The sequence below is a fragment of the Paraburkholderia sp. FW306-2-2C-D06C genome, assembly GCF_058781505.1.
Genome location: NZ_JBYSWU010000036.1, coordinates 1 through 55914, shown reverse-complemented (window position 1 = coordinate 55914; position 55914 = coordinate 1). Strand labels below are relative to the sequence as shown.

Annotated in this window: 53 protein-coding genes and 2 pseudogenes (1 of these 55 only partly in view); 16 read left to right on the top strand and 39 right to left on the bottom strand. The window is 62.9% G+C overall.

Going from position 1 to position 55914, the window contains the following annotated elements; translation table 11 throughout:
- Positions 1-366: the 5' portion of an ABC transporter ATP-binding protein gene (locus AC3WLT_RS24480; protein ID WP_492594259.1), read on the bottom strand. Its footprint begins 741 nt before the window's first position; the window shows 366 of its 1107 coding nt (coding positions 1-366); it begins with the start codon at positions 364-366; the stop codon falls past the left edge of the window.
- Positions 367-495: 129 nt separating this feature from the next.
- Between AC3WLT_RS24480 and pdxR the strand changes: the two genes are divergently transcribed.
- On the top strand, positions 496-2040 hold the full coding sequence (gene pdxR, locus AC3WLT_RS24475) for a MocR-like pyridoxine biosynthesis transcription factor PdxR (protein ID WP_492594258.1): 1545 nt from the start codon (positions 496-498) through the stop codon (positions 2038-2040).
- A 39-nt stretch (positions 2041-2079) separates the two neighbouring features.
- Here pdxR and AC3WLT_RS24470 read toward each other — a convergent pair whose 3' ends face one another.
- Together AC3WLT_RS24470 and AC3WLT_RS24465 are read right to left on the bottom strand one after the other, a co-directional pair.
- Positions 2080-5934, bottom strand: a complete 3855-nt coding sequence (locus AC3WLT_RS24470; protein WP_492594257.1) for a DUF748 domain-containing protein — start codon at positions 5932-5934, stop codon at positions 2080-2082.
- A 199-nt stretch (positions 5935-6133) separates the two neighbouring features.
- Positions 6134-7555: a DUF1254 domain-containing protein gene (locus AC3WLT_RS24465; protein ID WP_492594256.1), complete on the bottom strand. Its 1422-nt coding sequence runs from the start codon at positions 7553-7555 to the stop codon at positions 6134-6136.
- A gap of 231 nt (positions 7556-7786) precedes the next feature.
- Here AC3WLT_RS24465 and AC3WLT_RS24460 point away from each other — a divergent pair.
- The 3 genes and pseudogenes from AC3WLT_RS24460 to AC3WLT_RS24450 all read left to right on the top strand — a co-directional run.
- A pseudogene (locus AC3WLT_RS24460) lies at positions 7787-7897 on the top strand (FMN-binding negative transcriptional regulator); the annotation flags it as partial.
- A 193-nt stretch (positions 7898-8090) separates the two neighbouring features.
- Positions 8091-10556, top strand: coding sequence for a heavy metal translocating P-type ATPase (locus AC3WLT_RS24455; protein ID WP_492594255.1), 2466 nt, complete (start codon positions 8091-8093; stop codon positions 10554-10556).
- Between the two features lie 194 nt (positions 10557-10750).
- Positions 10751-12724, top strand: a complete 1974-nt coding sequence (locus AC3WLT_RS24450) for a methyl-accepting chemotaxis protein (RefSeq protein WP_492594254.1) — start codon at positions 10751-10753, stop codon at positions 12722-12724.
- A 56-nt stretch (positions 12725-12780) separates the two neighbouring features.
- On the opposite strand, the gene AC3WLT_RS24445 is transcribed toward AC3WLT_RS24450, so the two are convergent.
- Entirely contained in the window at positions 12781-13434 is a 654-nt protein-coding gene (locus AC3WLT_RS24445; protein WP_492594253.1) for a glutathione S-transferase family protein, read from the bottom strand.
- A 218-nt stretch (positions 13435-13652) separates the two neighbouring features.
- On the opposite strand from AC3WLT_RS24445, the gene AC3WLT_RS24440 reads away from it, so the two are divergent.
- Positions 13653-15104 (top strand): polyhydroxyalkanoate depolymerase, encoded by a 1452-nt coding sequence (locus AC3WLT_RS24440; RefSeq protein WP_492594252.1) that lies wholly within the window; start codon positions 13653-13655, stop codon positions 15102-15104.
- Between the two features lie 62 nt (positions 15105-15166).
- Here AC3WLT_RS24440 and AC3WLT_RS24435 read toward each other — a convergent pair whose 3' ends face one another.
- The 8 genes and pseudogenes from AC3WLT_RS24435 to AC3WLT_RS24400 all read right to left on the bottom strand — a co-directional run bounded on the left by AC3WLT_RS24435 (position 15167) and on the right by AC3WLT_RS24400 (position 20023).
- Positions 15167-15601, bottom strand: a complete 435-nt coding sequence (locus AC3WLT_RS24435) for a cupin domain-containing protein (RefSeq protein ID WP_492594251.1) — start codon at positions 15599-15601, stop codon at positions 15167-15169.
- Between the two features lie 169 nt (positions 15602-15770).
- A complete protein-coding gene (locus tag AC3WLT_RS24430; protein ID WP_492594250.1) occupies positions 15771-16382 on the bottom strand; it encodes a flavin reductase family protein in 612 nt (203 codons plus the stop codon).
- 124 nt (positions 16383-16506) lie between these two features.
- Positions 16507-16722 (bottom strand): annotated as a pseudogene (locus tag AC3WLT_RS24425) (3-hydroxyacyl-CoA dehydrogenase family protein); the annotation flags it as partial.
- Between the two features lie 129 nt (positions 16723-16851).
- Positions 16852-17169, bottom strand: a complete 318-nt coding sequence (locus AC3WLT_RS24420) for a hypothetical protein (RefSeq protein WP_492594249.1) — start codon at positions 17167-17169, stop codon at positions 16852-16854.
- Between the two features lie 440 nt (positions 17170-17609).
- Positions 17610-17768 (bottom strand): hypothetical protein, encoded by a 159-nt coding sequence (locus AC3WLT_RS24415; RefSeq protein WP_410837869.1) that lies wholly within the window; start codon positions 17766-17768, stop codon positions 17610-17612.
- 195 nt (positions 17769-17963) lie between these two features.
- Positions 17964-18272, bottom strand: a complete 309-nt coding sequence (locus tag AC3WLT_RS24410; protein ID WP_492594248.1) for a hypothetical protein — start codon at positions 18270-18272, stop codon at positions 17964-17966.
- A 224-nt stretch (positions 18273-18496) separates the two neighbouring features.
- A complete protein-coding gene (locus AC3WLT_RS24405; RefSeq protein ID WP_492594247.1) occupies positions 18497-19837 on the bottom strand; it encodes a hypothetical protein in 1341 nt (446 codons plus the stop codon).
- Positions 19838-19885: 48 nt separating this feature from the next.
- Entirely contained in the window at positions 19886-20023 is a 138-nt protein-coding gene (locus AC3WLT_RS24400; RefSeq protein WP_492594246.1) for a hypothetical protein, read from the bottom strand.
- A 148-nt stretch (positions 20024-20171) separates the two neighbouring features.
- Here AC3WLT_RS24400 and AC3WLT_RS24395 point away from each other — a divergent pair, with 148 nt between their 5' ends.
- A complete protein-coding gene (locus AC3WLT_RS24395; RefSeq protein ID WP_492594245.1) occupies positions 20172-21281 on the top strand; it encodes an AGE family epimerase/isomerase in 1110 nt (369 codons plus the stop codon).
- A 61-nt stretch (positions 21282-21342) separates the two neighbouring features.
- Here the strand turns inward: AC3WLT_RS24395 and AC3WLT_RS24390 are convergent, their stop codons facing one another.
- Positions 21343-21618 carry a hypothetical protein gene (locus AC3WLT_RS24390; RefSeq protein WP_492594244.1) on the bottom strand — a complete coding sequence of 92 codons (276 nt, stop codon included), beginning with the start codon at positions 21616-21618 and terminating at the stop codon, positions 21343-21345.
- 220 nt (positions 21619-21838) lie between these two features.
- On the opposite strand from AC3WLT_RS24390, the gene AC3WLT_RS24385 reads away from it, so the two are divergent.
- Positions 21839-22042, top strand: coding sequence for a cold-shock protein (locus AC3WLT_RS24385; RefSeq protein WP_007178724.1), 204 nt, complete (start codon positions 21839-21841; stop codon positions 22040-22042).
- Positions 22043-22156: 114 nt separating this feature from the next.
- Here AC3WLT_RS24385 and AC3WLT_RS24380 read toward each other — a convergent pair whose 3' ends face one another.
- On the bottom strand, positions 22157-23779 hold the full coding sequence (locus AC3WLT_RS24380) for a methyl-accepting chemotaxis protein (protein ID WP_492594243.1): 1623 nt from the start codon (positions 23777-23779) through the stop codon (positions 22157-22159).
- A 271-nt stretch (positions 23780-24050) separates the two neighbouring features.
- On the opposite strand from AC3WLT_RS24380, the gene AC3WLT_RS24375 reads away from it, so the two are divergent.
- From AC3WLT_RS24375 to AC3WLT_RS24365, 3 genes are all read left to right on the top strand, one after another.
- Positions 24051-24485, top strand: coding sequence for a PaaI family thioesterase (locus AC3WLT_RS24375; protein WP_492594242.1), 435 nt, complete (start codon positions 24051-24053; stop codon positions 24483-24485).
- 104 nt (positions 24486-24589) lie between these two features.
- Positions 24590-24892 (top strand): ArsR/SmtB family transcription factor, encoded by a 303-nt coding sequence (locus AC3WLT_RS24370; protein ID WP_492594241.1) that lies wholly within the window; start codon positions 24590-24592, stop codon positions 24890-24892.
- A 41-nt stretch (positions 24893-24933) separates the two neighbouring features.
- The gene (locus tag AC3WLT_RS24365) at positions 24934-26286 is read left to right on the top strand and encodes a pyridoxal phosphate-dependent decarboxylase family protein (RefSeq protein ID WP_492594240.1); all 1353 of its coding nucleotides are present in this window, start codon (positions 24934-24936) and stop codon (positions 26284-26286) included.
- A 113-nt stretch (positions 26287-26399) separates the two neighbouring features.
- Here AC3WLT_RS24365 and AC3WLT_RS24360 read toward each other — a convergent pair whose 3' ends face one another.
- From AC3WLT_RS24360 to AC3WLT_RS24320, 9 genes are all read right to left on the bottom strand, one after another.
- A complete protein-coding gene (locus AC3WLT_RS24360) occupies positions 26400-27248 on the bottom strand; it encodes an ureidoglycolate lyase (protein ID WP_492594239.1) in 849 nt (282 codons plus the stop codon).
- 36 nt (positions 27249-27284) lie between these two features.
- Entirely contained in the window at positions 27285-28028 is a 744-nt protein-coding gene (locus tag AC3WLT_RS24355) for an SDR family oxidoreductase (RefSeq protein WP_492594238.1), read from the bottom strand.
- Positions 28029-28084: 56 nt separating this feature from the next.
- Positions 28085-28915, bottom strand: a complete 831-nt coding sequence (locus tag AC3WLT_RS24350; RefSeq protein WP_492594237.1) for an amidohydrolase family protein — start codon at positions 28913-28915, stop codon at positions 28085-28087.
- A 6-nt stretch (positions 28916-28921) separates the two neighbouring features.
- Positions 28922-29962 (bottom strand): aldo/keto reductase, encoded by a 1041-nt coding sequence (locus tag AC3WLT_RS24345; protein ID WP_492594236.1) that lies wholly within the window; start codon positions 29960-29962, stop codon positions 28922-28924.
- Between the two features lie 86 nt (positions 29963-30048).
- A complete protein-coding gene (locus AC3WLT_RS24340) occupies positions 30049-31359 on the bottom strand; it encodes a UxaA family hydrolase (RefSeq protein WP_492594235.1) in 1311 nt (436 codons plus the stop codon).
- Between the two features lie 42 nt (positions 31360-31401).
- A complete protein-coding gene (locus AC3WLT_RS24335; RefSeq protein ID WP_492594282.1) occupies positions 31402-31728 on the bottom strand; it encodes a UxaA family hydrolase in 327 nt (108 codons plus the stop codon).
- A 22-nt stretch (positions 31729-31750) separates the two neighbouring features.
- Positions 31751-32749 (bottom strand): ABC transporter permease, encoded by a 999-nt coding sequence (locus AC3WLT_RS24330; RefSeq protein WP_492594281.1) that lies wholly within the window; start codon positions 32747-32749, stop codon positions 31751-31753.
- Positions 32750-32798: 49 nt separating this feature from the next.
- On the bottom strand, positions 32799-34319 hold the full coding sequence (locus AC3WLT_RS24325; protein ID WP_492594234.1) for a sugar ABC transporter ATP-binding protein: 1521 nt from the start codon (positions 34317-34319) through the stop codon (positions 32799-32801).
- Complete coding sequence (locus tag AC3WLT_RS24320; RefSeq protein ID WP_492594233.1) at positions 34316-35365, bottom strand: sugar ABC transporter substrate-binding protein; 1050 nt, start codon at positions 35363-35365, stop codon at positions 34316-34318. The genes AC3WLT_RS24325 and AC3WLT_RS24320 overlap by 4 nt, the downstream gene beginning before the upstream one ends.
- A gap of 445 nt (positions 35366-35810) precedes the next feature.
- Between AC3WLT_RS24320 and AC3WLT_RS24315 the strand changes: the two genes are divergently transcribed.
- Both AC3WLT_RS24315 and AC3WLT_RS24310 read left to right on the top strand, forming a co-directional pair.
- Positions 35811-36593, top strand: a complete 783-nt coding sequence (locus AC3WLT_RS24315; RefSeq protein WP_492594232.1) for an IclR family transcriptional regulator — start codon at positions 35811-35813, stop codon at positions 36591-36593.
- A gap of 99 nt (positions 36594-36692) precedes the next feature.
- Complete coding sequence (locus AC3WLT_RS24310) at positions 36693-37238, top strand: hypothetical protein (protein ID WP_492594231.1); 546 nt, start codon at positions 36693-36695, stop codon at positions 37236-37238.
- A gap of 34 nt (positions 37239-37272) precedes the next feature.
- Here the strand turns inward: AC3WLT_RS24310 and AC3WLT_RS24305 are convergent, their stop codons facing one another.
- The 6 genes from AC3WLT_RS24305 to AC3WLT_RS24280 all read right to left on the bottom strand — a co-directional run bounded on the left by AC3WLT_RS24305 (position 37273) and on the right by AC3WLT_RS24280 (position 45283).
- Positions 37273-39672: a bifunctional acetate--CoA ligase family protein/GNAT family N-acetyltransferase gene (locus AC3WLT_RS24305; protein WP_492594280.1), complete on the bottom strand. Its 2400-nt coding sequence runs from the start codon at positions 39670-39672 to the stop codon at positions 37273-37275.
- A gap of 136 nt (positions 39673-39808) precedes the next feature.
- Positions 39809-41410 (bottom strand): peptide chain release factor 3, encoded by a 1602-nt coding sequence (locus AC3WLT_RS24300; RefSeq protein ID WP_492594230.1) that lies wholly within the window; start codon positions 41408-41410, stop codon positions 39809-39811.
- An 819-nt stretch (positions 41411-42229) separates the two neighbouring features.
- Positions 42230-42523 (bottom strand): H-NS histone family protein, encoded by a 294-nt coding sequence (locus tag AC3WLT_RS24295; protein WP_492594229.1) that lies wholly within the window; start codon positions 42521-42523, stop codon positions 42230-42232.
- A 203-nt stretch (positions 42524-42726) separates the two neighbouring features.
- The gene (locus tag AC3WLT_RS24290) at positions 42727-42930 is read right to left on the bottom strand and encodes a hypothetical protein (RefSeq protein ID WP_492594228.1); all 204 of its coding nucleotides are present in this window, start codon (positions 42928-42930) and stop codon (positions 42727-42729) included.
- A 545-nt stretch (positions 42931-43475) separates the two neighbouring features.
- The gene (locus AC3WLT_RS24285) at positions 43476-43736 is read right to left on the bottom strand and encodes a hypothetical protein (RefSeq protein ID WP_492594227.1); all 261 of its coding nucleotides are present in this window, start codon (positions 43734-43736) and stop codon (positions 43476-43478) included.
- A gap of 53 nt (positions 43737-43789) precedes the next feature.
- Complete coding sequence (locus AC3WLT_RS24280) at positions 43790-45283, bottom strand: sigma-54 interaction domain-containing protein (RefSeq protein ID WP_492594226.1); 1494 nt, start codon at positions 45281-45283, stop codon at positions 43790-43792.
- A 310-nt stretch (positions 45284-45593) separates the two neighbouring features.
- On the opposite strand from AC3WLT_RS24280, the gene AC3WLT_RS24275 reads away from it, so the two are divergent.
- Together AC3WLT_RS24275 and AC3WLT_RS24270 are read left to right on the top strand one after the other, a co-directional pair.
- Entirely contained in the window at positions 45594-46994 is a 1401-nt protein-coding gene (locus AC3WLT_RS24275; RefSeq protein ID WP_492594225.1) for a GntP family permease, read from the top strand.
- Positions 46995-47123: 129 nt separating this feature from the next.
- A complete protein-coding gene (locus AC3WLT_RS24270) occupies positions 47124-47774 on the top strand; it encodes a helix-turn-helix domain-containing protein (RefSeq protein WP_492594224.1) in 651 nt (216 codons plus the stop codon).
- Between the two features lie 366 nt (positions 47775-48140).
- Here AC3WLT_RS24270 and AC3WLT_RS24265 read toward each other — a convergent pair whose 3' ends face one another.
- The 5 genes from AC3WLT_RS24265 to AC3WLT_RS24245 form a co-directional block, all read right to left on the bottom strand.
- Entirely contained in the window at positions 48141-48476 is a 336-nt protein-coding gene (locus tag AC3WLT_RS24265; protein WP_492594223.1) for a hypothetical protein, read from the bottom strand.
- A 106-nt stretch (positions 48477-48582) separates the two neighbouring features.
- The gene (locus AC3WLT_RS24260) at positions 48583-49140 is read right to left on the bottom strand and encodes an NMCC_0638 family (lipo)protein (protein WP_492594222.1); all 558 of its coding nucleotides are present in this window, start codon (positions 49138-49140) and stop codon (positions 48583-48585) included.
- A 120-nt stretch (positions 49141-49260) separates the two neighbouring features.
- The gene (locus AC3WLT_RS24255; RefSeq protein ID WP_492594221.1) at positions 49261-49725 is read right to left on the bottom strand and encodes a hypothetical protein; all 465 of its coding nucleotides are present in this window, start codon (positions 49723-49725) and stop codon (positions 49261-49263) included.
- Between the two features lie 121 nt (positions 49726-49846).
- A complete protein-coding gene (locus AC3WLT_RS24250; protein ID WP_492594220.1) occupies positions 49847-50161 on the bottom strand; it encodes a hypothetical protein in 315 nt (104 codons plus the stop codon).
- Positions 50162-50206: 45 nt separating this feature from the next.
- Positions 50207-51568 carry an alkaline phosphatase family protein gene (locus AC3WLT_RS24245; protein WP_492594219.1) on the bottom strand — a complete coding sequence of 454 codons (1362 nt, stop codon included), beginning with the start codon at positions 51566-51568 and terminating at the stop codon, positions 50207-50209.
- A gap of 457 nt (positions 51569-52025) precedes the next feature.
- On the opposite strand from AC3WLT_RS24245, the gene AC3WLT_RS24240 reads away from it, so the two are divergent.
- Both AC3WLT_RS24240 and AC3WLT_RS24235 read left to right on the top strand, forming a co-directional pair.
- Entirely contained in the window at positions 52026-52337 is a 312-nt protein-coding gene (locus AC3WLT_RS24240; RefSeq protein WP_492594218.1) for a hypothetical protein, read from the top strand.
- A 53-nt stretch (positions 52338-52390) separates the two neighbouring features.
- A complete protein-coding gene (locus tag AC3WLT_RS24235; RefSeq protein WP_492594279.1) occupies positions 52391-52627 on the top strand; it encodes a hypothetical protein in 237 nt (78 codons plus the stop codon).
- 71 nt (positions 52628-52698) lie between these two features.
- Here AC3WLT_RS24235 and AC3WLT_RS24230 read toward each other — a convergent pair whose 3' ends face one another.
- From AC3WLT_RS24230 to AC3WLT_RS24210, 5 genes are all read right to left on the bottom strand, one after another.
- Positions 52699-53622: an H-NS family nucleoid-associated regulatory protein gene (locus AC3WLT_RS24230; RefSeq protein ID WP_492594217.1), complete on the bottom strand. Its 924-nt coding sequence runs from the start codon at positions 53620-53622 to the stop codon at positions 52699-52701.
- A 239-nt stretch (positions 53623-53861) separates the two neighbouring features.
- Positions 53862-54365, bottom strand: a complete 504-nt coding sequence (locus AC3WLT_RS24225; protein ID WP_492594216.1) for a hypothetical protein — start codon at positions 54363-54365, stop codon at positions 53862-53864.
- Complete coding sequence (locus AC3WLT_RS24220) at positions 54365-54685, bottom strand: hypothetical protein (protein ID WP_492594215.1); 321 nt, start codon at positions 54683-54685, stop codon at positions 54365-54367. Before AC3WLT_RS24220 ends, AC3WLT_RS24225 begins: the two co-directional genes overlap by 1 nt.
- A 110-nt stretch (positions 54686-54795) precedes the next feature.
- Positions 54796-55005, bottom strand: a complete 210-nt coding sequence (locus tag AC3WLT_RS24215) for a hypothetical protein (protein WP_492594214.1) — start codon at positions 55003-55005, stop codon at positions 54796-54798.
- A gap of 75 nt (positions 55006-55080) precedes the next feature.
- Complete coding sequence (locus tag AC3WLT_RS24210; RefSeq protein ID WP_492594213.1) at positions 55081-55824, bottom strand: DUF6708 domain-containing protein; 744 nt, start codon at positions 55822-55824, stop codon at positions 55081-55083.
- Positions 55825-55914: the final 90 nt, after the last annotated feature.

The following is a 55914-nucleotide window of genomic DNA, read 5'->3' as shown; positions in this document are numbered from 1 at the left end:
CGCGTTATTCACGCGATGCGCGCGCTCATCCGCCGAAAGCTTGCGTACGGTGAGCGGATACGCGACATTCTGTTCGACCGTCAGATGCGGAAACAGCGCGTAGTTCTGAAACACCATGCCGATGTTGCGCTTATGCGGCGGCACGGTATTGAGCAGCGTGCCGTCCAGCCAGATCTCGCCGCCGGTGGGGAATTCGAATCCCGCCAGCATCATCAGACAAGTGGTTTTTCCCGAACCCGAAGGTCCGAGCAGCGTCAGGAATTCGCCCTGGTAAATATCCAGATCGAGCTGTTTGACGACCAGCGTTTCGCCGTCGTACGTCTTGCGCACGCCCCGAAAGCTGACGATCACGTCATCGGTTTTCATCGCCTGGTCTCCTCTGCGGTCCGGCTGGCTCCCTCGTCGAAACAAAGGGATTGCAACAATTGCGTGGCTCACTATAGTCCCTTACGGTTCTACAATATGGAACCATTTCATTATTCCGGATAGAACCACTTGGACACCGTGATCTTGTCGGATTGGCTGGCCGCACGGCTCGACCGCACGGCCGCCGAACCGGTCTACAGGCAGACATTGCGACTGACCCAGCAGGCCATCCTGACTGGCCAGTTGCCGCCCGGCACCAAGCTGCCCAGTTCGCGCACGCTCGCGGGAGACCTCGGGATTGCGCGCAATACGGTGCTGCACGTCTACGACCAGTTGACCGCCGAAGGCTATGTGATCTCGACCACCGGTAGCGGCACGTATGTCGCCGACACGCGGCCGGACAGCGCGGCCGTGAACGCGCGCAAGAAGCCGGTGGCGAGCGTCGATACGGAAGGCAATCCGGCCGCCCCGGCGGCGAAACCGCCGAAACGCGATCTCGGCGACCTCTCCAGCCGTGGACGAAGGCTGATCGATCAGGCCGGCGTATCGGCCAAACAATGGGGCGCGTTCATGCCGGGCGTACCCGACGTCGCCGAATTTCCGGCGCGCATATGGAGCCGCTTGCAGGCAAGGTTGTGGAAGGAAGCCAATCCCGATCTGCTGACCTATGCGCCCGGCGGCGGCTATCGGCCGCTGCGGCGCGCGTTGTCCGATTACCTGCGTGTTGCGCGCTCGGTGAACTGCACGCCGGACCAGATCATCATCACGACGGGTATCCATCAGTCGATCGATCTCGCGGTGCGTTTGCTGACCGACGTCGGCGATCGCGCGTGGGTCGAAGAGCCGTGCTATTGGGGCGCGCGCAGCGTGCTGCAATCGTCGGGGATTACGCTGGTGCCGGTGCCGGTCGACGACGAAGGGCTCAACCCGCGCGAGCAGGATTTGCAGCAACCGCCGCGCCTCGCGCTCGTCACGCCGTCGCACCAGTATCCGCTCGGCATGGTGATGAGTCTTGCGCGCCGCCGCACGCTGCTCGAATACGCGCGCCAGCACAACGTGTGGATCATCGAGGACGACTACGACAGCGAGTTCCGTTACGGCAGCCGTCCGCTTGCATCGCTGCAAGGACTCGACGACGCCGGCCAGGTGATCTACGTCGGCAGTCTGGGCAAGATGCTGTTTCCGGGTTTGCGGATCGGCTACATGATCGCGCCGGAGCATCTGGTGGATACGTTTCGCACGGGCGTTGCCGAGCTGTATCGCGAGGGGCAGTTGATGCAGCAGGCGGTGATGACCGATTTCATCATGGACGGCCACCTCACGTCGCACGTGCGGCGTATGCGGGCGTTGTACGGCGAGCGCCGGCAGATTCTGATCGACGCGATCACCGCGCGTTTCGGCGACGAATTGCCGGTGATGGGCGACGAGGCCGGCTTGCATCTGGTGCTCGGTCTGCCCGATCACGCGAACGATCGCGCGGTAACGGCAGCCGCTTTCGATGCCGGCGTGATCGTGCGGCCGCTCGCCAGTTACTACAGCAGCGAGACGCCCGCGCGGCGAGGGCTGTTGCTGGGTTACGCGTGCGTACCGAATGACAGGATCGGTCCGGCGTTCGACACGCTCGCACGCGTGATCGAACAGACGGCGCTGAAAGCGCCGACGCGCGCCGCCTAACTGCCCGCCCCTGGTTGCAGGGCGGGCGTCCACAGCGCATCACTTCAAGCCAAAGTCCACGCGCGTCGTCGCGCCCTTGTCCTTGATGCCTTCAGCGTTCAGTTTCGGCGCGACGACAAACACGCGGCTGCTGTCGATCTTGCCTTCGAAATACTGCTGCACGCTTTGCGCCCGCTGCTGCGCGAGGTCGCGCAAGCTGGCGTCGTCGATCGGCGCGTTGGCGGCCAGCGCGCTCTTCATTTCGTCGTCCGGCAGGCTCTTTGTCAGGCCGACAAAATTGCGCGGCTTCTTGAAGTCGGCCGCCTTGTAGGCCCTGGTCAGATACTTGTCGTACTCCTTGGAATCGACGGTGACGGTCGACAGATCCACGCTTTCGCCATTGCCCACCACGTCCTTGATCTTCTGCTGCTTGACCAGCCGCTCGACATAGCGGTCGCGCAACGCCGGTTCGTCGACAGCCGGATCGACGCGGCCGATCAGGTCGATACGAATCGAGCTCTTGTCAGCCAGCGCCTTCACGATCGTATCGAGCTTTTTATCACCGGCGTCCGAGAGTTTCGCCGAACCCGGCTCGAACTCGACGTAGCCCAATTCCTCGCCGCTGCCGCCGAACGCATTGGCGATCAGCGAGAACGGCGCGGTCACGGCCTTCTGCAACAGATTCAGCACCGCGTGCCAGATCAATCCGCCGATGCTGAACTCCGGATTCGACAGCGAGCCCGACACCGGCAGATTCACGTTGATTTCGCCGCGCGAGTTTTTCAGCAGCGAGATCGCGAGACGCACCGGCAGCTTGGTCGCCGTATCGTTCTCGACGTGATCGCCGAACGTGAGCTGATCGATGAACAGGTGGTTGTCCGCGTTCAACTGATCGTTGTCGAGCTTGTAGTGCAGATCGACGTTCAGCTTGCCCTTGGTGATCGGATACCCCGCGTATTTCGCCGAATACGGCGTGAGGTTGGTCAGCTCGATATCGTGCGCGCTGGCAGTCAGATCGAGCGACGGTTTGGCGATCAGCGGATTGACCGTGCCGCGAATCGACAGCGGACCGTTGGCGGCCAGTTTTGCGGCGATGTCGACGGGCGCCGGCGTGGTCGATTGGGTGCCGAACGCGCCGACCGTGCCTTGAATGCCGACCAGGTTCGCCGTGTAGTTCGGCTTGATGAAGTTGTCGGTGTAGGTCACGCGGCCCTGTTGCAGCACCAGTTGGCCGAAATGCAGCTTGACGGGGCTTTGCGGCGGCGTCGCGGCGGTCACGGTGGCCGCTGGGGTGACGATTGCCGCCGCCGACGCCGGCGCCGGCGTGGACGCCGATGCAGCTTGCGGCGTCAACGGCACCGGTTCGGCGCCGCTCTTGTCGCGCGTCAGCGACTGAGCCGCGCCGCTTTCGTGCGCGACCACGTCCTTCAGATTGAGCTTGCCTTGCGCGTCGAGCAGCACGCGCCCATAGAACTTCGTGAACGTGACGCGGCCCGCGTCGACTACCGTGCCGCCGCGCTCGTCGTAATCGGCCTTCAGGTTGGTCAGCGCGAGCGAACCCCATCCGGCGAACGGGTCCGACGTGGCTTTGTCGAGCATCCGCACGTCGACCAGCGCCACATCGCCGCGGTACGCCGCTTTCAACTCCTTCGCCTGAGTCAGCGCAAGGTCGCCGTTCGCGTTGAGCAACGCGCTCGCGATCAACGCATTCAGCTTGCTGCCGAAGTACGGCTCGAAGGCCGCCGCGTCGAGCCGGTTCGCGTTCACCTTCAACGCGAGTTTGAGCGGCGTCGCCGTGACATTGCCGGTTACGCCGAGCGTGCCTTTCTTGTTCAGCGTCGCTTGCAGATCGATCGGCAGCGGGCGGCTTAGGTCATCGCTGATCTGCTGCACTTTGAGTTGCAACGGCGTGACGTTCAACTTGACCGGGTGCGGCGTGGTGTTGTCGGTGAAATTGGCGGTCGCGTCCTTGAGGTTGAGTTCGGCGATCTTGTAGCGCCATGCGGGCCCTTGCTCCTGCGTCTTCTTCACCGCGTGAATCGCCGTGCGTTGCTGCTCGGCCTGATGCGGGCCGGCGAGCGCGGCGAGGTCGATGCTGCCGTCTTTCAGACGCTGCGCATTGACGACCAGGCCGGTCGTGTCGACGCCGGCGATATCGGCGGTGCGGCCAGCCACGTCGACCTGCTTGACCGTCACACGGCCTTGCGCGAGCGAGACGGCCGGCTCCTTGCTGCCGCGCGCCGCGAGTTTCAGCGATTGCAGATCCAGTTGCGTGTCGGTGACCATCACGGCCGCCGGCGACTTCGACCAGTTCGCGCCGACGTTCGCCGTCGCGGAAAGCGCGCCGTCGACAATCTGCGCCGCGGTCGCGGTGTCGAGATACGGTTGCAGCAGCGGCAACGGCAGCGACTTCAGGTCGAGCTTCGCGCTGGCGGTCTTCGTGACGAGGCCGAATGCGCCCGCCGCGCCGAGCGAGCCGGCGGCGTCTTTGAAGCCGGTGTTCACCGTGTAATGCGCGGGCGCGTTGGCGAGCGTCGAAAAGTCCGTCAACGTGACGGCCAGTTTTTGCAGGCCGAGGTCGACCGGTCGCGAGGCCGCTTCGTCGTGAACATTCACCGTGCCGTCATTGAGAGCAAAGCGCTTGATCGACAGGTCCAAAGGCGGTGCGGCTTTTTCCGTGGCGGCGGCGCCGGAGGCCGCAACCGGCGCGCTGGCCGGATTCTTCGCCGTGGCGCGCGCAGATGTGGGCGTAGATGCAGATGTGGGCGTAGATGCAGATGCGGATGCGGATGCGGGCGCGGATACGGGTGCCGATGCAGCCGCAGGTGCGGAAGCCGCAGCAGCCGGCTCAGCTGCGAACATCCGCTCGACACTCAGCACGCCCGCTTTATCGCGCGCAAGATTGGCGGTCGGCGCGTCGATGCGGATATCGTCGAAGTGATACGCGCTCTTTAACGGCTCGAGCGTCGCGGCGGCCACATGCAGCGCACGCGCCGCGAAAAACGGCGCCTTGCTCTGATCGCGCACGTCCACATCGTTCATATCGACGGTGCCCGCCACGCGCAGCGACGGCGTGTCGTTGGAGAGCACGAAGTTGAGCTTGAGATCGGTGGACAGCTTGCCGCTCTGCACGATCACCGGCAGTTTGGTCGGCACGTAGGACATGAGGCGCGGCACGTCGAGCCCGTCAAAGCGCAGCGACACTTCCGATTCACGCGACGCCGCAAACGGCTTGGTCTTGCCGTCGATGGCGAGCGGACTGCCGTCGATCCGCGCACGCAACAACGGCTCGACGAAGATATTGGTTTTCGAGGGCAGCGTCGCGATGAACGGAATGCCGAGCTTCCATTGATCGATCACGTGGGTGGCGCCGAGCAATTTATCGTCGAACGTGATCTGGCCGTTTTCGAGGCGAATATTCGACACGGAGAAGAGCGTCGGCTTGCTGGAAGGCTGGGACGGCTGCTTCGCGAACTTCTCGATCAGATCGGTGAAATTGAAGCGCTGCGCATCGTAGCGAACAATGTGAAAGCGCGGCGAATCGAGCTGTATTTCGTCGATGATCGGCGCCGCGCGAAACAGCGAACTCCATGAAGGCTGCACGATGAGCCGCGAAATATCGACGAAATCGCCCGCGCCGCCGCGCTCGCCGATATGCACGCGATCGGCTTCGAGCTTGAGCGTGTACGGATTGAGCGCGATGCGCCCGATCGTGGCAGGCCGGTCGAGTTGCTTGCTGAGCTGCTGCTCGGCGATGTGGCGAATCAGCGGCGGAGCCGCGAAAAAGCCGAGTAGACCGAATACTACGAGGAAGATCAGCAGACCGGTGATGACACGCCGGGTACGGCGTGACTGCGCGGCCTCGCGCACGGTCCGCATGGAAGATGCCAGTGTTGCTTTATTGAGGCTTGCCATGCTCGGTCTTGGATAGTGCGGCGGCAAGCCCGCCGCGAAAACGAAAATCCCGCAAGCGGCAGTATAAGTCGCGCACCTTGCATGGGACAGAAATGTAAGTCGTGACTTACACATTGATTCGCGGTACAGCATCGCGTGTCCGTTGCGCCAGGCAACGGACACGCACTTACCTATACGTCACTCATGGAACGTTGTCATGTCACTGACGCACGACAGCCGGCGGTTGCCAGCTGCCGTCGGTGGCTTGCGGCTTCGGTGCATACAGACGCAGCATCAGTTGCAGATCGGCGCGCGGCGCCGGCAGCCAGTTGCCGCTCTTGCCGCGCGCCGACGACACCGTCACGTCGAGTGAGCCGTCGCGATTGCGGCGCGCGCCATTGCGGTCGCCGACCGCCAGACGCGCCGGCGCGCTTTCGCCGAGCGCGCCATCCCTGGTATAGGCGGTGATCGACCAGAAGCCGCGCGTCGGCGGCAACTGGTTCGGTCCGAAATGGATCACGTAGCGGTTCGCGCCGTTGAGCGCATGACCGTCGCTGTCCTGCGTGACGACCGCGCGCACTTCGTCGTCCTTCGTGCCGATGCCCGGTTGTGCAAAGGCAGCGTAAGCGCGCATCGCGTAGTCGGGACCGTAGTTGCCCACGCCGTCGCCGAACCAGCTCCAGCCATTGCCGGCCAGCAGATTGGACGGTGGCGTGACGATGCGCTCGTGACCGTCGGCGAGACCCGCGGCAATCGCCTCGGCCGCGTCCGGCAGCTTTACCGGGTCGCCGGGCGTGATGCCAAGGTCAGAGAGGATTTTCAGCGCGTGCGGATCGGCCGGAGTCGGCGGATTGTCCTGCAACGCCTGCGCAAGCCGGCTGAAGAAGCCGTTCGCGTCGAGTGCGGCGATCTGCGCGGCCGGCGTGCCGGATGCGGCCGCCGCAGCGGCATCGGCGGCATTGCTGCGCGGCGGCGTAATCGACGCGGAGCGCGTGTCGCCTGCATACACGCTCACGGGCGCCACGCGAATCGCGCGTTGCAGCTTGCGCACCGCCGTCAGGTCGCGCGTGCCGTTCGACTGGATGCGCACGCTGACCCATGCGTTGCGGGTCGGCACGTCGACGCGCGCGACGCCCTTGGGCAGCTCGCCCTGCCAGCCGGGACCGACGAACGCAATCGTTTGCGCCTTGATGCCCGCTGCACGCGTGGCGAACTGGGTGCTGGTCGACCAGATCACGTTGGTCCACATGTCGAGCACGCGGGCGTCGACGTAGCGGCCATGCGAATCGGGCAATGAGACGATCACCGGTTCGGCGCCGACGTCCAGCCAGCCAGTCGAATCGAGCGTGTCGAGGCTGGGCTGCGGCGGATTGGCGGTGCCGACCGGCGGCAAGGCCTGCGCATGACGCAGCGTATTGATCGGCGCCTGGCCCGGATCGGTGCCGACCGCCGCGTCACGCGCGACGCCCATCAGCACGAGCGGATAGCCGAACACGTACGAATCGGCGACTTCGTCCTTGATCCAGCCGGCCGTCTTTTGCGTGGCGGACGGTGTCGACGCGCAACCGGCCAGAAATGCGAGGCCCGCGAGCGATGCGCAGGTCCAGTGAAGCGAAAACAGTTCTCGGCGAGTTTTTATCATTCGTTCAGGTGTCGGAACGTACGGTCCAGGGAATTCCTCGGTGTGCGGCGAAGCCTGCCTGCGCGGCTTCCTCAAGCCCAGCGCGGGCAGTCTGGGGGCATCATGCCAGCAACATCGGGTTGTATCGTATCCTTACTCACGAGGCAAGCGCAAAGGCAACAATTGAGCTTCGTAATAAGCGCGCAGGATTCACTCGCGGTACGGTTGATGGCGCTCGTGATCTTCCAGGGACCGGCCGCCTATATTTCGCCAAACTGGTATCCGAGCAAGCACGAAGCGCATCGTCAGGTGCCGACGTACAACTATATGGTGGTGCACGCGCACGGCAGGCAGTCAGCCAGGCGATGCTGGACGCGCCGCCGGCGTTCTGAGCGGGCCGCTTCCGGACGCCGCTTCTGGAGGTTTCCGGACGCCGCTTTCACGCGCTTTCGGCAACATTCCCGAGCGATATCAAAACGTCCTTTACCTTTCCATCATGGGAAGGTCGATACTGGGCTCTTGATGCGGCCCGATGCCGCCACGAGCCTTGCCTGCCATGACCGAACTTGCCACTCCCCAGCGTCCCGCGGACGCGCCCGCCAAAACCGCCGAACTCGACATCGGCGGCATGACCTGCGCGTCCTGCGCGATGCGGGTGGAGAAAGCGCTGGCGAAGGTGCCGGGCGTCGCGGGCGTGTCGGTGAATCTGGCGACCGAAACGGCAACCGTCAATTTCGCCGATGCGGCCTTGAGCCCGCCGGATGCGCTGATCGAAGCCGTCAGGAAAGCAGGCTACCAGGCAACGTTGCTTGCGCCGCCAGACGCACCGCCGGCCGACGGCGGCGCCGCAACAGCCGACGCCAAGCGCGACAAGACACGTCGCGAGCTTTATGCCGTACTCGCCTCCGCCGTGCTGACGCTGCCGCTCGTCCTGCCGATGGCCGGCGAGTGGTTCGGGCTGCACGCGATGCTTTCGCCGTGGCTGCAACTCGGCCTCGCGTCGATCGTGCAATTCGTCTTCGGCGCGCGCTTCTATCGGGCGGCGTATCGCGCCGTGCGGGCCGGCGCCGGGAATATGGATCTGCTGGTGGCGCTCGGCACCTCGGCGGCGTATGGGATCAGCGTCTATCAACTGGCGAGCCATCCGGGCGACGTGATGCATCTGTATTTCGAAGCGTCGGCGGTGGTGATCACGCTGGTGCGCTTCGGCAAGTGGCTCGAAGCGCGCGCCAAGCGTCAAACCACCGACGCGATCCGCGCGCTCAACGCACTGCGTCCCGACCGCGCACGGATTCGCATCGGTACGGACGAACGCGAGGTGCCGCTCGCGCAAGTGCGGGTCGGCACGGTGGTGATCGTGCGGCCGGGCGAACGGGTGCCAGTCGACGGGTCGGTGCTCGAAGGCCGCACCCATATCGACGAATCGCTGATCACCGGCGAAAGCCTGCCGGTGCCGAAGCAGGTAGCCGATCTCGTCACCGCCGGTTCGATCAACGGCGAAAGCGCGATTGCAGTGACAACCACCGCGATCGGCGCCGAAACGACGCTGGCGCGGATCATCCGCCTCGTGGAAAGCGCGCAGGCTGAGAAGGCGCCGATTCAGCGGCTGGTCGACCGGGTCAGCGAGATCTTCGTGCCGGCAATTCTGGTGATCGCCGTGCTGACGCTCGCGGGCTGGCTGATCGCCGGCGCAAGCGGCGAAACCGCGATTCTGAACGCGGTCGCCGTGCTGGTGATCGCCTGCCCGTGCGCGCTCGGACTGGCGACGCCGGCGGCGATCATGGCCGGCACGGGCGTCGCTGCGCGGCATGGCGTGCTGATCAAAGACGCCGAAGCGCTGGAAACGGCGCACCGGGTGAATGTCGTCGCGTTCGATAAAACCGGCACGCTGACGGTCGGACAACCCTCCGTGACGGCGTTCGAGCCGATCGGCGCCATTAGCCGCGGCGAAGCACTGGCGCTCGCCGCGGAGGTGCAGCGGCATAGCGATCATCCGTTGGCTCGGGCAGTGGTGAAGGCTTACGAAGAAACGCAGGCAGGCGCTTCGCCGGCGGAGAGCGTAGTTGGGGCGGCGTCAGCGCATGGCGGCGTCGCGGCGGGCGGCGATAACCCGCTTGGCGTTCCCGGGTTCGCTGCGACAACCGCATCCCCAGTGGAGTCAATGGCCGCGGCGACGACCGCATCCCCTATGGAGTCAACGGCTGCGGCGACGACCGCATCTCCGGTGGAGTCAATGGCTGCGGCGGCGCCTGCAACAGCCGCCCGCGCCGTGCCGGGCCGGGGCGTGGAAGCCGACATTCAAGGCCATACCCTGGCGCTCGGCAGCACGCGCTGGCTCAACGAACTGGGCATCGCGTTACCGCCACAACTCATCGAGCGCGCGCGCGAACTCGAAGCCGCCGGCAACACCGTCTCCTGGCTGATGCTGCGCGAGCCGCGAGCGCCCATTGCGCTCGCGTTGATCGCCTTCGGCGACACCGTCAAACCGACCGCGCGCGCCGCCATCGAACGGCTCGCGCAGATGGGCGTCAAAAGCGTGCTCGTCACCGGCGACAACCCGGGCAGCGCGGCGAGCGTCGCGAAGGCGCTCGGCATCGACGAATTCCACGCGGAAGTGCTGCCGGAGGACAAGGCCCGCGTGATCCACGACCTGAAATTCCGCAGCGCCGGTATTGTCGCGATGGCGGGCGACGGCATCAACGACGCCCCCGCGCTCGCCGCCGCCGACATCGGCATTGCGATGGCGACCGGCACCGACGTCGCGATGCATGCGGCCGGCATCACGCTGATGCGCGGCGATCCGGCGCTGGTGGCCGACGCCATCGACATCTCGCGCAAGACCTGGCGCAAGATCCAGCAGAACCTGTTCTGGGCGTTCGTCTATAACCTGATCGGCATCCCGCTCGCCGCCTTCGGCCTGCTGAATCCGATGCTGGCCGGCGCGGCCATGGCATTTTCGAGCGTCAGCGTGGTCACCAATGCGCTGCTGCTGCGCACCTGGCGCGGCGCGCCGGGCCGCTGAGCGCCGACGCGTGGGTCGTGTAGGTCGCGTGGGTCGCGTTGCGGGTCGCGTTGTGGATCGCCTTACGGTCCATTACGCGATGCTTTCAATGAACTAAAGAAAACCGGCCCCGCGGCCGTAAACAGGACATCGATGCCGACCATGCCTGAGCGTGGCCTGCGCATCACCCTTCCTCCTTTACTCCGCAATCGCCGATGGAACATCTCTCGTTGCGCCACGCCAGCGTGGGCGCCAGGCTGGCCATGCTTTCCTGCGCGCTCGTGGCGTTGATTTTCGCCGCCTTCACGTGGGGGCTCACCCGCAGCGCGGGCACGCAGATCAGCGATCAGGTGCTCGAACGCATCGCCGATAAAGACCGCTCGATCGCCGCGATGATCACGCTGTTCGACAAAGCGTTATCGGCGGACGTCGATCGTTCGATGTCGTTGTTCGCGAGCTTCCTGCCCACCGGCTATACGCTCGACGAAACCCAGAAGGTCGACATCAACGGTCTTGCCACGCCAACCTTCAAGGCCGGCGACAAAGTCCTGAACATGGACTTCTCGATCCCCGACCAGTTTCTCGAACGCAGCGGCTCGGTCGCCACCGTGTTCGCACGCAGCGGCGACGACTTCGTACGCGTGACGACGTCGCTGAAGAAACAGGACGGCTCGCGCGCGATCGGCACACTGCTCGACCGCAAGGGGCCGGCGTACGCGCTGATCCTCGCGAACAAATCCTATACCGGGCTTGCCACGCTCTTCGGCAAACGTTTGATCACGCAATACCGGCCGATTACCGACGCGAGCGGTCGCGTAATCGGCGCGCTGTTTGTCGGCGTGAACGTGGACAGCGAGATTCAATCGGTCGAAGACGGCATCCGCAAACTGAAGATCGGCGACAGCGGCTACTACTTCGTCGTCAACGCCTCAAATGGCCCGGAGCGCGGCAAGCTGATCGTGCATCCGGCCGCCGTCGGCCAGAGCGCCGACAACGCGAACGCGCCATATCAGCAGATGCTCGAGATGCAACAAGGTCAGCTCCAATACAGTTCGGCGGATGCGACGCTCGGCGAACACAACGCGCGCGACAAATACGTGTCGTTCATCACCGTGCCGGAGTGGCACTGGCTGGTGGGCGGCGTCGCGCCGCGCGACGAGGTGATGGCCGACGTCACCGCGACCCGTAACGAATTTCTGCTGATCGGTTTCGTGCTGGTCGGGGTCTTCGCGGCGGTGTTCCTGATCGCGGTGCGCCGCCTCGTCAGCCGCCCGCTCAATGAAGCCGCCAAAGCATCCGAGCGCTTCGCCGCGGGCGACCTGAGCGTGCGCGTGGCGCAGGGAGCGCATGCCCGCACCGACGAAATCGGCCGCCTGATGCAGTCGATCGACGGCATCGGCGAAGGCCTCGCGCGCATCGTCTCGCAAGTGCGCAACGCGTCGTCCGATATGTCCTACGGCACCGAAAAGATCGCGACCGGCAGCGGCGACATCGCCGCGCGCATTGCCACGCAAGCGAGCAGCCTCGAAGAAACCGCGGCCAGCATGGAGCAGATCACGTCGACCGTGCAACAGAACGCCGACCACGCGGCGCAGGCCAACTCGCTCGTCACGAATGCCGCCGACGCCGCGCTGGAAGGCGGCCGCGCTGTCGAACGGGTGGTCTCGACGATGGGCGAAATCAGCCGCTCGTCGCAGAAGATCGCCGAAATCACCAGCGTGATCGAAGGCATCGCATTCCAGACCAACATCCTCGCGCTGAATGCGGCCGTCGAAGCGGCGCGCGCAGGCGAACACGGCAAGGGCTTCGCGGTGGTGGCCTCGGAAGTGCGTGCGCTGGCGCAACGCAGCGCGGCTTCGGTGAAAGAAATCGAGGGCTTGATCGCCGAATCGACGGCGACCGTCAAAAGCGGTTTCCGGATCGCCGAAGAAGCCAGCTCGACGATGCAGGGCATCGTCCATCAGGTCGGCCAGGTGCGCGCGATCATGGCCGAGATCAGCGTGGCGTCGCGCGAGCAATCGGGCGGCATCGAACAGGTCAACCTCGCCGTTACCCAGATCGGCGAGGCGACCCAGCAGAATGCGACGATCGTCGGCGAGGCCGAACTCGCGGCGGCCGAATTGCGCGATCAGGCAGCGCGTCTCGCGCAGGTGGTCAGCGTGTTCAAGCTGGACGCCGGGCGCGATTAAGCGGCCGGCGCGGGTTGTCCCTTCGTCTGATCGCGGCGCGCAGCGACGCGCCGTAATCAGAACTCGACGTCCAGTTCGTCGATCTCTTCCACCTCCTGCTGGGCATCGCCAATCCATTGCTGCATCTCGGGCAGCGCCATGATGCGCTGTCCGTATTCGACGATCTCCGGATCGAGCTTCACGTCGTAGGTGACGAAACGCGTCACCACCGGCGCGTACATCGCATCGGCCGCGGTACGCTCGCCGAACAGAAACGGGCCGCCGTACTGCTTCAGGCAGTCGCTCCAGATCGTCACGATACGGTCGATATCCGATTGCGCACGCGCCCAAACCTTGAAGCCGGGAAAATGCGCCTTGAGGTTCATCGGCAACGCCGAGCGCAGCGAACTGAAACCCGAATGCATCTCGCCGCAAATCGAGCGGCAATGCGCTCGCGCGCGCAGGTCCTCGGGCAAGAGTGCCGCCTCCGGCTTCAGTTCGTTCAGGTATTCGGCAATCGCCAGCGTGTCCCAGATCTTGATGCCTTCGTGAAAGAGGCACGGCACCAGAATCGACGGCGACAGCAGCAGCAATTCGGCGCGCGCGGCGGGATCGTCGATCGGCATCACGATCTCTTCGAAAGGCAGGCAGCTGAACCTGGTCAGCAGCCAGCCGCGCAGCGACCACGACGAATAATTCTTGCTGCTGATGGTGAGCGTGGTATTCGTCATACGTTCCTCCTCCTGATGAGGCGTTCGCGCGACGCCTGACGATGTGCATGCACGCTGCCGTGCGTCGGCGCACCAAAGCGCGGCAATTCCGGCCCGCTTCAACCACTGGCGCAAATGCTATGCCAACGTACACTTGGCATAAGGCAGTGCATGTGCATGATTGGCACATGACTTGCCTCTATTTGGGTTCCTTCCTTTCTCGCATTCGTGCGAAGGTTATGAACCTGTTCGCATATCCTACATACCAGGCGTTTGCCGACATGATGCTGCCGATGCGGCACGGCGCGGCGCTGGTCAATCATTCGCTCGACGCCTGGCCCGCGTTCGGCGAAACGCCGCACGGGCGCTCGGTACGCGCGGCCTGCGATCTTTTGACACTCGCCGGGCTCACGCCCGTTAGACCGCCGTTCGGCATCGAAAGTGTTGTGACGGAAGGCAAACCGGTCGCGATCGTCGAGGAAGTCGTCGCGCACACGCCGTTCTGTTCGCTGTTGCATTTCCGTAAGGACACCACGCTTTCGACTCTGCAGCCGCGTGTGCTGGTGATCGCGCCGATGTCCGGCCACTTCGCGACGCTGCTGCGCGGCACCGTGCACACGATGCTGGCCGAACACGACGTCTACGTCACCGATTGGCACAACCCGCGCGACGTGCCGCTCAGCCAGGGCCGCTTCGGTTTCGACGAATTCGTGCGGCACGTGATCGACTTCACCGAAACGATCGGGCAAGGCGCGCATCTGCTGGCGGTCTGTCAGCCGACGGTCGCCGCGCTCGCCGCCGTCGCGCTGATGGCCGCCGACGATCACCCCGCGCAGCCCGCCAGCATGACGCTGATGGCCGGCCCGATCGACACGCGCATCAATCCGACGCGCGTCAACGAACTGGCGAAGAGCAAGCCGATCGAATGGTTCGAGCAGAACCTGATCAGCGCGGTGCCGTTCGGTTTTGCGGGCGCGCACCGGCGCGTGTATCCGGGCTTCGTGCAGCTCACGGCGTTCATGTCGATGAATCTCGGCCGCCATCTCGACTCGTTCGAGACCATGTATTACGAGCGTGCCAAAGGCGATCCGGCCAAGGCCGACACGATTCGCACCTTCTATGAAGAATACTTCGCGACGATGGATCTGACCGCCGACTTCTATCTGGAAACCGTGGATACGGTCTTTCAGCGGCACGCGCTGCCGTTGCATGAACTCGCAGTCGATGGGCGCAAAGTCGAGCCGTCGAAGATCAGGCGCACCGCGCTTCTGACCGTGGAAGGCGAAAAAGACGATATCTGCGCGGTGGGACAGACGCTCGCCGCGCAGGATATGTGCGACAAGTTACGGCCGTATCTGAAAACGCATCACGTGCAAACCGGCGTGGGGCACTATGGCGTGTTCAATGGGCATCGATGGGAGCGGCAGATTTATCCGCGCGTGCGCGCCGTCATTTACGACAACGAGCCTCGTGCCGTGATGGTCAGCTCGCGAGCACGCACGATCCGGCCGGTGCCCGCGGCTGCCGCCGCAGAGATCACCCCGGCGGCGCCGGCTGTCACCGCAGTGGTGGATGCCGACGTGGACGCCGAGGTCACCGCCACGCCGAATGGCGCTGGTGTCGGCTCGTCCCCCTCCAAACCGCAGCCGGCCGCACGGTCGCCGCGACGGCGCCCGCCTGCGGCGCAATGAGCTGATGCTTCGGGTGGCCGCGTTGTCGCGTGCAAGTGCCGCTGCTGCTGCGGCGGCGCTGTTCAGGCGGTGACGCTCTTCCACGGCGTTACCGCCGGAACGTCGCACGGACCGTCGACTTCGACCGATTTGAAGTCGGCCGGCGAAACGATCTCCAGGTACTCCATATCTTCAGAGTAGTCGAACAGATAATGGACGATGCCCGGCGCCTGATGCACGCAATCGCCGGCGGCGACGAGTGTTTCCTTGTCGCCGTACATGAAGCGCGCCCAGCCCCTCAGCATGATCACAATGTGGAAATCGGCTTCATGACGGTGCCAGCCGGTGCCTTGCTCTGGTGCGTGATTCGCCTTGACGAGTTGCGCGAGCACCTTGCCGCCGGTTGCCTGCGCAATGCCTAAATCGCGATAGAGAAAAAAATCGCGTAAGCCCTGATCCACATAGGGCGTGTCTTGCGGACGGACATGCGAGAACTGCGTAGCGAATTCGGTAGACATGATCGCGCTCCTTGGGAATGAGCCGGTACTTGAAAACGACGCATTGGAGTGTCGGTTGCAAGCATCAAGCGGGCCAGTTTCCTGACGTGGGCTTTCCGCGAAGGCGATGTGGCTGATGCCGCGCCGCCGTGAGCGACGCGGTTTAAACATTTGATGCCTGGTTCGACGATTATGCGCTCGGGCGGAACATCTGGAACATCTCACCGATTTCCGCGTAGTCGGCACGGTAGCCGGCACGCATGATCGGCTGCGCGGCATGCGTGTCGAACAAACCGTTCTTCAGATAGGCTTCGTTGATGTGTACGCCGACCACCTGGCCGAGCGACAGATAGTTGTCCATCGGTTTACCGTCGAGCGTATGCAGACGCACCACTTGCAGCAGCTTGCACTCGAGCGCGGCCGGCGATTCCGCGACATGCGGCACGTTGACGTTGCGCCCCGGAGCCGGCGTGAGACCGGCGAGTTCAAATTCGTCGACGTGAGGCGCGACCGGCGCCGACGAGCGGTTCATCTGCTCGGCGAGCGGTTTGCTCGAGAGATTCCATACGAACTCGCCGGTGGCTTCGATGTTGGCGACGCTATCCTTACGGCCCTCGCTGCAAAAACCGATGATCGGCGGAAACGAAGCGAACGCGCCGAAGAAGCTGTACGGCGCGAGATTCAGCGTGCCTTCGGTGTCGCGTGACGAAATCCAGCCGATCAGCCGCGGCGCGACGATTGCCTTGAATGGGTCATGCGGGAGACCGTGGCCGGCGGCGGGATCGTAGAAGTAGTGGGACATGATTGATGCGGTTTGGCGTTGTGGGGCGGGAAAGCCGGTTATACCGCAGTCGCGTGGGTGCTGCTTAAAGGCTGGGAAGGCCAGGCGAGCGGCCACGTTGTGAGTGACCCGCTCCCGCCGTACTTCATCCTCGGCCGATCACCCGCTTGCGCCCGTCCTTCACCTGCGCGAGATGCGCATCGTCCCAGTCATAAAAGCCTGCGCCGCTGCGCACGCCGACGCGTCCCGCGTCCACCTGCGCACGCAGCAGATCGAGCACGTCTTCATCTTTGGCAAGCTCCGGCATCAGATGAGTCGAGATATCGAGGAACGTATCGAGGCCACCGAGATCCGCACCTTCGATGAAAGCGTTCAAGCATAGCGCAGCGCGCCTATTTCCCACGCCGAACGCGGCAAAGCCGGTCTTCCGTGAGGAACGACCGGCTTTGCGGGACTTCACGCCGCGTCATGCGGCGCCGTCATGCGCGCATCAATAACGCGGGGGCGGGGGCGGCGGCGGGCGATGGTCGTCGCGGTCGTGGTGACGTGGATCGCGGTCGTGCGGATGATGGCGCATCCACTCGTCATGCTCCCAGTAGCGATGGCCGTCGTAGTAACGATCGCCATGCCAGCCGATACTGATCGACACATCCACCGGCGTCATGTGCGGCTGACCGTAAGCCGCGGGTCCCGGACCGGTCTCGACGACCACCCGCTCCTGGGCGAAGGCGCTGCCGGCAGCGAGCAAAGCGCTACCCGCCAGCAAGGTTGCGAGAATCGAGCGCGATGTCTTGTTCAAGGTTTTCATAGTGATCTCCCATGCAAAGTTTTGTATCAAGCCGGCGCCTGTGTTCAATCACCCTCGGACTGCAATTTCGGGTTCGGACCAGACGCCGTACGCTTGAGACGAACTCTAGCGGCGCAAACCGCGTGAAGACGTGAGCACTTGTAAGCGCACATTTCATACATGGGGCGCGATGAACAGCCAGCTTTTTTGCATTCGCGGCCCGTCTGCAGCACCATGCCCGATGGATTGGCGGCGTGGCCGCCGCGACGCCACGTCAGGCGCCGTTACATTCATTTCGGCGGGGAAATATTCGGACAGGTCAGGTATTCGGGGAGAACACGGCGCACAAAACAAAAGCCACCGCACGCGTTTCGCGGGCGGTGGCTTCAATGAGGCGAGGCGCACTCGACGTGCGCGGCCATGCGCGGGTGATCCGCGCTCAGGCCATACGACCTGGCTGTTTAGTCGGTCAGCTTGATGCCGAACAACGTAGCCTGCGCCTGGCGCACGCGCTGCGCTTCGCGGCTACGCGCTTCGTACGAGTAGTCCGAATCCAGTGGCAGATGGGGCGACGCAAAGAGGTCGCTGACCTTTTGGAACAGTGCAAAAATGAAGCTCATGGCGACTCCCGGTTGATTACTGCAATTAGCTAGGGTTTTCCCTTAAAAATAATTATAGGGTTTTCCCTGGGCAAAAGCTAGTGCAATGCAGCAATTTTTCGGGTGCGGTGCGTTGTTTCAGGCTTTGCGGCCATGGTGCGTTGCACCATGACAACGACCCCGTTTCTTTCATTTTCAGGGTCAAAACTGGCCGCCTTATTGGAGCGTGCTGGACTGGGGTTTCCTGATTCGCGCCGGCTTCGCGCTCGCCATGTCTTTGCGCGGGTTGACCACGGCGGCGTCGACGGCGCCGGTCGCCACGCTCTCCGCCTGTGCCAGCGTCGCACTATTGACGGAGACGATCAGGCCCGGGAGGGTTCGCGCGGAATTGTCCTGCGGCTTGACGGACGCTCCCGACATCGAAAACTCGACGCTCAGCGCCCAGTGTCCCTCATGAATGCGCTGATCGCGTAGAAGCGCGCAGATCAGTTCTTCGATGGAATATTTGTGCTCGCTAGTCGGCATGGTGGCTCCCGTCAGAAGTTGCGCTGGCGGATCCGGTCCGGCTTCGCAACAGCAACGAGAGTGTAAAACGCGGTATTTGACTTGCGAGACGCTGGCCGCATGCGGCGCCTTACGGCGCCTATCCGGCAGAACAACATGGGAAGCGGGGAATGCCCCGGCCAGGCGGGCGGGTGGCAAAGCGAGCCGCCGCAGCCGGCTGACGCCGGCGCGGCGGTCACTGAAGATCAGTTCGAATTGACTGCTTTCGGCTTGTGCGCGTGCTGAACTCGTGCGCTGCGTTTGCCGTGCGACGGACCGGCGGCTTGCTGAACTGCAGCCGGCGAAGACGCGGCAGCGGCCGGAGCAGCGGCATTGGCTACCGCAGCGTTGGCCATCGCCATGTGAGTGTCGAGCAGGCTGGCCATGGCGGCCTGCTGGTTCTGCATCATTTGTTCGATACGATGCTGCTGGGCCGTGGTTTCACGCGTCAGACGCATCAGCAGGACCGTCTGCGTGATACCGATCGCAACCGTGGCCAGCAACGCGCCGACCACGATCGACAGCATCCATTTCATGCGGCGTGAATGGTCCGTCGCAGCGCGGCGTTGGTCGGCGATCACGCCATACAGTGCATCGACGGTATCGGCGAAGGCCGTGGCGCGTGCGCGGTCGAGTTCAGGCGCGGCGCGCAAAGCCGCCGCAGCCGCTTCGCCGCGTTGGGCTTCCCTGAATTGCGCGCCAAACGCAACATTCGCCGGCGCCGGCGCAGGGCGCGCCGGCTGGCCGCCGGACTTCGGCTCGGCCGCCGCAGCGCCGGTTTCAGGCGAAGCGCGCTCCGGTGCGGCTTCCGTTGCGGCTGCGGCGGTTTCGGCTACGGCAGTTTCGGCTGCGGCGGTTTCGGCTACGGCGGCTTCGCGCGAAGCCGTCGTAGCCTTGGCGGAAGTCGTCGCAAAGCGCTGCGGCGGCACGGGCGGCTTGCCGCCGGCCACCGTCGATGAAGCAATTTCCGCCGACGCCCCCGGCTCGCCCGCTTGACGCAAGGCGGTCACGCTGCGCGCCACGGTTGCCGCCGCCATCGCAGGCGTGAGCGGCGTTGCCGCCGGCTTTTCTTCGACGGCGGCAGCGCCTGCCGGCTTCGCCTCGGCAAAAGCCAACTCGCCCATCGGCGATGCCGCCGCGGCCTCGTGCTGCATCTCCAATCCGCTCAACTGCGCGCTGACCGGCGCCGCTTCATCGGACTTCGCGACGCGGGGCGCACGGCGCGCCGCCTTCGCATCGGTGTGCGTGTCCACGGCATCGAACGCACCGACCGCCGCCAGCACCACGTCGGGCAATTCAAAGCCATGCAGCGTGCCTTGCCGCACGTCGATATTCATTGCTTCGAGCGTGGCGCGGGTGGGATCGTCAGGGAACAGGTCGAGCGTGCTGTCGTCGCGCGAGGCATCGCTCAGTTGCGCGAGGCGTTGCGCCGAGCGCGCGGCGCGCGCCAGCTTGTTTTCGGTTTCGGTCGAGACGGTGGCCTGACGCTGCTTCTTCGAAGCGGCGCGCGAAGGCCGGGGCTGCGTGGATGCTGCGGAATCTGCCATAGAGAAAAAAGCGGTCGTCGCCGAAAAGCGGGCGCCGGGCACCGCTCGTCAATACCATTGGAATTTTTCGAGACCGCATTGTCGCATGGCCGCCCGCCCCTGCCGAAGCCATTCGCCGACGATTTCCCGATTTTTAGATGGCGTCTCGTCTAGCAGGAACTGCTTGACGCCGGGCAGTTGACGCAAGCGCTCGCCTCCTTATCCGTAATCATCTGAAGCGGATTGCGCACCTGCGCCGACGTGCCAGCGGCAACCGTTTGCTTTATGCTTGGCCGCACGCCGAACGGCCTGAACCTCTGGGCGCTTCGGATTACCGCGTTTGACGAACTGAACTATGCAAAGCATGAACCCTTCCGCCGCTTCAACGATCGCCCTTGCTGCCACGCTGCGCGATCACTTCACTCGCGTGGTGCTGCCGCTGTGGCGCGGGCCGGGTTTCAACACTGAGTTGAAGCTGCCGTACGAAGCGGTCAGCGCCGAGGATCATCTGCCGCTGCCTGCTGCGCGCTACCGTGCAATGGCGTGCGCGCGGCAATTGTTCGTGTTCTCGCAAGCCGGCGATGCGGCGCATGCACAGGTGCTGTTCGACGCGCTGGTGCACACGTTTCAGGACCCGCGCCACGGCGGCTGGTTCTACAGCGTGGATGCGCAAGGCGCGCCGCTCGACACCACCAAAGACCTGTACACCCACGCATTCGTCGTGTTCGCGTGCGCGGAATATGGCTGCCGTTCCGGCAACCGCGACGCGCTGGAAATCGTGCATCGCACGTCGGCGTTGATTCAGTCGCACTTTGCCGCCGACAGCGATCTTTTCAACGCCGCACTCGACGCCGACTTCTCCGCCGTGACCGGCACGCCGATCCAGAATCCGCTGATGCATCTGACGGAGGCCTGGCTAGCCGCCCGCGAAGCGACTCGCGATTCCACTTTCGACGCCGCGTTGAGCCGCCTGGCCGGCGCCGTCGCGCGTCATTTCGTGCACGCGCCGACCGGCTGCGTCGCCGAATTGCCGCTGGGCGCCGACGACAACCGTCTGGAGCCGGGTCATCAGTTCGAATGGTTCTGGCTGGTGAAACGGGCGGGCGCGCTGTTCGAGGGCTCGGGTCTCGACGAGGCGCTGACGCGCGCGTTCAGCTTCGCGCAGCAGTACGGGGTGGACAAAGACACCGGCGGTGTGTGTGCGTCGCTCGACGAAACCGGCCGGATCAAGGACGCTACCCAGCGGATCTGGGCGCAAACCGAATATTTGCGCGCGCTGGCGAGCCATGACGATCCGGCTGCGCTAGCGGTCCTGCCGGGCCAGATCGAACGTTTCCAGCAGCGCTTTCTGCGTCCGCAAGGCTGGTTCGAATGCAAAACGCCGGCGGACGTTGTGGCGCGGGCGGACATGCCGTCGACCACGCCCTACCACCTCGCGACCGCCTATGAGGCGCTGCCGGGCTGAGCTGACCTGCACGCCGCCACTGAGCCGGACGGCGCCGATCTGGCCGACCGGCCGGAGTCGATCAGTATTCCTCGCGCTGCCAGGGTCCCCAATCGGCGTCGGCAGTTTTAAATCGCGTGTAGGTTGCGCTTTTTCCGGTGGGGGTGTCCGACGCGTCGCCGTGCGGCTTCCGGTCGGTGGTGTGAAGGGCGAAAGCCTGGTGACCTTCGGTGTCGGCGGTAATTCGGCCGACCGGATCCAAGGCGCCCTCTTGAGGTGATTTAGACTCCAATATCGCGAGATAGGGGGTCAAACGACTCCAGAACGACGTAAGTTCTTCTTGCAGATAATGTGTCAATGGTTTTCCTGGAAGTGTAATACAGCCAGTTTACCCTACCGGCGGCGGCATCCTTTCAAAATGCCCCGGAGGTCTCAAAATGGGGCCATCGGGGGAATACCCGAATACGGGTTGATTGGCGTCCATCATAAAGACGTGATACAACTCGTACTTCGCGCTCCGATCTCGTGTTGAGAAATAGCGGTCGCGAATGCAATACACAACATTTACTGGATTAAAAATGGCAACAGGTACTGTGAAGTGGTTTAACGATGCAAAGGGCTTTGGCTTCATCACGCCGGACGACGGCGGCGAAGACCTGTTCGCGCACTTTTCGGAAGTTCAAGGTAGCGGCTTCAAGTCGCTGCAAGAAAACCAGAAGGTGACGTTCGAAGTTAAGCAAGGCCCGAAGGGCAAGCAGGCTGCGAACATCCAGCCGGCCTAAGTACCCTTGGGTACGCTCTGGCACCTTTAGGCGCTTGCGTCTAAAAAGCAAAATGGCCCGCTCGCGCGGGCCATTTTCATTTGCAAACGCCCTTTTTCGAGGCGTTCGCACGATTTAAATCGCCCGCCCGTCCGACAACGAAAACGCCGCTGCGTGGCCGCGAATTTCATCAAAGTGTTGCGTGCGCAACACAGCCTCCGAAATTTCGAACACGGAAACGGCCTGCTTCAACTGTTGCGTCTGTTGATGCAGCGAAGCCGCCGCTGCCGCCGCCTCTTCGACGAGCGCCGCATTCTGCTGCGTCATCTCGTCCATCTGCACCACCGCCTGATTGACCTGCTCGATGCCCGTGCTCTGTTCGAGCGACGATGCGCTGATCTCCGCCATCATCTGCGTGACGCGTGAAATCGACGCCGACACGTTGCTCATCGCCTCGCCGGCATGCTCGACCAGCGTCGACCCGCCCTGAATCCCGGCGACCGATTCGTTGATCAAGGTCTTGATTTCCTTGGCCGATTGCGCGCTGCGCTGGGCCAGACCCCGCACTTCGCCCGCCACCACCGCGAAGCCTCGGCCCTGCTCGCCCGCGCGTGCCGCTTCGACGGCCGCGTTCAACGCGAGGATATTGGTCTGGAACGCGATGCCGTCGATCACCGAAATGATCTCGGCGATCTTGTCCGAGCTCTGCGCGATGCCGCGCATCTTGTCGACCACTTCGTTGACCACTTCGCTGCCGCGCGCAGTCGCGGCGAGCGCGGTCCCGGCGAGCGCGTTGGCTTCGCGGGCGTGCTCGGCGTTCTGGCGCACGGTGGCGGTCAGCTCCTCCATGCTCGACGCGGTCTCCTCGAGCGAGGCCGCCTGGTTTTCCGTGCGCGCGGACAGGTCGGCGTTGCCGGTGGCGATTTCGTCGGCGCCGAGGTGGATCGAGTCGGCGGATTCGCGCACGGTCTGCACGGTGCGCGCGACGCTCGCCTGCATTTTCGCGAGGCCGGAGAACAGACGGCCGATTTCGTTGGTGCCGCGCGCCGCGATCGGCTGATCGAGACGGCCGAGCGCAATACGGTCGAAATGCCGGCCGGCTTCTTCGAGCGGCGCCACCACGCCACGCCGCAACGCCATGTGAACCGCAAACGTGCCCGCCACCAGCAACAGCAGAATAGCGATGCTGACGCCGCGGAACATCGTCATACGGGCATCGATCGAATCGAGCGACGCACGGCTCGCGGCATCGCCGAACTGCACGAAGTGGTGCGACTCGGCAAGGTAGGCGTCCTGGAACGACTGAGTGGGCTGGTCGAGAAACGCCTGAATATTGTTCGAGTCGAGGAACTGCACCAGTTCCGCGAGCGCGTCGTGCAGCTTTTTATAGCGATCAGCCAGCGCCGTCGCGCGGGCGCTGTTTTCGTCGCTGGTCTTCGGCGCGTTCATGAAAACGGCGAATGACTGATCGGCGGCCATCAGCTGTTCACGGGCGTGCTGCACGATGTCGGCCGGCTCGCCGCCGCCGCGCACCATCCGCGTACCGGCGCGCGACAGGTTGATACGGGCATCCATCAGATGCTGCGTCGTTTCATTGACCGCATCGACCTGCTTCAGCGCGATGTTCGACAGATCGCCCACGTCGTCATGGGTGCGAGTGAGCGACCAGAATCCCAGGCCTACCGTCACAAGCTGGAACACGCAGAACGCAGCCAGGACACATAGCAGGCCGGATGCGACCTTGATCTTGCTGAACATCATGAATACCTGAATGGCGAAGAATGGCAGGAGCTACGTTCGGGTTAACGGCATCGCCGGACTTTGCTTGAGCCCAATTTCACCAAAGATCGCCTTACGCCCCATTTTCATCGGCCAACTTCGGGATTGCAGTTGTTTTGTACAACAATACATTGCGGATTTTTCCGAATCACCTTGACGCGGTGTGCACACGCTTCCTAGAGTGGGTAAGGACTGCACACAACGCACGCCTGTGCGAATGCCACTGCGGGCCATGCCCGAAGGAATCAAGATGACCGACCTCCTCGACCGGGCGCGCGGCGCATTGCATGCCCAGCCGTTCAGCATGCTGCTTGGCGCCGAGCTGATGCACACGGGCACCAGCGAACTGACGCTGTCTCTGCCGATCCGCGACGAACTGCGGCAGCAGCACGGCTTCGTGCATGGCGGCGTCATCAGCTATCTCGTCGACAATGCGCTCACGTTCGCCGGCGCGTTGTCGCTGGGACCGAAGGTCGTGACGGGCGAGTACAAGATCAACTATCTGCGGCCGGCGATCAACGGCACGCTGATCGCGCGCGCCAAAGTCGTCTACGCGGGTCAAACTCAGGCGACCTGCCAGTGCAACGTCTACGTGATGGAAGGCAACCGCGAGAAGCTCGTTGCGGTGGCACAAGGCACGATCAATCGCATCAGCGACAGCGGCGAGCACGAACTGCCGGGTTGAACGGACCGCTAGCAGTGACCGCGCGCCGCCGTAAAAGCGCTTGTTCACGTTTTGTCATTTAGCTAATATACGAAACGTTATCGACTCCGCGCACGCCCAACCCAATGACGGACGACCTCACGCGCATCAACGCGCTTGCCAATGCCAGCCGGCTTGCCGTCATGCGCTGGCTGAAGGAGCCGACGCGGCATTTCCCCTATCAGGACCACGCGGACATCGAAACGGTCGGCGTGTGCTGCACCTTCATCACCGACAAGCTCGGCATCGCGCCCGCCACCACCACGCGCCACATGCGCATCCTCGCCGACGCGGGGCTGGTGCGCGCACAGCGAATCGGCAAATTCACCTACTACAAGCGGATCGACGCCGAACTGCAGAAGCTCGGCCGCGACCTCGCCAATCTCTAGACCTGCCGGCCCCAAGACCTCAAGGACTCTCAAGGACTCTCATGGACGAACTCGCTCTTGTCGCCGATGCGGACCGGCGCGCCCACGCTTACCTCGCGGCCATCGGCAAGCGCCGGGTGTTTCCGGACGCCGCCGCGCTGGCGCAACTCGCTGCGTTCGACGAAGCCTTCCCGCAACACGGCCACCCGCCCGCCGACGTACTGCGTCTGCTCGACGAAAGCGGGTCGCCCGGCACAGTGGCGTCGAACGATCCGCGTTACTACGGCTTCGTGATCGGCGCCGTCTTGCCGGCGGCGGCAGCCGCCGAGCGTTTGATGGGCGCGTGGGACCAATGCGCGTCGACCTTCGACAACTCGCCGGTGGCCGCCACCATCGAGAAGATCGCAACGCGCTGGGTGCTCGACGCCCTCGATCTGCCGCGCGAAGCGGCGATCGGCTTCGGCACCAGCGCAACCGCCTGCACGCTGGTTTGCATCGCGGTGGCGCGGCGCGCGTTGCTGGACCGCCAGGGCTGGGATTTCGACAACGACGGCTTGAATGGCGCGCCCGCCGTGCGCGTCGTGATCTCCGACATGGCGCATATCACGGTGAAAAAGGCGCTGCGTGTGCTCGGCTTCGGCATGAAGCATGTGATCGTCGCGCCCGTCGATGCGCATGGCCGCATCGACCCCGACCAGTTGCCGCCGCTCGACGACATGACGATCTTCTGCGTGCAGGCGGGCGAGGTGAACACCGGCGAGTTCGACCCGTTCGCTACGCTGATTCCGCGTGCGAAGGCTGCGGGCGCGTGGGTCCATGTCGACGGCGCGTTCGGCTTGTGGGCGCGAGCGTCGTCGAAGCGGGCGCTGACGGACGGCATCGAAGGCGCGGATAGCTGGACCACCGACGGCCACAAGTGGCTCAACACGCCCTACGACGGCGCGATGGCGATCTGCCGCGACGCGGGCGCAATGTCGGCGGCGATGGACAGCGACGCCGCGTATTTGAGCGCGGCGCACGATGCGCAGAAGAATCTGAACCTCGAATTCTCGCGCCGGCCGCGGGGCATTCCGATCTGGGCGGCGTTGCGTTCTTTAGGGCGAAGCGGCGTGAAGGACATGGTCGATCGCCATTGCGCGCAGGCTTCGCGCATCGCCGAAGGTTTGCGTGCCGCGGGTTTCGAGGTGTTGAATCGCGTCGTGTTGAATCAGGTGCTCGCACGGGCCGCAACCGACGAGCAAACCGTCGCGGTCCGCGAGGCGGCGCAGGCTTCGGGTGAAACGTGGTTCGGCGCGACGGTCTGGCAAGGCAGGCCGGCGTTCCGTATCAGCGTGTCGTCATGGCGCACCGAAGATCGGCACGTCGATCAGCTGGTCGCGTTGCTTGCGCGGCTGCTCGAGGCCCAGCGCGCATAAACCCGCCTGAACGCCCACCTTAACGCTCGCGCCGAGGCTCATAAAAAAGCCGTTCCCGCATCGAGCAGGAACGGCCTTTTCCATCATCAGCACCTTTCGACTACACCCGCCGCTCACTCCGCGGCATAAGTCTTCTGCGTCTGCTCGCCGAGGCCTTCAATACCCAGACGTATGGTCTGTCCCGGCTTCAGGTACACCGGATTCGGTTTCACGCCCATGCCGACGCCCGGCGGCGTGCCGGTGGAAATCACGTCGCCCGGTTGCAGGCTCATGCACTGCGACACATACGACACCAGCTTCGCGACGCCGAACACCATCGTCTTCGTGTTGCCGTTCTGATAGCGATGGCCGTCCACTTCGAGCCACAAGCTCAGGTTCTGCGGATCCGCGACCTCGTCGCGCGTGACCATCCACGGACCGATCGGGCCGAATGTGTCAAAGCCCTTGCCCTTGTCCCACGTGCCGCCGCGCTCGATCTGCCATTCGCGTTCCGACACGTCGTTGATCACGCAGTAACCGGCGACGTAATCCAGCGCGTTGGCTTCGTCGACGTATTTCGCCGGCTTGCCGATCACCACGCCGAGTTCGACCTCCCAGTCGGTCTTCTTCGAGCCGCGCGGAATTTCCACGTCGTCGTTCGGGCCGCTGATCGCGCTCGTCCACTTGTTGAAAATCACCGGCTCGGCCGGCACCGGCAGATTCGATTCCGCCGCATGATCCGCGTAGTTCAGCCCGATGCAAATGAATTTGCCGATCTTGCCGACGCACGGACCGGTCCGCGGATTGCCTTCGACCAGCGGCAGCGATGCCGGATCGACCGCGCGCAGTTTGGCGAGGCCTTCGTCGGTCAGCGCGGCGCCGTCGATATCGGCGAGCACTTTCGACAGATCGCGAAGCTTGCCTTGCGCGTCGAGCAAGCCCGGCTTTTCCTGACCTTTCGGCCCATAACGAAGCAGTTTCATCCTGACACTTCCCTTTTCAGTGGTATTCCGTGTGCATCAGTTCGACCAGCCGCCGTCGATCACATGCGCGTGACCGGTGGTAAACGACGATTCGTCGGACGCAAGATACAGCGCCAGCGCGGCGATCTCTTCGGGTTTGCCGACGCGGCCCATCGGCTGGCGCGCGACAAAGGCCGCCTGCACGACCTCGCGCGTCACGCCCTGCGCCTGAGCCTGCTCGGCGATCCGCTCTTCGAGCGACGGCGAAGCCACCGTGCCCGGGCAAATCGCGTTACAGCGTACACCACGCGTAATGAAGTCCGCAGCAACCGACTTGGTCAGCCCGATCACCGCGGCTTTCGACGCGCTATACGCGAAGCGGTTCGGCACACCCTTCACGCTCGACGCCGCCGACGACATATTGATGATCGAGCCGCCGCCGTGCTCCAGCATCGCCGGCAGGAACGCGCGGATCGTGCGGTACATGGCCTTCACATTCAGGTCGAACGCGAAGTCCCAATCTTCTTCGGTGCATTCGAGAATCGTGCCGGCGTGGACGAAGCCCGCGCAATTGAACAGCACGTCGATCGCGCCGAATTCGGCCGCCAGCGCCTTGATGGCCGCGTCGTCGCGCACGTCGAGCTTGCGCGCTTCGACCGGCTTGCCGGCAAGCCCGTCGATGCGGATATCGGTGGCGATCACGCGCGCGCCTTCGCGTGCGAACAGCTCCGCGGTCGCGAGGCCGATGCCTTGTCCCGCCGCGGTGATCAGGGCCGTCTTGCCGGCCAGTCTTTGTGTCATCTACGACTCCAGTTGAATGGAATGGGCTTCTCTTGTCTCGTCCTGGCTTCGTACCTTCAAAGCCGGTAAAACGCGGCGGCATTGCCGCCGAAAACCGCCTCGCGCTCGTTGTCGCTCAAGGACGCGAGCAAGGTGTTCGCCACCGAGTGCCACAGCAGATAGTCGCCGTTCAGATCGAGCACCGGCCAGTCGCTGCCCCACATCAAACGCGCCGGACCGAACGACGCCAGCAGATGCTCGACATACGGCTGCAAGGTTTCTTCGGTCCAGCCGGGCGCTGCCTCCGTGACGAGCCCCGACAGCTTGCAATGCACGTGCGGCAGCCTGGCGAGCCGCGTGATCGCATCGGCCCATGTTTGCCAATCCGCGCGGCCGTAACGGATCGGCGGCTTGCCACCATGATCGACGACGATGCGCAGCGCCGGAAAACGCGTCGCGAACGTTTCGACGTGCTCTACGTGACGCGCGTAAATCAGCGCGTCGAACGCGAGGTCGCGCGCGATCAGCGCTTCGATCGCAGGCGCGAGCTCGGGGTTGGCGATCCACGTATCGTCCGGAATATCCTGCAACATCGGCCGCACGCCTTTGAACTTCGGCTCGTGCGCGAAGGCGTCGATCACATCCGGCGCAGTCGGCAGCAGCAAGGGCACCCAACCCACCACGCCTGCAATCGACGGCTCATCGCGAGCCATGTCCAGCAAGTAACGCGTTTCATCGATGGTCGGCGCCGCCTGCACCACCACCGTACGCTCGATGCCGGCTCGTTCGCGCAACGGCGCGAGATCGGCGGGACCAAACGGCCGGTACAGGATTTTCAGTTCCGGCGTGAGCCACTCATAGTCGCCTCGAGCCGGGTCCCAATAGTGCTGGTGGGCGTCGATATGCATCGTCGGTCAATCCTCCGGTGCGGGCGCGCGGCTGTCCAGCAAGCCGTTGTCGCGCAACGCGGACCACAATTCCGCGGGGATCGGCTGCTCGAACGACGCCACGTTCTCGCGCAATTCATCGGCACTGCGCGCGCCGGTCAACACGGTGGCGACCGCCGGATGCGCATACGGAAACTGCAAGGCGGCGGCGGCAAGCGGCACGCCATGCTCGCGGCACACCGTCTCCAGCCGCGCGACGTGCTCGATCACTTCGCGCGGCGCGTCGCCATAGTTGAATTTCAGATCGCCCTCGACACCGCGCGCCAGAATGCCCGAATTGAACGCGCCGCCTAACAGGATGCTGACGCCGCGTTTTTCGCATGCCGGAAGCAGATCGTCGAGGGTGGTCTGTTCGAGCAGCGTATAACGGCCCGCGAGCAACGCGCAATCGATATCGAATTCGGCCATCGCGTCGAGAATCGCCGCGCCTTCGTTGACGCCCAGGCCGACCGCCTTGACCGCGCCCGACGCACGCAACTCGTCGAGCGCGCGAAAGCCCCCGCCTTCGGTCAGTTGCCGCCAGTAATGCGGATTCTTGTCGCCGTGGGTGACACGGCCGATATCGTGCACCAGCAGAATGTCGATATCGACAATGCCGAGGCGCTGCTGGCTGTCTTCGAACGAACGCAGAATGCCGTCGTGCGTGTAGTCATAGATCGCCTGGAACGGCAGCGGGTCTTGCCAGCCCTCGCTGCCGTCGTAGGGCGTGGTGCGCGGCACGAAGCGGCGCCCGACTTTCGTGGAGAGCACGTATTCGCTGCGCGGATAGCGGCGCAACGCGTCGCCCAGACGATGCTCGGCTTTCGTGTGGCCGTAATGCGGCGCGGTATCGAAGTAACGCACGCCGGCGGCCCACGCCGCGGCGATGGTCGCGTGTGCTTCTTCGTCGGACAGATCGCGGTAAAGGCCGCCCAAAGGCGCCGTACCGAGCCCCAATCCGCTGACTTGCAGCGCGCGGCGGCCGATGCCGCGCCGTTGCCCGATCTTCGAACCGACCGTTGCCGTCATTGACCGCGTCTCCTGTGATTAAACGTGTTTTAGCACGCGCGAACGATGTTTGCCCGGCGCACGCAAATCGGCACTCAAATCGGCACTCAGAGCGGTGCGATCGCGAGCACCCGTTGCGGCTTCGCAGCACTCGACGGCAGGCACGCCGGCCCGACCGGCTCGAAAGTCTTGTAAGTGAGGATGAATTCCTGATGCCCGAGCGTCTCCGATTTCGACGCCTCGCCCGACGCGATGGCCACGGTATGATCGAACACCTCGCGGCCGACTTCGTCGAGCGTGCCGCGGCCTTCGAGGATCCGCCCTGCGTCGACGTCCATATCGCCGGCGAGATTGCGATACGTCGAGGGGTTCGCGCAGACCTTGATGACCGGCGAAATCGCCGAGCCGACCACCGAGCCGCGTCCGGTGGTGAACAGAATCACATGCGCGCCGCAAGCGATCAGTTCGCCGATTTCCGCGTTGTCGCTAATGTTCGGAAAGCCGAAGCGCGGTTCGCCATCCGGCACGACATCGAGCAGATAGAGGCCGCCGGTCGGCGGAATATCGCCGGGTTTGATGATGCCGACAATCGGCGACGCGCCGCTCTTCGCATACGCGCCCAGAGATTTCTCTTCCTGCGTGGTGAGGCCGCCGTCCGCGTTGCCGACCGCAAAACTGCCGTGCCCGAGAATCGAGTAATAGCGCGCCGCCTTCGCGACACACGCGACGATTTCGTCGCCGAGGTCGGGCCGCGCCGCACGCGTTTTCATATGAAATTCGCAGCCCACCAGCTCGCCGGTTTCTTCGAAGATGCAGGCGGAGCCCGCGCCGATCAGATGATCGAACGCGCGGCCCACGGCCGGATTCGCGGTGATGCCGCTGGTCCCGTCCGAGCCGCCGCAGATCGTGCCGATCACCAGTTCGCTCAGCGCCATCGGCACTTTCCGTTGCGCGGCGAGTTGCGTGCGCGCGCCGCGAATCCAGTCGACGCCATATTGAATCGTGCTGCGCGTGCCGCCCTTTTCCTGGATCGTCAGTACTTCGACGGGACGGCCGCTCGCGCGCACCACGTCCACCAGATAGTGCTTGTTCATGCTTTCGCAACCGAGCGATACGAACAGCACCGCGCCCACATTCGGATGCGTGGTGAGGCGCTCCAGCATCTTTTCCGCGTAACCGTTCGGATAGCAGCCGGGAAAGCCGATCAGATGCACCGGCGGTTCACGCTCGGCCGATGAATCGTCGAATGCGTCGAGCGGCTCGCGAAACCGCGTGACGATCTCGCGCGCGACGTGATGCGCGCACTCGACCAGATACGCGACCGCGACCACGTTGCGGATGCCTTTGCGGCCGTCGCCGCGCAGGTAGCCTTGCAGCGTCGGCGGGGTGATTTGAGGTGCCATGGAAATGTCGGTCATGATCGTTCCAGCGTGGCGCCAGGCCACTTCATTGTGCGCAAGTCAGTGATGGATGAACTCGTGTCCCGCGTCGTGCGTATAGGTGGGCAGGTAATCGCTTTCGAGGTTGTGCGTATGCAGATGCGCGCCGCGCGCGACCGCTTCGGTCACGTGGCCGATCACCGCGCCGTAACGCAGCACCTTGTCGTCTTTCGCGAGTTTTTGGCGTGCCACTTTATGGCCGAGCTCGATGGTCTTGGTGAGCGTCACGCATTCGCCTTCGATCTGCATTTGCGTGCCCGCTTCCAGGCGCGCCGCCGCGATCAGGCAGTTATCGGCCGGGCTCAGCAGAATCAGGCGGACATCGGTATCCAATGGACGGCTCAAGATAGGTCTCCGTGTTGTACGCGCATTAGTTCTGGCCTTCGCCGCTGGCGAGGCGCGCGACCATCAGCGAGCCGAGGATGATGGCGCCGTAGATTGCCTGAATCCAGAACGACGGCACCTGCGCGAGCGTCAGCAGGTTCTGCACGACGCCGAGCAGCAGCACGCCGGAGAGCGCGCCGAGCATCGTGCCCTTGCCGCCGTCGAGCGAAATGCCGCCGATCACCGCCGCCGCGAACACCGTGAAAATCATTCCGTTGCCCTGATTCGCGTTGATCGCGCCGACATAGCCGGTCACGATCAAACCGCCGACCGACGCGAGCACGCTGCCGAGCACGAAGACGCCCCACGTGATGCGCTCGACGCGAATCCCTGCGGCGCGCGCCGCTTCCGGATTGCCGCCGATCGCGTACAACGCGCGGCCCAGACGGTGATAGCGCAACACGAACGCGGCGATCGCGAACGCCGCCGCCGCGAGCCACACGGACAACGGCAAGCCGAGCACGATGGTGGTCGCAAGCGAGAAGAACGACGGCGGCATATCGAACAGCGTGCCGCCTTTGGTCGCGCCGACCAGCATGCCGCGCAACACGATCAGCATGGCCAGCGTGACGATGAATGCATTCAGCCGCAAACGCACCACCAAAAATCCGTTGATGAACCCGATCACCGCGCCGACCGCCACGATGGCGAGCAAGCCCATCGCCGCGGGCCATTGCAGACCGAAGCCCGCGGACGCCGCCGGCATCACCAGCATCGCGCCGACCGCGGGCGCGATCCCCACCGTCGATTCGAGCGACAAATCGAACTTGCCGGTCAGCACGATCAGCGATTCGGCGAGCACCACAAGCGCCAATGCCGCCGACGCGCCCAGCACGCTGATCAGATTCGCCCGCGTCAGAAAGCTCGGACTGACAAATGCGCCGATCACGATCAGCAATGCGAGTGCGGGCAACAACGCTAAATCGCGCAGGCGGGCGAATTCGATCCGCGCGCGTTTGCCGCGCGTGGTCGCCATGGCCGCCATGGCGGGCTGCGCTTGAGCTTGCGTCGTGCCGAATGCAGGGCTGGGCACACTATTCTTCATGGAGACTGACTCCTTCAACGGATGCGATCAGATCGTGGTCCTGCCAACCGGCGGGAAATTCGGCCGCGATACGGCCACGGAACATGACCAGCACGCGGTCACAGGTGCGCAGATCGTCGAGTTCGCCGGACACCACCAGCACGGCCTTGCCCTCTTCGCGCACGCGGTCCACGACTGACAGCAGCGCTTCTTTCGATTTCACGTCGACGCCGGCGGTCGGGTCGATCAGCACCAGCACGTTGGGATCGGTGGCGAGCGCGCGGGCCATCACGACTTTCTGCTGATTGCCGCCCGAGAGCCCTGAGACGACATGCTCGGGGCCTTGCGCGACGATGCCGAGCGCGTCGATCATCTGCTGGCCGAAGGCGTTTTTCTTCGCCGGCGGTGCGATGCCGAATTTGCCGAGCAGGTGCGCGATCGTCATCGAAGCGTTTTCGGCAACCGATTGCGTCAGCACCAGGCCTTCGTGGTGGCGATCCTTCGGCACGCAGCCGATGCCGTGCGCCAATGCCGCAGGTACGTCGCCGCGCGGCAGCGTGGCGCCGTCGACGCGAATCTCGCCGCGTTTCGCCGCGCGCAAACCGGCGATCGCTTCGGCGACGCTAGTGCGGCCGCTGCTCGTCGCGCCGGTCAGGCCGACCACTTCGCCGCGCTTGACCGTGAACGACACGTCTTCGTAATCGGAGCCGGCCAGCGCTTCGACTTCCAACGCGACGGCCGTATCCGCAGGCAACGCCTCGCGCGCCGCCGCATCGGCGACGGCGAGGCCGCCGCGCTCGCCCGTCATCGCTTCGATCAACTGCTCGCGCGGCAACGCGGAAACCGGCGCGCTGACGATATGCCGCGCGTCGCGCAGCACCGTCACGGCCTGGCAAATCTCATAGACCTCCTGCAGGTGATGAGAAATGAACAGGAACGTCACGCCCTCGCGCTGCAACTCGCTGATGCGGCGGAACAGGCGCTTGATTTCGTCGCCGTCGAGTTGCGCGGTCGGTTCGTCGAGGATGATGAAACGCGCACCGTACGACAGCGCCCGCGCGATTTCGACCAGTTGGCGCGCTTCCACCGTCAGGTCGCCGGCGCGCGCATCTTCGCGCACGTCGATCTTCCAGTGGTCGAGCAATGCGCGGGCGTCGCGGCGCATCGCGGACCAATCGATCACGCCGTGCCGCGACGGTTGCCGGTTGATGAACAGATTCTCCGCGACGGTGAGATCGCGAATGATGGTCGAGTGCTGATAGACGCACGCAACGCGTTCGCGCCACGCATCGCGGTCCGCGATCGACGGCGCCGCCGCGCCGCTGAAACGCACCTCGCCCGTGTCGGGCTTGCGCAGGCCGGTGAGGATCGACACCAGCGTCGATTTGCCCGCACCGTTGCGCCCGACGAGCGCGTGAGACTCGCCGGGCATCACGCGGATGCTCGCGTCTTTCAGCGCGGCCGTGGAGCCGAAGCGTTTGGTGATCTCCAACGCTTCGACGACCGGCACGGATGGCGTGAGTTCGCTCATTTAACCGTGTTTCCCCACAACGCCTTGTCGTCGACATTCGACTTGGTCACGAGCGGCGCGGGCAGCTGGTCTTCGAGAACGCCCGGCGCCAACTGGATGATATTGCTGCCGTGATCGGTCGGGCCCGGTTTGAAGGTTTGTCCGGCGAGCGCCGCCTTGATATAGAACAGGCCGTACTTTGCATACGAATCGGCGGGCTGCGAAACGGTGGCGTCGATATCGCCGCGGCGGATCGCATCGAACTCCTGCGGAATGCCGTCGTTGCTGACGATCACGACGTGTTTCGCGTCGCCGGCGGGAAACAGCATCTGTTTGCGGCGCAGCGTTTGCAGCGTCGGCGACAGATAGACGCCGCCCGCCTGCATGTAAATGCCCTTCACATCCTGATTCGCTGTCAGCAGACTATCGAGCGCGGTGGCTGCCACGTCGCCCTTCCAGTTCGCCGGAATTTCCAGCAGCGACAAACCCGGATAGCCCTTCAGACACGCGCGGAACGCTTCAGACCGGTCGCGCCCGTTCACCGACGCCAGATCGCCCATGATCTGCACGACTTTGCCGGATTTCACATGCTCGCCGATGTATTTGCACGCCTTCTCGCCATACGCGCGATTGTCGGCGCGCACCACCATCGCGACTTTGCCTTGCGTCGGCGCGACGTCGACCGCGACGACGGGCACGTTCCTGGTCGCCGCGCCTTCCAACGCGCGGCTGATTGCCGCCGAATCCAGCGGGCCGACCACGATGCCCTTGGCGCCGAGATTCAGCAGGTTGTTCATGTCGGTGATCTGCTGGACCGGATCGCCGTTCGAATTGACCGGCGCGAGGATGTCGATGCCTAAATCCTTCGCGTACTTGGGCAGATAGTTGTTGTATGACTGCCAGAACGGCGACGTGAGGAGCGGCAGATCGAGGCCGATCTTGCCGGCCTCGGCGGCTTGCGCGGCGCTGCCGATGACGAGACCGGCAGCGCAAGCTCCCGCCGCTGCGGCAAATGAAGGACTCCGGAACCAACGGCGAGCCGCGAACGGTCTCTTTACGAACGACATGGTTGTGTCTCCTGTGTCGGTCCGGAGTTAGCGCTTTAGCGCTTACTCCGGCCCCATGCAACGTGGGTCGGTCCGGAGTTAGCGCTTTAGCTGTCGATCGGAGTTCGCGCTTTAGCGCGCTACTCCGATCCCATGCAAAGCACTTACTCCGGCCCCATGCAAGGTAATGCGTTGTTGAACTGCGTGATCCGGCCATGCTGGATGACCGGCACTGCGTCCTGCGCTTTCTTGTCGTGTCGGTTTATTGGCGTGCGCTCATTCACCAATGAACGTATTATTCATATACGGACTTTTTTAAGTCAAGGAATGTGCACTGCACCAACCGTCGGTATTTTCCCTGGCCACGCGTGGCGAAGAGTTCAGCCGTGTATTTGGCTTCGTTCGATTTATTCCGAACTACACTCACGCCCAGATAACGAGAACTGCACATGGAGAGACACTGACGATGGATGCGGAAGACAAAGACGACGACCGTTACCGCGCGCCCGCGCTCGACAAGGGCCTCGACATCCTCGAACTGCTCGCCGAGCAGAAAGGGGGACTGACGCGCGCCGAAATCACCAAGCTGCTGGGGCGCAACGCGAGCGAGATGTATCGGATGCTGGAGCGGCTGGTCGCGCGGCAGTATGTTGTGCGCTCAGAGGCGGGCGACCGGTATTCGCTGAGTCTCAAGCTGTATGCGCTCGCGCATCGGCATCCGCCGATGAACCGGCTGATTTCCGAAGCGTTGCCGCTGATGCAGCGCTTTGCCGACACTGCCGAGCAATCGTGTCACCTCGCGGTGTATGACCGCGGCAATTTGCTGGTGATCGCGCAGGTGGACGGACCGGGCACGTGGGGCATTTCGGTGCGGCTCGGCTCGCGCGTCGGGTTGATCGATACGGGTTCCGGGCGCGTGATGCTGGCCTTCCAAACCCCGGAGCAACGCGAGCAGATGCTGGCCGAACACACCAAGGTGAAAGGCGAAGTCACGATCGATCGCGATGCGCTGGAACAGGCATGTGAGCGGACTCGCGCGGCAGGGTTTTCGCAGAAGGACAGTCAGCAGACTGTTGGCGTGACGGACGTCACTTTCCCGATCCTCGGACCCTCCGGCCAGGCGATTGCGGCGCTCACGTGCCCGTACATGCGGCGCATCGATGAATACGTCGCACCGACGCTGGACGCTGTCACGACCCTGCTGTGCGAGACGGTGCAGGCGTTGTCGATGTTTCGGGAGGACCGCTGAAGCGCTTCAAAACGAAGCGCGCCGGCACATGGTTTAGAATGGCGACCCTCTCAAAAATGACGCCGCATGGGTTTCCTCATGCGCGCCCTCGATCAAGCAATGGCGAAACTTCTGACCGATTCCGAATTCCAGCGTTTTTCCGAACTTCAGCAGAAGCAGTCGAGCTTCACGATTACGCCTGAAGAAGCCGACGAACTGCGCGACATCGTCGCCCACGCGCAGAAACGGCGCGACGACCGCGCCGCGGCGATGCAAAGCATCGAATCTTTCATTCAGCAATTCGACATCAGCCCGGACGAACTGTTTTCGCCCGAGCAGATCGGCGAAGCCGCGCGCACCTACGGTCTGATTCCGGCGGCGAAGAAAGAACGCGTGCTGCCGCCGTCGTTCACGTTCAACGGCAAGCCGTATCAATGGACGGCGCGCGCGCTGCCGGACGATATTCGCGTGCCGTTGTTCGACAAGTTCAAGGCGGGTGAGTCGGTGAAGTCGTTCATCGCGACGCCGAAGGATGCGAACCGCTGCGCGGCGACCATCGCGCGTCTGGAACGCGAGACCGGCGCCGTGTACGCCGATGCGTGGCTGGAAGAGCTGGCCGTGACTCGCACGCAGGTCGACGAAGCCGCGGCGAAGCTGCCGGCTTGAGGGTCGTACCCGCCACGGACCTGGACGAACCCGCTTACCCCTGCGCGGGTTCGTCCAGCGCCATCCTGAAGCCGACCACGCCCGGATCTTCCGTCTGCGTCATCGTGAACCCGCAGGACTTGGCCAGCGCGATCATCGGACCGTTTTCGCGCAACGCCTCGCCAACCAGCCAATGAATGCCGCGCGCCCGCGCGTACTTGATGATCCGGTCCATCAGCAACTGTCCGAGCCGCCGGCCCTTCTGGTCCGAGCGCACCGCGACCGCAAATTCGGCCGTTTCGTTGTCGGGATCGGCCACCGCGCGCACCACACCCAGCGTCCGCATGAAACCCTCTTCGCTCGATACCGTCGCGATCAGCGCCATTTCGCGGTCGTAGTCGATCTGAGTCATACGCGCGAGCTGCGAATGGTCGAAGTTGGCGACCGCGCCGAAGAACCGCAGGCGCAAATCTTCCGGCGTCATCGCTTCGACGAAATCGTGATGCGCGGCTTCGTCTTCCGGACGGATCGGCCTCACCGTGACGCGAATGCCCTGCCAGTCGAGCGTCTCTTCGAAGCGGCGCGGATACGGCACGATCGCGAGGCGGCTGCGCGTCGGCGCAATGCTCAGGGTTGGCTCGACCACTACCACGTGGTCGCGGAACACCCGCAAAGTCAGTGAAAGACCGACGATTTCCTTGACGTCGCAGATGGCCTGCGAGAGCGCCGTCAATGCGGCTAACGCCGGCTCTGGATCGATTAGCCGCGCGTAGCGCGAGTGCGTGACGATGTCGCGCGCCAGCATCGGATTGAACGGCGGCAAGCCGTAGACGCGCAGCGGCTCGGACACGCCATCCGCCGACGGCGCGGTGAAGCGGAAGACGGGGCCGAAGTTGTCGTCGTCGTGAAGCTCGACGGCGATGTCAACGACCGGTTTCTGCGACTGCGCAGCGCCTTGCGCCGCGTTTTCCTTCTGCCCGCCCGCCTGCGTCTCGACCCGCAGCCCGAAGCGTTCAAGAAACTGCGCCGCCGCTTCGCCGGTTAGTTGGTGCTCACCTGCGGCTATCGCGGCGCACACTTGCGCCTGGGCGGCGTCGATGGCTTCGGGAATCTGCGCCGGCAAACCCTCTGGCGTCTGCATCAGCAATTCGCGCCCCATCCGGTAATCGACCAACCGGGCGAACGCGCGCGCGAGCCGCTGCGGCGTCGTATGAACCGGAATGCCTTGCGCATGCAGCGCGTCGCGCGTCGCCGCGTCCACACCGCCGAAGAAACACGCGAGCAAACCGCGATACGCGAAGCGCTGATTCGCGATCAACGCCTGCGCAACCTCGCCGACCGGCGCGCCATGCGTCGACGCGTGGACCACGAAGGCCGTGCCGGTGCTGCGATAGCTGGCGAGCAGCTCCAGCGCGGTGCCGAAATGCTCCGGACGGGCATCGTCGCCGAGTTGCAGCGGGTTGCCGCCGACCGCGCGCGGCAAGGCTTGCTTTAAAGCATCGGCGGCTTCTGCCGGCCACGGCGCGAGCGTGTCGCCGGCTGCGGCGAACGCGTCGCAGGCCAGCGTCGCGAGGCCGCTGTCGCTGGTGATCAGCGTCGCCGTGGCGCCCACCGCGACGCGGCCCACGCCGAGCGTTTCGATTTCGTCGAGCAGATCGTCGAGCGCATCCACGCGCACCATGCCCGCGCGACGGAACGCGGCGGTGTACAGCGCGTCGGCGGGATCGGCGCGGCCCGAGCGCAACGCCAGCACCGGCTTGTTGCGCGCCGCCGCGCGAGCCGCCGACATGAACTTGCGCGCCGCGCGCACCGTGTCCAGTTCGAGCAGGATGGCGCGCGTGCCAGGGTCGCTCGCCAGGTAGTCGAGCACGTCGCCGGCGTCCACGTCGGCCTCGCCGCCCAGCGCCACCGCGTGCGAAAAACCCAGTCCGCGCGCGTGCGCCCAGCCGAGCACGGCGTTGGTCAGCGCATTCGACTGCGAGACCCACGCGACGCCGCCTGTCTTCACCGTGCACGACGGCGCGCCGAAATGCGCGCGCAGCGCAGGCGACACCACGCCCAGACTGCCAGGTCCGACGATCCGCAGCAGATGCGGCCGCGCCGCCGACAATGCATGCCGGAGCGCCAGCCGATCGTCATCGGTACGCACTTCGCCGACGATGATCGCCGCGCGCGTGCCCAACCCGCCAAGCTTATGGATGATGCCAGGCCAGGTATCGGGCGGCGTGCAGATCAACGCGACGGTAGGCGCCTGCGGCAGATCGCCGGCATCGCCGGTCACCGCGCGGCCGCCGAGCGTGCGGTATTTCGGATTGACCGGCCAGATGGGGCCGTTGAAGCCGCCTTCCAGCACGCGCGCCCACACCATCGCACCGGTGCTGCCCGGCCGCTCGGAAGCGCCGATCACGGCGACGGATTCGGGTCGGAACAAGGCGTCGAGATTGCGAACGGTCACGGGCGCTCCGCAGATTGGAGAAGGCGCGCCGACGGCGAGGCACGCGTCTTCGTCAGGATAGGCGAAGTTGCGGGCCGAAATGCGACAATTCTGGAGATGCCACACGGCATCCTGCACGCCTGGCTCGGGGTGCGGCCTACATCGCCTTCTTGAACGGCGCGCCCGAATGCTCGCGCAATTCATTGAAGACGATCTTCGGCCACGCCTTCTGCGCGACTTCGATTTCCGACACATGCGACGCCAGATACGTCGGCGCATCCGATGCATCGAGCGCGATCCGCGCCGCGTACGAATCGGTGAAACGGCGCAGTTCGGCCGCGTCGTTGCAGGTCACCCAGCGCGACATCCGGTAACGCGCCGGCGCCATCCGCACATCGACCTTGTATTCCGTCGACAAGCGGTGCGACACCACTTCGAACTGAAGCTGGCCCACTGCGCCGAGAATCATCAAGCCGCCAACTTCTGGACGGAACACCTGAATCGCGCCTTCCTCGCCGAGCTGCTTGAGCGCTTCGCCGAGCTGCTTGGCGCGCATCGGATCGACCACTTCCACCGTCTGAAAGATTTCCGGCGCGAAGAACGGCAAGCCGACGAACTGCAACTGCTCGCCTTCGGTCAGCGTATCGCCGAGACTCAACGTACCGTGATTCGGAATACCGATGATGTCGCCCGGATACGCCTCGCTGACCGTCTCGCGACGCTGCGACAGGAACGTCACCACGTTATTGGCGCGGAACGTCTTGTTCGAGCGCGTCACCTTCACGGCCATGCCGCGCTCGAAACGACCCGAGCACACCCGGATGAACGCCACGCGGTCGCGGTGCGCCAGATCCATGTTCGCCTGCACCTTGAACACGACGCCGGTGAACTTCGGCTCGTCCGGCATCACCGGACGCTGCACCGTCATGCGCATCGACGGCGGCGGCGCCAGATCGACCAGCGCGTCGAGAATTTCCTTCACACCAAAGTTGTTGATCGCCGAGCCGAACAGCACCGGCGATTGCTGCCCCGCCAGGAATTGTTCACGATCGAAATCGGGCGTCGCGCCGGTGATCAGATCGATCTCTTCTTTCGCGCGCACCCAGCTATGGCCGAAACGGCGTTCGCCTTCCTCGTCGCCGAGCGCCTGCAGCGTTTCGACCGCGCCGCCCGCCGTATCCTGCCCGGCGCGGAACACGCGCACCTGATCGCCCTGGATATCGTAGACGCCCTGAAATTCCTTGCCCATACCGATCGGCCACGTAAACGGCACAGCGGCGACGCCCAGATGCTGTTCGATTTCGTCGAGCAGTTCGAGCGGCTCGCGCACTTCGCGGTCGAGCTTGTTGATGAAGGTGACGATCGGCGTCTTGCGGCTGCGGCAGACTTCGAGCAGCTTCAGCGTTTGCGCTTCGACGCCGTTCGCGCCGTCGATCACCATCACGGCGGCGTCGACCGCGGTCAGCACGCGATAGGTATCTTCGGAGAAGTCTTCGTGGCCCGGCGTGTCGAGCAGATTGATCACGGCGTCGCCGTACTCGAACTGCATCACCGAGCTGGCCACCGAAATGCCGCGCTGCTTTTCGATCTCCATCCAGTCGGACGTCGCGTAGCGATTGCTCTTGCGGCCCTTGACGGTACCGGCGATCTGGATTGCGCCTGAAAACAGCAGCAGCTTTTCAGTGAGCGTGGTCTTGCCCGCGTCCGGGTGGGAAATGACCGCGAACGTGCGGCGGCGTTTGAGTTCGGAGACTGACATCGGGTCTGGCGGTCACGGATAGGGGTTCGGGCGGTCTGCGGCGGCTTGTGGCCGCCGGTCTGCCACGCCTTGCGCGGCGGCGTCGAGCTGCGGGAGTTGGGCCGGGACCCGCGTCACATGGCAACGTCGCCGCGTCGGAAACGGGTCACGAACGAGCGTTCGACAATACGGGAATCGCCAGCGCAGAACAGCGCAAGGTGCGAATGATACACGTCATGGGGACGGCCCGCCGGAAAAGGCGGCGGGCCGGGTCATGGGTAGAACGGGAATGGGCCGGCAGACACCATCGTGAACTGCGCAAAGGAAGAGAAACCTCAGAATTCAGAAGCGTGCGAACGGCGTAAAGGTGAGGGTTTTCGGGAACCGCGATTGTCGACCTCGAATCACGGCGAACGGTGATCGCGTCAGACGTTGCGCACGCACCGGGAGTGAGCAAGTCAAACAGATCGCCAATGTCCTGGAAGATGCGCCGCATGAAGTCGCAGCCGACCCGCGAGATTCTTCGCAGGGCCCGGAAACGCCCGCCACCAAAGGCTGACGCGGCTTACGCGGAAGGTTCGGGACGCGCTGCGATCAGCGCAGCCGACCGCTTGCGTCGAGTGTGCAAAACGCCGACGCCAGGTTCACCGAACAAACAAAGCCCGACGCAAGGGACAAGGGAAAACACATGCATCGCGACCCAGGCTCACGCGAAAGGTGAGCGTTTTCGGGACTAGTGCAGCGGTGCGAAAAAAAGTACGCGCAGATTCACTTTGGAAAAACAACTGCGTTGCGAGCGAACGCGCCATGCAGTCATGCAGTCACGCGATGTGAGGGACTTCAGGGAGCTTCGATCAGGAAGCGCTCGCGATTCTTGCCCGCCAGCCAGTTGGGCGAGCGGCCACGACCGCTCCATGTCTCGCCGGTTTTCGGATTGCGATACTTGGCCACCACGGCCGGTTTGCGCCCCGCCGCGCGCTTGCTCGAAAAGCCCAGTTCTTCCGCGGTCAAGTCGTATTCGGCGACTTTTTGCTTGATGTCGGCGATCGCCTGTGCGACTTCCTTTTCACGTGCCAGCGCGACTTCTTTGTGGAGTTTTTCGAGCTGGGCAGTCAACTGCTTGTACGAGGCCATGACGGTGCTCCAATCGGTTTGACTAACTGCAGTGTGACCCTATCAGACGAAAAAAGCACCGGATAGAGACCCGCTGCCCCCGCCCATCAAGGCCGCGAACTGGGGGAACCGGCACACTCAATCGTCAATTGCATCGTATACGCGACGTTCGAAATCGAACGAGCAGATCGGAGGACACGGGCGGCATCCGCCGCCGCGCGCGGTCAGGACTTCTGCCTTGCCTCCAATGCCAGAAGCGCGGCATTGAGCCTTTTGACGCGGCTCGCCTGCGCCGGCACCAGCGCCGCGCCGGACACAGAATCGATCCGGTTGCGCCAATAGGACAACGGGATACGGTCTTCAGCAGAAATGTGCGAGATTATGTGTTCAAGATGTTCAATATCTTTTTCGAGTTGGTGGTGATTCATTTCTATCCCCGGAATTTCCAAATCAAATCAATTGCGGAGCATAAAACGTGCCGCAATCGAGCCGCTTCGTTGTTAAAGATTGAAAATCTCTCTCAACCCCCCGTTCCAACCGACACAAAATCGGCAAAACATGCGTGCCGCCTTAATCTGCCAGTCGCTGAGACGAGGATACTGCGACTAATATTCGCGTTCCGTTAGGTGCCGCACCGACTCGGCGTGTCGGCAAACCCGAATGCCCCTGAGCGCCTTCTATTCGGGCTGGGCGGCGAAAGAAATAATGCAGCGGCGAGGTCCGTTAAAATCCATTGCGCATCGTGGACCATCCGCAAATGTGCATTAGATACTGATCTTTATGACGGTATTGTGCTTAACATAAGCACCGGCTAGCTGAATAGCTCAGGCCGGGCGGAAATCCGCGCGCAAATGGCGGGAATGGCGGGAATGGCGGGAATGACTCGAATGGCGACGCCCGCCGTCGTGGCCGATCGGCGGACTCAATAGAGGAAGGTGAAAACAGGCCGCGCCGGCCGAAGGCTAGCGCGTCGTCATTTCGCCCGGCAGGCGTAGATCAGGCTGAGCGTGCCGTTGTCGGTGGACTGGCGCACCACGTCGAAAGCGCTGCCGCAACCGGCGCGCGCCTGTTGCACGCAGGAGTCGGAGCCATTTGGGCATTGCACCAGCGTGGTGGCGCGGCCGTCCGACAGAAACAGCGGCGCGCTGCTGCTGCAACCGCTCAGCACGGCGACCCCGGCTACGCCCAGCGCCACACAAGCCCGGCGCGCAAAAGAGGAGAGACTGTGTTTCATTGAAACCCCGATCGCTTCTTGTTTTTCGATCACGCGATTGTGCCACGCTCGAATTACGCTGCGTCAGTCGATGTCTTCACCTCGATGCCGTAGGCCGCGATCTTCTTGTAGAGCGTCGCGCGGCCCATGCCGATCTGCGCTGCCGTCTCGATCACGCGTCCGCCGTTGGCGTGCAACGCGTCGTTCAGGAAGCGTTTTTCGAACGCCGCCATCGCGTCGCTCCACAACGGCCGCTCGGGCGCGGCGGCGGTTTCAGCCGAGGCGCGCGCGTGAGCCGTCAGATCGGGCTCGCGCGGATGACGCAAACTCCCATGCGCCGGACCGATGAACGGCGCCAACGCCCGCGCATCGATGCGCTCGCTATCGGACAGCATCACGGCACGCTCCAGCGTATTGCGCAACTCCCGCACATTGCCGGGCCATCCGTACGAACACAGTAGCCGCAACGCGTCGTCCTGCAATTCGAAGTGACTGCCGCCGCGCGCTTGCGTCGACAGATCCTCGAGCATGGCGTAGGCCAACGCCTCGATATCGGACAGACGCTCGCGAAGTGCCGGCGCCTGGATCGTCAGCACGTTCAGGCGATAGAACAGGTCCGCGCGAAAGCGCCCGGCCGCAACCAGCGCAGGTAAATCGGCCGAGGTCGCCGCAATGATCCGCACGTCCGCGCGCACGATCCGGTTCGAGCCGAGCGGTTCGAACTCCTTGTCCTGCAGCACGCGCAGCAGCTTGCCTTGCAAGGGCAGCGGCATATCGCCGATTTCGTCGAGAAACAGCGTGCCGCCGTTCGCGAGCTCGAACTTGCCGACGCGGCCCTTGCGGTCAGCGCCTGTGTACGCGCCGGCCGCCGCGCCGAAGAACTCGACTTCGAGCAACGTGTCCGGAATGGCCGCGACGTTGACGGTGACGAGCGGCTGATTCGCCCGCGCCGACCCGGCGTGAATCGCGTGCGCCAGCAGTTCCTTGCCGGTGCCAGTTTCGCCGAGCAGCAGCACCGGCGAATCGACCTGCGCCGCCCGGCGCGCCTGACGCTTCACTTCGAGACTGGCCGCGCTGGTGCCGACGAAACTGCCGAACGTGTATTTCGCCCGCCGCGCCTGCGCCAGCGACTGGCGCGTCGCGATCAGCTCCTCCTGCACCCGCGAATAGTGGGAAAAGAGCGGGGTCAGCGCTTTCAGTTCATCGAACAACGCGAAGCCGACCGCGCCGACGGTTTCGCCCGCATCGTCTTTCAGCGGCAGCCGCGTGACGACGAGCGGTTCGCGGTCCGTTTCGAGGATGTCGAGCAAAATCGGCTTGCCGGTGTTCACCACCTCACGCATCAGGCTGTTGGGAATCACCGCTTCGCAGTCGCGGCCAATGGCCTGCTGCGGATCCGAAAAGCCGAAACGCGCCGCATAGCGCTTGTTGATCCACACGACGCGCGCGTCGGCATCGACGATAAAAGTGCCTTCGCTGAAATTTTCGAAAGTACGGAAAAGCGAATCCATCGCCCGGCGCAGCACGTCGCCGTAAGTGGCGGGAAGGCCCGCCCAGTCGTTCATCATGATGTCGCTGTCTCCTGCTATCGTCTTATTTATGCTTGTCTCGTTTGGTAGACAAGCTTATCTCAACGAAGAGATCGCCAGCAATCCCGCCGCATAAGGGATTGACCTGGCACAGCCTATGTTCAGCTGATTTCACGTCCCGATTTCGAGACGTATGGGTACAATCAGCCGCATCACGTTTCGAGCTGCGGGCTGCCAGATCCACCGGCAGGCCGCTGCGGCGCGTGTGGCACGGAACCTGCATCTGCGGCGCCGGGCCGCCGCGCCGTCGGGACGGCGTACACGTAGAACAACCAAGCATGGAGACTCAATGTCCTTTGTCATCGTCCTCGCCGCACTGGCGTTTCTGATGTTTGCCGCGTATCGCGGCTACAGCGTCATTCTGTTCGCACCGATCGCCGCGCTCGGCGCAGTGCTGCTGACCGAACCGGCCGCCGTTGCACCGGTGTTCTCCGGCATCTTCATGGAGAAGATGGTCGGCTTCGTGAAGCTCTACTTCCCCGTATTTCTGTTGGGCGCCGTGTTCGGCAAGGTGATCGAACTATCCGGTTTCTCGGAATCGATCGTGGCCGCGGCGATTCGCTATATCGGCCGCTCGCGCGCCAATGCGGTGATCGTCGCGGTATGCGCGCTGCTCACCTACGGCGGGGTGTCGCTGTTCGTGGTGGTGTTCGCGGTGTATCCGTTCGCCGCCGAACTGTATCGCCAGAGCAATATTCCGAAGCGCCTGATGCCGGGCGCGATCGCGCTCGGCGCGTTCTCGTTCACGATGGATTCGCTGCCGGGCACGCCGCAGATCCAGAACATCATCCCGAGCACGTTCTTCAAGACGACCTCATGGGCCGCGCCGGCGCTCGGCGTGATCGGCTCGCTGTTCATCATCGCGGTCGGGCTGACATATCTGGAATGGCGCCGCCGCGCGGCAATGGCGACCGGCGAGGGCTACGGCGCGGAACTCGTCAACGAACCGGAGCGCGTCGAATCCGAGCAACTGCCGCATCCGCTGCTGGCGGTCGCGCCGCTGGTTCTGGTCGGCGTGGCGAACTTCCTGTTGACGCGCTGGATTCCCAATTGGTACGGCGCGTCGTACACCGTCACACCGGACATCCTGCCGGGCGTCCATGCGCCGGTCACGGCGACGATCAAAAGCGTGGTCGCGATCTGGGCCGTCGAAGGGGCGCTGCTGCTCGGCATCATCCTCGTCGTGCTGACGGCATTCCGCCGCGTGAGCGATCGCTTCGCGATCGGCACCAAGGCCGCGGTGGCGGGCGCGCTGCTGGCTTCGTTGAACACCGCGTCGGAATATGGTTTCGGCGGCGTGATCGCGGCACTGCCGGGCTTTCTGGTGGTCAGCGATGCGTTGAAGAGCATCCCGAATCCGCTCGTCAACGCTGCCGTCTCGGTGAGCTCGCTGGCGGGCATCACGGGTTCGGCATCGGGCGGCATGAGCATCGCGCTCGCGGCGATGTCCGACGTGTTCATCAAGGGCGCGGAAGCCGCGCATATTCCGATGGAAGTGCTGCATCGGGTCGTCTCGATGGCGAGTGGCGGCATGGACACGCTGCCGCACAACGGCGCGGTAATCACGCTGCTGGCGGTGACGGGGTTGACGCACCGTCAGTCGTATCGCGACATTTTCGCGGTGACGGTCATCAAGACGCTGGCGGTGTTCTTTGTGATCGCGGTTTATTACGCGACGGGGCTGGTTTAACGTCGAGTCGCGGTTATCGCCCGCGGCTCGCTGATGCTGGCAACGCCCGAGTTTGAGTTTGCGCTCAAACTTTGGCTACTTTTTTTAGCCCCTTGCCAAGTAAAATGAACCGAGCCAGTCGCTTGAGGTATGAGCGCGGGCCAGACGCTGTTGCCAGAACTTGTCAGCGGGCTCGACGCAGGCCCCTTGCGCCCCACCAGAGCACGGGACCGCTGGTTGTACCTGCGGGGCTCAAGCGTCGAAGCGTGGACGTGCTCGACGAACCTAAAACACACCTTCCGTCTGATAATGCCGCCAACTGTCAGTGCAAGAAAGCGCCTGTCGGCGTCTGTGAGGCTGCTGCGCACACAGAAAGGCATTTCTGGCGACCAGTTCGCTCGCAACGTTGGAATCAGCCGAAACACGCTCTACCTGATTGAAAACAAGGCTGCAAACGCCAGCTTGGGAACAATCGAAAGACTGTCGCGCATTTTAGAGGTTGAGCCTGCTTCACTCTTAGACACCCCTTCTAAATTGCTGACGCACACGGCACAGCCCGGATTACGCAGGGCACTCGCCCAGCGTGCCGATGGATACCTCCGGGAGCTGGCCGCCTTGAACATCTCACACTACCGGCAGCAGAGAGGCCTTACTCAGCAGGCTTTAGTCCAAGCGGCCGGCTTGGCGGACGGTTACGTTTCGCTCGTTGAGAGAACTGCGCCAGACCTTGGCTTGGATATGCTTGAAAAGCTTGCGATGGCGCTGCGTGTCAACGTCAAAGAGTTGTTGGCAACAGCGTAGGCAGTTCAAGCGCTCCTATCGTCGTATTCATTGTTCAAGATGGCGTGGTCACATATGACGCGCTCAGCCGGTTGTCGCGTGGTTGGGCATTGGATATCGCTCGCCCATGCCGCGGTCGAACCAAATGTTGCCATACACAGCAGCAATGCAAAGTAATGCTTCGGATGCACCAGTCCTCCATTTAGCCCAATGGGCGTGCAGTGGTGGCGGACATTGCCACCCGCAGAGGGCGGCCAATGGGCCACGGCTCTTGGACCGTACGACCCCAACCAAGTTGCCGCGACGACGATTCGACGTGCCCGCACGACGTCGTGTCACCTGCGACTCGGCAGCGCAGCAGTTCGGCCTGCAAGCGAAGCGCCGCGGCTAATCTGCGGAAAAGACGACTGCCGCCATATCGCCGACCCGCGTGAAGCTGCGGAAAAAGCGATAGGCCTGACCACCGACATGCATCTGATTCGCGCCCGGAGAGGTCGATTCAAGCATTTCGTTTGCAAGCGAAGTTGCAATCGTGCCAATCTGCTTCAGGTCTTCACGCAGACCTGCGGGGTCGCCCAAATACACGATACAGACACCGTCGGTGGGGCGCATCATCGCGATGCTCGTCGCGCTATCGAGAGCCCGCTCTAAATATTCGGCGAGTGTTTGCAGCGATTCCGGTACGTGGTCGGGGTCGCCTGCTAACCCATTGTCTTCAGTCACTTTGACCTCCCGCGCCCGATGGGGCATGTAACCGCCTTTTGAGTTTCCACTCTTGTCATCATGACACAGCGGCCATGTCAGGTTCCGGAAACCCAGAGATGCCACCTTACTCGGCTTTTGCCGGCATGAGCCTCAAGCGGACCTGCACCTCTGCGGTCGGTGATGCTGACGCTATAGCGCTCGCATACAGTCCGCTTTGCCGGCCTTCCTTTGACAAGAGGTAGGACAGATAGTGATAGGTGCCGCCCTGTCCTTCAATATCCCTGTCCTCAAGAACCTTCACCAGGAGCCCAGGTCGTTGCGTTCCGAGGACAATGCGTTTGAACTGGTCGATTGATGCAGCCGCATCGGCTCTCCTCGCCCAAACGGAACATGAATTGTCAGGCTGCGAAATCACCACATATTCACCAACGGAACTCGAAGCAGACCATACTTCGCCGGGTTTCCCACGAAGCACCTTCTGCGAGAACGAAACGTCGGTATGGCGTAGATGGTAACGGTCTGCCAGCTCGCGGAGCTTTGCGGTATCTCCGGCGGATGGGATGCATAAGTCCATGAACAACCGCGTAGCTGCATTCGATTGCGCGACGGCACTCGACAATGCTTCCTGAGCATTAGCACAAACGCAATTTATAAGAGCCACTGCTAATAGAATCTTCCTCATGGCGCCTCTTTCTTCAGGTTGCGGAGCACGTCAGTGTCTGCGACATATTCCGGCTTACAGCTACTAGCACATCAACTCCACCGGCGGACTCATGCTGGACGGTGAGTGAACGGAAGCGCGTCAGTTCACTGCTGCCTTCGTACGGACGACCGATGGCTCGCCGGTTTGCTTGAACATCTCGTCCATCAAGTCTTGGACCACGCCGTCCGCATTGGGAAACTGATGCAGGACAGAATTCTTCCAGTGTCCCGACGCGATAAGGCCGCCACTTGGCGCCTTGTAAAAGCGGATGTCCATCGAACGCAAGTACATGACGATGTCCCAGAACCAGCTGTCGGTGTAGGTGACATTCATGTCGGCTTTGTCGCACGCGGGGGCAACCGACACCGACACGCCGTGGTTTTCCAGGTTGCGTTGGATTGCTGCGTCCATGTCAGCAGACTTGCCGCCATGAGCGGTAAAGCACGCAGTCGTCATCGGCGAGCCTTTCGCCTGCGGACCAGCGGTGACGTTTTGAGTCGTTGAGCATCCAGAAAGGATGACCAGCGCCGAGACGGCGACGACGAAGGAGGCCAGAGTGCGCATTTTATTTTTCCTGTTTGAATGCAAAGATGGCACTCTGAATATCGGCAGCTACGTCGCGAACTTGAGCAAGCGGGAGGAAGACCCCGGTCGCTGTTCGACCGATGCCCTCTCGATTACGCGCTCACCGCTGTTGACGCACCGCAGCAGCGTCAACCTTGGCTGCAACGGTTTTGACCGAAGCAGCCTTCTTGCTTGCCGCCTTCTTCGCAGCAACCTTCTTGACAACAGAAATGGCCTTCTTCGCGGCCGGAGGCTTCGCTGCGACGGCTTTCTTTGCTGCAGCCTTTTTAGCAACAACGCTCCTCTTGCAAGCGGCCTTCGCATTGCCACCGGATTTCTTCACGACGATGACGATATCGGAGTGTTTTGCCGCGCTCGAGAAACAGCTAGTCGCTAGGCTATCGAGAATACGGCCGCCGCCATTTTCCGGTCTCACACTCCGTGAAGCCGTAACCTGCACGGAGGTAGACTTCGCGCCAATTCACGACCCACCCTTGTACGTCGCAACAAAACTCGCAAGGTCGCCCCAGTTCGGCGAAGACAGCAACTCCGGATGGTCCTGTTGGACCTTAAGCGCGACGCTACGAAAGGCTTGTGCACATGCCGAGATGCCGGTCGGTGGCGAGACGGGAGCCGATGCAGGTGAGTTGCTCGGTATGGGGACATTTAGCTTCGGTGCAGAGCCCGGCGTTTTGGTTTCAAAAAGAGCGGAGCTGAGCTTCGAAAGTTGTGTGCGTGCGCTGACCGGAGCAGAGTACGTGCTACCAGCGTTGAATTTGTCTGCGAGAAGCTGAAGTATCGACGTATGGTCCAGGTCGCCGGAGAAGACGCCCCCGGGCGCGACATAGGGCGAGACTAGGAATGCGGGTACCCGCAGCCCAGTAGTTTGAAACTGATAACCGGCGACGTCGGTTGAAATCTCAAGTGGGCATACATGGTCGAAGAACCCCCCGTGCTCGTCATACGTGACAATCATCAGCGTCTCATCCCATCGCTCGGACGCAGAAATCGTTTGATAAATGTCGGCAAGGAAGGCTTGCCCTGGGGCGACGCCAGTAGGCGAATGGTCGTCATTCGGTACCCGGTGCGGCCCGTCCGTGTATTCCGGCTTGATGAAAATGACTTGGGGCAAATTGCTACTGTTCGTCCAGTCTGCCTTGAAGCGCGAATACCGCCTGAACCTCCCTCCGTTGCCATCTAGCGGCAAGGCAAGCGATGTTACTATCTCAGGCAACCAGTTGGGCATCAGGCTGAAGAACGGGAAGAAGCCTCCCGACTGGTAGACACACCAACTTGCGCCGTGTGTGGTCAGCCAGTCGTAAACCAGGGACTGCTCGGGAAGAAAACCAGAAACGTTGTCGCTAATCGCACTCTCTCCCGCCATTGCCATCAAGCGATTTGCCTGGGTTCCCGTCGGAAGTGGCGCAAACCAGCTATCGCAGATTGTGAAATTTTTTGCGAAAAAATCATAAACAGGCAACGCACCGGCCGTGTAGTAGCCCATCACCATTGATAGGTCGGCTGGCGCAGGGTTTCTTGTCGCATAGCTCGCGACGAATCCACCCAGTTCGGGACAGCCCCCATTCGCGCACGGCGTGTTTATTTGCATCGAAATCGGCGTGCGGTCATGCGGCGGGTCGGGGATAAGTTGGGTCGACGGCGAAAGCGCATGTAAGGCATACGTTTTTCCGCCGTAGAGGTTCGTGAAATTCTGTTGCCAGGTGGGGTCGGACGAGAGGCCGTTGACATCCTTCCCGTCGAGGCTCAGGTAGCCAAGAACGTGGTCGAAAGACCTATTCTCCATCATGACTATGATGATGGTCTTAATGTTGTCAACTGACATGCTCCCTCCGATATAACGGCATCAGGGCGACGAAGTCACCTACAAACGTCCCAGCCCGAAGGAATCACCGGGAGCGCGGCACGGGAGGTCTCCTGACACGAACCTGTTTCCTACCCGGGTCCTGCAGCGCTAGCCGGGACCGGATAGGTCAAACGTTCGCTACAGGGGGCTTGCACCTCCGACGAGGCTCGATACCAAAGGCTTGCTTCCGGCTAGACGTTAAGGCTAGTTCACGTTACATGACTGTTCAAGTTCAGTTGCGTGGTAGCGTTACCCTGTTCACTTGCCACACGGCACAGCTGCAGGTTCTGAAGGCGTATTGCCCACGCGGTACGCCTTCAGGAGTAATCCCATGTTACGAATCTCGCACCGCCGTTTCACATGTGTCCGACATCGCTCCTTACACTCCGAGCCGTAGTCACTGACATTGCACTCGAATGTGCGAGGAGTAGCGAAGATGAACAAGAAGATACTTGGCGCAGCACTTGGTCTGGCGGTTCTGGCGGCATCAACGGCAGCATCGGCGCACGTCGGCGTCGCCATCGGATTGGGCGTCCCCGGAGCCGTGTATGCGCCGGCAGAGCCAGTGTACGCACCGCCACCTCCCGTCGTGTATGCTCCCGCACCTGTCGCCGTCGCGTACGGCGGTGACGACGACTGGCGAGCCCGCGAATGGCGCGAACGTCGCGAGTGGCGTGAACGTGAATGGCGCCGCCAGGAATGGCGTGAGCACGAGTGGCGCGAGCGTCGTGATTGGCGCGGGTATTGAAACGACACCGCAAAGCGCCACATCCGAAAAATCCAGCCTCAGAGTACCTTCGAATGAAAGCTAGCTTGATAAGAACCACCTTGATTGCAACGGCGCTGGCCTTCGCAACGGCAGGCACTGCAAACGCCGCAGGCTGCCTCAAGGGCGCGGTTGTAGGCGGGGTCGCTGGGCATTACGCGGGGCACCACGCTGTCGTTGGTGCGGTCGGTGGCTGTATGGTTGGCAGGCACCTTGCGAAACAGCACGCCCAGCAGCAGGCCGCGCAACGTCAGGCAGCACAAGCGCAATAAAACGCCGTCGGCTTGGTGTACCCGGTGGAACCAGAAAAATCGCTGGTCCACCGGGCACCTGACAGTTACGTTCAGGTTGTCAACTCAGCGCCAGACTCGACTGTGGTCACCGGAGCGGGCACGGCCACGCTCTTGCGCGGCGCCTTTTTCTCCGGCACCTTCACGCTTACGGCCTTCTTGGCAGCAGTTTTCTTCGCCGTCGGGGCCTTCTTCGCAACGGCCTTCGTGACCGCCGGTTTCGCATCGGCCGCCGTGCTAACGCCATCAATCAAAAACTTCGTCCGGTCTTTCGCACCGGCTAGCCACGCCGGAGCCGGACCGCGTCCGCTCCAAGTCGCGCCGGATTTCGGGTCGCGATATTTAGCCGGCTGCGGACCTTTCGGCTGACCCGTGGTAGAAGTCGCACCAACTGCCTTCGAGGCCTTCTTCACTGCAACCTTCTTCGCCTTGCTCACAACACCTACGTTCGCCGCAACGGTCGGTTCAGCGCCGCCTGCAATCAGGAATTTGCTCCGGTCCTTGACGTTAGCAATCCATGCCGGTGCTCGGCCGCGTCCGGACCATGTGGCGTCGGATTTTGGGTCCTGATACATCGCCGGCTGCGGACCGCGAACGTAATTGCCCGCAGTCTTCGCTTTGCTGACAGGAGCCGGCTTCGCCGTCGCCGTAATTCCGTCAACCAAAAATTTGTCCCGGTTCTTCGCGGCGGCAATCCAACTCGGTGCCCGGCCGTGTCCGGTCCAGGTTGCACCACTTTTCGGGTCGCGATACTTGACCGCAGCAGCGCTGCCTTTGCTCATGGTCTTAGCAACTGCCTTCGTGACGCGTTGCCTGCCTCCAGCGTGCGCGTCAATATCAGCGGTGGTCAAGCCGTGCTTCGCCATCAACTCGCGAATCTTTTCGATGACGCCCGACGATTGCTTTGCAATCAGCGCATCCGCCTGCGCTTGCAGTTTTTTCATCTTCGCCTGGACTGCTTCCAAAGTCGTTGCCATAAAGTGATTTCCTTGTAAAGGTGGCCGCAATATGCCATGACACCTTCGAAGATAGCGAGGCCTTCCAAATCGAAAGTGCCACCTAATGCATCGTTCGCCGGTATTGAGTGTTGTCTAGATACCCGCGAGGCAAACAGCCGAGTCCAACGGCGTGTATGTAATAGGTATTCAAGGCTTCCCCTGGTGTTTGACGCGTGTCTCGTCGATGGCCTCGCGTCAGCGCGGTAGCCCTCCGGGACTCAGCCGCCGAACTGAGCTACACCATTGGCGGCTATCGCGAGCCACTGTTCCACAAGAAGGTGAAGCTGGTCACTCCTTGTGCCTTCGCAGTCAGGCCAAATCATGGCCATCCTCTCAATGGCCTTCGCGATGAAGGGCATCGCATATTGTAGTGGTATTGACGAAAGCCGAATGGCCTCTGGCTCCCCCGCGCGTAGATGCATCAGTTGGTGCAGCGAGAGGGGAAGCGAATGCACGTACTGGGAAAGAAACATAGTGGCCGACTCATAGTAGCCGTGGTCGATTCCATTCGCTGCATTCAGCTCGCGGTGAGTCAGGTGGCACGCCTCACCTCGAGCGACCCTGTGCTTCGCTGTATCCGATGCGCTCGCGTAAAAAGGGTGGCTGGCAATTTGCTTCGCCAGGGCATCACCGTTCGCCCGGATGCTTTCGACTTGCGGGTCGGCAGACCGGATTCGTTCAAGCATGGCGAGACGACGCTTCTGGTCGTGCAGCTCCCACATCAATACGCGAAACTCTCGCTCGGGGGGCTGATATCCACAGCTCCGATGTACCCCATGCCGTCGTAGGTTTCGATAAGTGCCCGGCCAACCGCGCATGCGGACGGCAAATCCCACATTTCACCTGCCCGATGGACGTCGGCCGGCGGGGAAAGCTTTCTCAGACTGATGCCATGGCAAATCAACTTGGTGAAAATCGTATCGACATACGGCATGTACTCACCGTCAATAGGGCGCCCTGCGAGACGCTGGGATATCGAGGCGGCGTGAGCAATCAACGCATCGTATTCGGAGAGAACTGCCCGGTACCTTTCTGGTGTCATGGCACAACTCGCTAGCGTGGATTTAGACGTACTGTTGCCAGGTGGCACGGGGCTTCGCTGCCAAAGTACAGAAGCATTCACCCATGGCTACGCGATGAGTGCGCGTGCGACTACAGTTCGACTCCTGCCTTCTTCAATGCAAGCAGGGCCGACGCCCGAAACGGCATCTTGTTGTTGGTTCTCGACTGGCTATGCTTGAACGCTTCGATGAAGTCGGGATGTAACGATTCAAGCTCCACTACATGGCCGGCTACGTGCCGAATCCTGGAGAGGATATCGCGAAGCCACTTGTCGAAGTCGGTAGTGGACGCCAGGACCACGGCCAATCCGCGATAGCTAATCGTACGTCATGGTGCCTCGCTTATGACGGAATTGCTTGCATGAGTGGGGCAGGCTCAAACCTTCATCGGCTCGCCTATGGCCGTCCTTTCGCAGTCCCGTAAAACGTCGCTAGGCCAAGCGGGCTGGCGGCTTGTAAGCTGACCGATGTAATGCAGAACCGCCGTAATAAAAACAAATCCGCTGAACATGCGTATAAGGCGATGCGCCTGAGGATTACCCTCCCGCACCAATTCCCGGTCCGCGCGCGTCCAGATTTTGAACGAATTGGCAAGAGAAACGCGCGTAGGCACGAGGTCTGGTGCCGGGAGAACCGTCGGCCCCTTCTCCATGTATTGGCGGATATATTCAAACTGGTCGGAAAGACCCTTGACGATGTCGCGCCCGGTAGGTGTGGATTCATCCAGAAAACCGGTGACCCTTCTACCAACGGAGAAGGACTGAGCTACTTTGCCGTTGGCGTCAAGGACGTGACACCGGATAAGGTATGGCGTCACTCGCGAGAGCGTATCTTTACGGCGCTTCTCGACAAAGAAAAACGCCTTGTCCCAAGGTACTGCGACAACGCCTTTTGCACCTGCGCCCCGGTAGGCGTACACCATCCTGCTTTGGCGATTGAAACGAATCGGAGTGCGAGTCCAGGCGAAGTTTTCTTGGAGAAACCCCCAGAAGGTGGCGAACAAGAGGACGACAATCGCGACGAGTATCAGGGCCATGCCTACCATAACCGCAGTCAGTGTTGCGTCGCGCGCGACAGTGTCAGGAATATGCGTTATGTCATAAACTTGTCCGAACAGCATGTAGACTAATAAGGGCTCTTTTGAAAACGGAGTGGGTAACGGGGCTCATCGGGCATGCTCATTAAAGCGTGAGAAGTCGAGTTTTCCAGC

What these genes read in the sequence shown, in the direction of transcription:
- AC3WLT_RS24375 (WP_492594242.1), top strand. Translation starts at nt 24,051, where the DNA reads ATGACCGACCTCCTCGACCGGGCGCGCGGCGCATTGCATGCCCAGCCG.
- AC3WLT_RS24235 (WP_492594279.1), top strand. Translation starts at nt 52,391, where the DNA reads ATGAAAGCTAGCTTGATAAGAACCACCTTGATTGCAACGGCGCTGGCC.
- AC3WLT_RS24340 (WP_492594235.1), bottom strand. Translation starts at nt 31,359, where the DNA reads ATGACCGACATTTCCATGGCACCTCAAATCACCCCGCCGACGCTGCAA.
- AC3WLT_RS24310 (WP_492594231.1), top strand. Translation starts at nt 36,693, where the DNA reads ATGGCGAAACTTCTGACCGATTCCGAATTCCAGCGTTTTTCCGAACTT.
- AC3WLT_RS24210 (WP_492594213.1), bottom strand. Translation starts at nt 55,824, where the DNA reads ATGCTGTTCGGACAAGTTTATGACATAACGCATATTCCTGACACTGTC.
- AC3WLT_RS24360 (WP_492594239.1), bottom strand. Translation starts at nt 27,248, where the DNA reads ATGAAACTGCTTCGTTATGGGCCGAAAGGTCAGGAAAAGCCGGGCTTG.
- AC3WLT_RS24420 (WP_492594249.1), bottom strand. Translation starts at nt 17,169, where the DNA reads ATGAAAACCTTGAACAAGACATCGCGCTCGATTCTCGCAACCTTGCTG.
- AC3WLT_RS24380 (WP_492594243.1), bottom strand. Translation starts at nt 23,779, where the DNA reads ATGTTCAGCAAGATCAAGGTCGCATCCGGCCTGCTATGTGTCCTGGCT.
- AC3WLT_RS24240 (WP_492594218.1), top strand. Translation starts at nt 52,026, where the DNA reads ATGAACAAGAAGATACTTGGCGCAGCACTTGGTCTGGCGGTTCTGGCG.
- AC3WLT_RS24470 (WP_492594257.1), bottom strand. Translation starts at nt 5,934, where the DNA reads ATGGCAAGCCTCAATAAAGCAACACTGGCATCTTCCATGCGGACCGTG.
- AC3WLT_RS24320 (WP_492594233.1), bottom strand. Translation starts at nt 35,365, where the DNA reads ATGTCGTTCGTAAAGAGACCGTTCGCGGCTCGCCGTTGGTTCCGGAGT.
- AC3WLT_RS24230 (WP_492594217.1), bottom strand. Translation starts at nt 53,622, where the DNA reads ATGGCAACGACTTTGGAAGCAGTCCAGGCGAAGATGAAAAAACTGCAA.
- AC3WLT_RS24220 (WP_492594215.1), bottom strand. Translation starts at nt 54,685, where the DNA reads ATGACACCAGAAAGGTACCGGGCAGTTCTCTCCGAATACGATGCGTTG.
- AC3WLT_RS24295 (WP_492594229.1), bottom strand. Translation starts at nt 42,523, where the DNA reads ATGGCCTCGTACAAGCAGTTGACTGCCCAGCTCGAAAAACTCCACAAA.
- AC3WLT_RS24365 (WP_492594240.1), top strand. Translation starts at nt 24,934, where the DNA reads ATGGACGAACTCGCTCTTGTCGCCGATGCGGACCGGCGCGCCCACGCT.
- AC3WLT_RS24395 (WP_492594245.1), top strand. Translation starts at nt 20,172, where the DNA reads ATGCAAAGCATGAACCCTTCCGCCGCTTCAACGATCGCCCTTGCTGCC.
- AC3WLT_RS24245 (WP_492594219.1), bottom strand. Translation starts at nt 51,568, where the DNA reads ATGTCAGTTGACAACATTAAGACCATCATCATAGTCATGATGGAGAAT.
- AC3WLT_RS24455 (WP_492594255.1), top strand. Translation starts at nt 8,091, where the DNA reads ATGACCGAACTTGCCACTCCCCAGCGTCCCGCGGACGCGCCCGCCAAA.
- AC3WLT_RS24275 (WP_492594225.1), top strand. Translation starts at nt 45,594, where the DNA reads ATGTCCTTTGTCATCGTCCTCGCCGCACTGGCGTTTCTGATGTTTGCC.
- AC3WLT_RS24440 (WP_492594252.1), top strand. Translation starts at nt 13,653, where the DNA reads ATGAACCTGTTCGCATATCCTACATACCAGGCGTTTGCCGACATGATG.
- AC3WLT_RS24260 (WP_492594222.1), bottom strand. Translation starts at nt 49,140, where the DNA reads ATGAGGAAGATTCTATTAGCAGTGGCTCTTATAAATTGCGTTTGTGCT.
- AC3WLT_RS24415 (WP_410837869.1), bottom strand. Translation starts at nt 17,768, where the DNA reads ATGAGCTTCATTTTTGCACTGTTCCAAAAGGTCAGCGACCTCTTTGCG.
- AC3WLT_RS24315 (WP_492594232.1), top strand. Translation starts at nt 35,811, where the DNA reads ATGGATGCGGAAGACAAAGACGACGACCGTTACCGCGCGCCCGCGCTC.
- AC3WLT_RS24270 (WP_492594224.1), top strand. Translation starts at nt 47,124, where the DNA reads ATGAGCGCGGGCCAGACGCTGTTGCCAGAACTTGTCAGCGGGCTCGAC.
- AC3WLT_RS24290 (WP_492594228.1), bottom strand. Translation starts at nt 42,930, where the DNA reads ATGAATCACCACCAACTCGAAAAAGATATTGAACATCTTGAACACATA.
- AC3WLT_RS24300 (WP_492594230.1), bottom strand. Translation starts at nt 41,410, where the DNA reads ATGTCAGTCTCCGAACTCAAACGCCGCCGCACGTTCGCGGTCATTTCC.
- AC3WLT_RS24350 (WP_492594237.1), bottom strand. Translation starts at nt 28,915, where the DNA reads ATGCATATCGACGCCCACCAGCACTATTGGGACCCGGCTCGAGGCGAC.
- AC3WLT_RS24370 (WP_492594241.1), top strand. Translation starts at nt 24,590, where the DNA reads ATGACGGACGACCTCACGCGCATCAACGCGCTTGCCAATGCCAGCCGG.
- AC3WLT_RS24330 (WP_492594281.1), bottom strand. Translation starts at nt 32,749, where the DNA reads ATGGCGGCCATGGCGACCACGCGCGGCAAACGCGCGCGGATCGAATTC.
- AC3WLT_RS24325 (WP_492594234.1), bottom strand. Translation starts at nt 34,319, where the DNA reads ATGAGCGAACTCACGCCATCCGTGCCGGTCGTCGAAGCGTTGGAGATC.
- AC3WLT_RS24410 (WP_492594248.1), bottom strand. Translation starts at nt 18,272, where the DNA reads ATGCCGACTAGCGAGCACAAATATTCCATCGAAGAACTGATCTGCGCG.
- AC3WLT_RS24435 (WP_492594251.1), bottom strand. Translation starts at nt 15,601, where the DNA reads ATGTCTACCGAATTCGCTACGCAGTTCTCGCATGTCCGTCCGCAAGAC.
- AC3WLT_RS24280 (WP_492594226.1), bottom strand. Translation starts at nt 45,283, where the DNA reads ATGATGAACGACTGGGCGGGCCTTCCCGCCACTTACGGCGACGTGCTG.
- AC3WLT_RS24385 (WP_007178724.1), top strand. Translation starts at nt 21,839, where the DNA reads ATGGCAACAGGTACTGTGAAGTGGTTTAACGATGCAAAGGGCTTTGGC.
- AC3WLT_RS24405 (WP_492594247.1), bottom strand. Translation starts at nt 19,837, where the DNA reads ATGGCAGATTCCGCAGCATCCACGCAGCCCCGGCCTTCGCGCGCCGCT.
- AC3WLT_RS24285 (WP_492594227.1), bottom strand. Translation starts at nt 43,736, where the DNA reads ATGAAACACAGTCTCTCCTCTTTTGCGCGCCGGGCTTGTGTGGCGCTG.
- AC3WLT_RS24225 (WP_492594216.1), bottom strand. Translation starts at nt 54,365, where the DNA reads ATGTGGGAGCTGCACGACCAGAAGCGTCGTCTCGCCATGCTTGAACGA.
- AC3WLT_RS24450 (WP_492594254.1), top strand. Translation starts at nt 10,751, where the DNA reads ATGGAACATCTCTCGTTGCGCCACGCCAGCGTGGGCGCCAGGCTGGCC.
- AC3WLT_RS24465 (WP_492594256.1), bottom strand. Translation starts at nt 7,555, where the DNA reads ATGATAAAAACTCGCCGAGAACTGTTTTCGCTTCACTGGACCTGCGCA.
- AC3WLT_RS24430 (WP_492594250.1), bottom strand. Translation starts at nt 16,382, where the DNA reads ATGTCCCACTACTTCTACGATCCCGCCGCCGGCCACGGTCTCCCGCAT.
- AC3WLT_RS24445 (WP_492594253.1), bottom strand. Translation starts at nt 13,434, where the DNA reads ATGACGAATACCACGCTCACCATCAGCAGCAAGAATTATTCGTCGTGG.
- AC3WLT_RS24345 (WP_492594236.1), bottom strand. Translation starts at nt 29,962, where the DNA reads ATGACGGCAACGGTCGGTTCGAAGATCGGGCAACGGCGCGGCATCGGC.
- AC3WLT_RS24355 (WP_492594238.1), bottom strand. Translation starts at nt 28,028, where the DNA reads ATGACACAAAGACTGGCCGGCAAGACGGCCCTGATCACCGCGGCGGGA.
- AC3WLT_RS24255 (WP_492594221.1), bottom strand. Translation starts at nt 49,725, where the DNA reads ATGCGCACTCTGGCCTCCTTCGTCGTCGCCGTCTCGGCGCTGGTCATC.